Annotated in this window: 53 protein-coding genes and 5 tRNA genes (1 of these 58 running past the window's edge); 38 read left to right on the top strand and 20 right to left on the bottom strand. The window is 40.9% G+C overall.

Annotation, left to right across the window (positions count from 1 at the left end; genetic code table 11):
* Positions 1-23 precede the first annotated feature (23 nt).
* Positions 24-980 (top strand): mechanosensitive ion channel family protein, encoded by a 957-nt coding sequence (locus VOI46_RS02875; RefSeq protein WP_004587995.1) that lies wholly within the window; start codon positions 24-26, stop codon positions 978-980.
* A gap of 804 nt (positions 981-1,784) precedes the next feature.
* Here VOI46_RS02875 and VOI46_RS02880 read toward each other — a convergent pair.
* Together VOI46_RS02880 and srmB are read right to left on the bottom strand one after the other, a co-directional pair.
* Positions 1,785-2,105: a BON domain-containing protein gene (locus VOI46_RS02880; protein ID WP_004587996.1), complete on the bottom strand. Its 321-nt coding sequence runs from the start codon at positions 2,103-2,105 to the stop codon at positions 1,785-1,787.
* A gap of 229 nt (positions 2,106-2,334) precedes the next feature.
* Positions 2,335-3,564, bottom strand: a complete 1,230-nt coding sequence (gene srmB / locus VOI46_RS02885) for an ATP-dependent RNA helicase SrmB (RefSeq protein WP_004587997.1) — start codon at positions 3,562-3,564, stop codon at positions 2,335-2,337.
* A gap of 76 nt (positions 3,565-3,640) precedes the next feature.
* On the opposite strand from srmB, the gene VOI46_RS02890 reads away from it, so the two are divergent.
* Both VOI46_RS02890 and VOI46_RS02895 read left to right on the top strand, forming a co-directional pair.
* Positions 3,641-4,339 (top strand): methyltransferase, encoded by a 699-nt coding sequence (locus VOI46_RS02890; protein WP_004587998.1) that lies wholly within the window; start codon positions 3,641-3,643, stop codon positions 4,337-4,339.
* Between the two features lie 50 nt (positions 4,340-4,389).
* A complete protein-coding gene (locus tag VOI46_RS02895; protein WP_004587999.1) occupies positions 4,390-4,836 on the top strand; it encodes a DUF2147 domain-containing protein in 447 nt (148 codons plus the stop codon).
* 2 nt (positions 4,837-4,838) lie between these two features.
* On the opposite strand, the gene VOI46_RS02900 is transcribed toward VOI46_RS02895, so the two are convergent.
* Positions 4,839-5,753 carry a LysR substrate-binding domain-containing protein gene (locus VOI46_RS02900; protein WP_004588000.1) on the bottom strand — a complete coding sequence of 305 codons (915 nt, stop codon included), beginning with the start codon at positions 5,751-5,753 and terminating at the stop codon, positions 4,839-4,841.
* Positions 5,754-5,945: 192 nt separating this feature from the next.
* Between VOI46_RS02900 and VOI46_RS02905 the strand changes: the two genes are divergently transcribed.
* Positions 5,946-6,893 carry a DMT family transporter gene (locus VOI46_RS02905; RefSeq protein ID WP_004588001.1) on the top strand — a complete coding sequence of 316 codons (948 nt, stop codon included), beginning with the start codon at positions 5,946-5,948 and terminating at the stop codon, positions 6,891-6,893.
* Between the two features lie 34 nt (positions 6,894-6,927).
* Here the strand turns inward: VOI46_RS02905 and fldB are convergent, their stop codons facing one another.
* Entirely contained in the window at positions 6,928-7,449 is a 522-nt protein-coding gene (gene fldB / locus VOI46_RS02910; protein ID WP_004588002.1) for a flavodoxin FldB, read from the bottom strand.
* A gap of 106 nt (positions 7,450-7,555) precedes the next feature.
* Between fldB and xerD the strand changes: the two genes are divergently transcribed.
* The 17 genes from xerD (at position 7,556) to VOI46_RS02995 (ending at position 25,623) form a co-directional block, all read left to right on the top strand.
* Positions 7,556-8,482 carry a site-specific tyrosine recombinase XerD gene (gene xerD / locus VOI46_RS02915; protein ID WP_004588003.1) on the top strand — a complete coding sequence of 309 codons (927 nt, stop codon included), beginning with the start codon at positions 7,556-7,558 and terminating at the stop codon, positions 8,480-8,482.
* 60 nt (positions 8,483-8,542) lie between these two features.
* Positions 8,543-9,271, top strand: coding sequence for a bifunctional protein-disulfide isomerase/oxidoreductase DsbC (gene dsbC, locus VOI46_RS02920; protein ID WP_004588004.1), 729 nt, complete (start codon positions 8,543-8,545; stop codon positions 9,269-9,271).
* 294 nt (positions 9,272-9,565) lie between these two features.
* Positions 9,566-11,287 (top strand): single-stranded-DNA-specific exonuclease RecJ, encoded by a 1,722-nt coding sequence (gene recJ / locus VOI46_RS02925; RefSeq protein WP_004588005.1) that lies wholly within the window; start codon positions 9,566-9,568, stop codon positions 11,285-11,287.
* 144 nt (positions 11,288-11,431) lie between these two features.
* Positions 11,432-12,530, top strand: a protein-coding gene (prfB, locus tag VOI46_RS02930) for a peptide chain release factor 2 (RefSeq protein WP_138725013.1) whose coding sequence is annotated in 2 segments (ribosomal slippage) — positions 11,432-11,506 and positions 11,508-12,530 — 1,098 coding nt in all. Because the reading frame shifts where the segments join, the coding sequence is not laid out codon by codon here.
* Positions 12,531-12,556: 26 nt separating this feature from the next.
* Positions 12,557-14,092 (top strand): lysine--tRNA ligase, encoded by a 1,536-nt coding sequence (gene lysS / locus VOI46_RS02935; RefSeq protein ID WP_004588007.1) that lies wholly within the window; start codon positions 12,557-12,559, stop codon positions 14,090-14,092.
* Between the two features lie 396 nt (positions 14,093-14,488).
* Entirely contained in the window at positions 14,489-14,671 is a 183-nt protein-coding gene (locus VOI46_RS02940; protein ID WP_024031585.1) for a hypothetical protein, read from the top strand.
* 128 nt (positions 14,672-14,799) lie between these two features.
* Positions 14,800-14,892, top strand: a tRNA-Ser gene (locus tag VOI46_RS02945).
* Between the two features lie 34 nt (positions 14,893-14,926).
* Positions 14,927-15,003 (top strand) — tRNA-Arg (locus VOI46_RS02950).
* Positions 15,004-15,152: 149 nt separating this feature from the next.
* A tRNA-Arg gene (locus VOI46_RS02955) sits at positions 15,153-15,229 on the top strand.
* Between the two features lie 147 nt (positions 15,230-15,376).
* Positions 15,377-15,453, top strand: a tRNA-Arg gene (locus tag VOI46_RS02960).
* A gap of 138 nt (positions 15,454-15,591) precedes the next feature.
* Positions 15,592-15,668, top strand: a tRNA-Arg gene (locus VOI46_RS02965).
* 564 nt (positions 15,669-16,232) lie between these two features.
* Positions 16,233-17,216: an IS110 family transposase gene (locus VOI46_RS02970; RefSeq protein ID WP_096739135.1), complete on the top strand. Its 984-nt coding sequence runs from the start codon at positions 16,233-16,235 to the stop codon at positions 17,214-17,216.
* Positions 17,217-17,412: 196 nt separating this feature from the next.
* Positions 17,413-18,591 (top strand): DUF1343 domain-containing protein, encoded by a 1,179-nt coding sequence (locus VOI46_RS02975; RefSeq protein WP_004587499.1) that lies wholly within the window; start codon positions 17,413-17,415, stop codon positions 18,589-18,591.
* Positions 18,592-18,600: 9 nt separating this feature from the next.
* Positions 18,601-20,265 carry a penicillin binding protein PBP4B gene (pbp4b, locus tag VOI46_RS02980; protein ID WP_004587500.1) on the top strand — a complete coding sequence of 555 codons (1,665 nt, stop codon included), beginning with the start codon at positions 18,601-18,603 and terminating at the stop codon, positions 20,263-20,265.
* 187 nt (positions 20,266-20,452) lie between these two features.
* Complete coding sequence (locus VOI46_RS02985; RefSeq protein ID WP_004587501.1) at positions 20,453-21,829, top strand: Na+/H+ antiporter NhaC family protein; 1,377 nt, start codon at positions 20,453-20,455, stop codon at positions 21,827-21,829.
* A gap of 174 nt (positions 21,830-22,003) precedes the next feature.
* Positions 22,004-23,746: a potassium/proton antiporter gene (locus VOI46_RS02990; RefSeq protein ID WP_004587502.1), complete on the top strand. Its 1,743-nt coding sequence runs from the start codon at positions 22,004-22,006 to the stop codon at positions 23,744-23,746.
* A gap of 215 nt (positions 23,747-23,961) precedes the next feature.
* Complete coding sequence (locus VOI46_RS02995) at positions 23,962-25,623, top strand: P-loop NTPase fold protein (protein ID WP_004587503.1); 1,662 nt, start codon at positions 23,962-23,964, stop codon at positions 25,621-25,623.
* Positions 25,624-25,709: 86 nt separating this feature from the next.
* On the opposite strand, the gene VOI46_RS03000 is transcribed toward VOI46_RS02995, so the two are convergent.
* Genes VOI46_RS03000 through VOI46_RS03010 form a run of 3 tightly spaced genes read right to left on the bottom strand, consistent with a single transcriptional unit; the run spans position 25,710 to position 27,530 of the window.
* Positions 25,710-26,321 (bottom strand): hypothetical protein, encoded by a 612-nt coding sequence (locus VOI46_RS03000; RefSeq protein WP_004587504.1) that lies wholly within the window; start codon positions 26,319-26,321, stop codon positions 25,710-25,712.
* A complete protein-coding gene (locus tag VOI46_RS03005; RefSeq protein WP_083901806.1) occupies positions 26,308-26,880 on the bottom strand; it encodes a sigma-70 family RNA polymerase sigma factor in 573 nt (190 codons plus the stop codon). Before VOI46_RS03005 ends, VOI46_RS03000 begins: the two co-directional genes overlap by 14 nt.
* Before the next feature lie 14 nt (positions 26,881-26,894).
* Entirely contained in the window at positions 26,895-27,530 is a 636-nt protein-coding gene (locus VOI46_RS03010) for an energy transducer TonB (protein WP_004587506.1), read from the bottom strand.
* Between the two features lie 145 nt (positions 27,531-27,675).
* On the opposite strand from VOI46_RS03010, the gene VOI46_RS03015 reads away from it, so the two are divergent.
* Positions 27,676-28,182, top strand: coding sequence for a DUF3087 domain-containing protein (locus VOI46_RS03015; protein ID WP_004587507.1), 507 nt, complete (start codon positions 27,676-27,678; stop codon positions 28,180-28,182).
* 34 nt (positions 28,183-28,216) lie between these two features.
* The gene (locus tag VOI46_RS03020) at positions 28,217-28,666 is read left to right on the top strand and encodes a low molecular weight protein-tyrosine-phosphatase (RefSeq protein WP_004587508.1); all 450 of its coding nucleotides are present in this window, start codon (positions 28,217-28,219) and stop codon (positions 28,664-28,666) included.
* Between the two features lie 42 nt (positions 28,667-28,708).
* On the opposite strand, the gene VOI46_RS03025 is transcribed toward VOI46_RS03020, so the two are convergent.
* On the bottom strand, positions 28,709-29,821 hold the full coding sequence (locus VOI46_RS03025) for an energy transducer TonB (protein WP_004587509.1): 1,113 nt from the start codon (positions 29,819-29,821) through the stop codon (positions 28,709-28,711).
* A 455-nt stretch (positions 29,822-30,276) separates the two neighbouring features.
* On the opposite strand from VOI46_RS03025, the gene ribA reads away from it, so the two are divergent.
* From ribA to csrA, 6 genes are all read left to right on the top strand, one after another.
* Positions 30,277-30,900: a GTP cyclohydrolase II gene (ribA, locus tag VOI46_RS03030; protein ID WP_004587510.1), complete on the top strand. Its 624-nt coding sequence runs from the start codon at positions 30,277-30,279 to the stop codon at positions 30,898-30,900.
* A gap of 80 nt (positions 30,901-30,980) precedes the next feature.
* Positions 30,981-31,769, top strand: a complete 789-nt coding sequence (locus VOI46_RS03035) for a BPSS1780 family membrane protein (RefSeq protein WP_004587511.1) — start codon at positions 30,981-30,983, stop codon at positions 31,767-31,769.
* Entirely contained in the window at positions 31,769-32,221 is a 453-nt protein-coding gene (locus VOI46_RS03040) for a regulatory protein RecX (protein ID WP_004587512.1), read from the top strand. Before VOI46_RS03035 ends, VOI46_RS03040 begins: the two co-directional genes overlap by 1 nt.
* Before the next feature lie 19 nt (positions 32,222-32,240).
* Positions 32,241-34,841: an alanine--tRNA ligase gene (alaS, locus tag VOI46_RS03045; RefSeq protein WP_039972229.1), complete on the top strand. Its 2,601-nt coding sequence runs from the start codon at positions 32,241-32,243 to the stop codon at positions 34,839-34,841.
* A 6-nt stretch (positions 34,842-34,847) separates the two neighbouring features.
* Positions 34,848-36,065 carry an aspartate kinase gene (locus tag VOI46_RS03050; protein ID WP_004587514.1) on the top strand — a complete coding sequence of 406 codons (1,218 nt, stop codon included), beginning with the start codon at positions 34,848-34,850 and terminating at the stop codon, positions 36,063-36,065.
* A gap of 89 nt (positions 36,066-36,154) precedes the next feature.
* On the top strand, positions 36,155-36,346 hold the full coding sequence (gene csrA, locus VOI46_RS03055) for a carbon storage regulator CsrA (RefSeq protein WP_004587515.1): 192 nt from the start codon (positions 36,155-36,157) through the stop codon (positions 36,344-36,346).
* Between the two features lie 50 nt (positions 36,347-36,396).
* Here csrA and VOI46_RS03060 read toward each other — a convergent pair whose 3' ends face one another.
* The 3 genes from VOI46_RS03060 to VOI46_RS03070 all read right to left on the bottom strand — a co-directional run bounded on the left by VOI46_RS03060 (position 36,397) and on the right by VOI46_RS03070 (position 37,438).
* The gene (locus tag VOI46_RS03060; protein ID WP_004587516.1) at positions 36,397-36,864 is read right to left on the bottom strand and encodes a YcxB family protein; all 468 of its coding nucleotides are present in this window, start codon (positions 36,862-36,864) and stop codon (positions 36,397-36,399) included.
* Between the two features lie 156 nt (positions 36,865-37,020).
* A complete protein-coding gene (locus VOI46_RS03065; RefSeq protein WP_004587517.1) occupies positions 37,021-37,212 on the bottom strand; it encodes a hypothetical protein in 192 nt (63 codons plus the stop codon).
* A 52-nt stretch (positions 37,213-37,264) separates the two neighbouring features.
* Entirely contained in the window at positions 37,265-37,438 is a 174-nt protein-coding gene (locus VOI46_RS03070) for a DUF1328 family protein (protein ID WP_002961939.1), read from the bottom strand.
* 527 nt (positions 37,439-37,965) lie between these two features.
* Here VOI46_RS03070 and VOI46_RS03075 point away from each other — a divergent pair.
* From VOI46_RS03075 to VOI46_RS03095, 5 genes are all read left to right on the top strand, one after another.
* The gene (locus VOI46_RS03075; protein WP_004587518.1) at positions 37,966-38,211 is read left to right on the top strand and encodes an OadG family transporter subunit; all 246 of its coding nucleotides are present in this window, start codon (positions 37,966-37,968) and stop codon (positions 38,209-38,211) included.
* Positions 38,212-38,220: 9 nt separating this feature from the next.
* Entirely contained in the window at positions 38,221-39,999 is a 1,779-nt protein-coding gene (gene oadA, locus VOI46_RS03080; protein ID WP_004587519.1) for a sodium-extruding oxaloacetate decarboxylase subunit alpha, read from the top strand.
* 11 nt (positions 40,000-40,010) lie between these two features.
* Positions 40,011-41,141 carry a sodium ion-translocating decarboxylase subunit beta gene (locus tag VOI46_RS03085; RefSeq protein WP_004587520.1) on the top strand — a complete coding sequence of 377 codons (1,131 nt, stop codon included), beginning with the start codon at positions 40,011-40,013 and terminating at the stop codon, positions 41,139-41,141.
* 138 nt (positions 41,142-41,279) lie between these two features.
* Positions 41,280-42,251, top strand: coding sequence for an aldo/keto reductase (locus VOI46_RS03090; RefSeq protein ID WP_004587521.1), 972 nt, complete (start codon positions 41,280-41,282; stop codon positions 42,249-42,251).
* A 13-nt stretch (positions 42,252-42,264) separates the two neighbouring features.
* Positions 42,265-42,441 carry a hypothetical protein gene (locus tag VOI46_RS03095; protein WP_004587522.1) on the top strand — a complete coding sequence of 59 codons (177 nt, stop codon included), beginning with the start codon at positions 42,265-42,267 and terminating at the stop codon, positions 42,439-42,441.
* 72 nt (positions 42,442-42,513) lie between these two features.
* Here VOI46_RS03095 and VOI46_RS03100 read toward each other — a convergent pair whose 3' ends face one another.
* Entirely contained in the window at positions 42,514-43,827 is a 1,314-nt protein-coding gene (locus VOI46_RS03100) for a peptidoglycan DD-metalloendopeptidase family protein (RefSeq protein ID WP_004587523.1), read from the bottom strand.
* Positions 43,828-44,206: 379 nt separating this feature from the next.
* Between VOI46_RS03100 and tyrS the strand changes: the two genes are divergently transcribed.
* Positions 44,207-45,406: a tyrosine--tRNA ligase gene (gene tyrS / locus VOI46_RS03105; RefSeq protein WP_004587524.1), complete on the top strand. Its 1,200-nt coding sequence runs from the start codon at positions 44,207-44,209 to the stop codon at positions 45,404-45,406.
* Between the two features lie 69 nt (positions 45,407-45,475).
* Here the strand turns inward: tyrS and ampE are convergent, their stop codons facing one another.
* The 4 genes from ampE to folE2 form a co-directional block, all read right to left on the bottom strand.
* Complete coding sequence (gene ampE, locus VOI46_RS03110; RefSeq protein WP_004587525.1) at positions 45,476-46,420, bottom strand: regulatory signaling modulator protein AmpE; 945 nt, start codon at positions 46,418-46,420, stop codon at positions 45,476-45,478.
* On the bottom strand, positions 46,421-47,128 hold the full coding sequence (gene mtnN, locus VOI46_RS03115) for a 5'-methylthioadenosine/S-adenosylhomocysteine nucleosidase (RefSeq protein WP_004587526.1): 708 nt from the start codon (positions 47,126-47,128) through the stop codon (positions 46,421-46,423). It lies immediately after the preceding gene.
* A 119-nt stretch (positions 47,129-47,247) separates the two neighbouring features.
* The gene (locus VOI46_RS03120; RefSeq protein ID WP_004587527.1) at positions 47,248-47,844 is read right to left on the bottom strand and encodes a DUF2726 domain-containing protein; all 597 of its coding nucleotides are present in this window, start codon (positions 47,842-47,844) and stop codon (positions 47,248-47,250) included.
* Between the two features lie 114 nt (positions 47,845-47,958).
* Positions 47,959-48,879: a GTP cyclohydrolase FolE2 gene (gene folE2 / locus VOI46_RS03125; RefSeq protein WP_004587528.1), complete on the bottom strand. Its 921-nt coding sequence runs from the start codon at positions 48,877-48,879 to the stop codon at positions 47,959-47,961.
* 226 nt (positions 48,880-49,105) lie between these two features.
* Between folE2 and arcB the strand changes: the two genes are divergently transcribed.
* Positions 49,106-51,424, top strand: a complete 2,319-nt coding sequence (arcB, locus tag VOI46_RS03130) for an aerobic respiration two-component sensor histidine kinase ArcB (protein ID WP_004587529.1) — start codon at positions 49,106-49,108, stop codon at positions 51,422-51,424.
* 14 nt (positions 51,425-51,438) lie between these two features.
* Here the strand turns inward: arcB and arcA are convergent, their stop codons facing one another.
* The 4 genes from arcA to trmB all read right to left on the bottom strand — a co-directional run bounded on the left by arcA (position 51,439) and on the right by trmB (position 56,199).
* Positions 51,439-52,155, bottom strand: a complete 717-nt coding sequence (gene arcA / locus VOI46_RS03135) for a two-component system response regulator ArcA (RefSeq protein ID WP_004587530.1) — start codon at positions 52,153-52,155, stop codon at positions 51,439-51,441.
* Positions 52,156-52,644: 489 nt separating this feature from the next.
* Positions 52,645-54,249, bottom strand: a complete 1,605-nt coding sequence (locus VOI46_RS03140; RefSeq protein ID WP_004587531.1) for a HAMP domain-containing sensor histidine kinase — start codon at positions 54,247-54,249, stop codon at positions 52,645-52,647.
* Positions 54,250-54,403: 154 nt separating this feature from the next.
* A complete protein-coding gene (locus tag VOI46_RS03145; RefSeq protein ID WP_004587532.1) occupies positions 54,404-55,429 on the bottom strand; it encodes a methyltransferase in 1,026 nt (341 codons plus the stop codon).
* Positions 55,430-55,473: 44 nt separating this feature from the next.
* Positions 55,474-56,199, bottom strand: a complete 726-nt coding sequence (trmB, locus tag VOI46_RS03150) for a tRNA (guanosine(46)-N7)-methyltransferase TrmB (RefSeq protein WP_004587533.1) — start codon at positions 56,197-56,199, stop codon at positions 55,474-55,476.
* Positions 56,200-56,360: 161 nt separating this feature from the next.
* Here trmB and mutY point away from each other — a divergent pair, with 161 nt between their 5' ends.
* Both mutY and VOI46_RS03160 read left to right on the top strand, forming a co-directional pair.
* On the top strand, positions 56,361-57,422 hold the full coding sequence (gene mutY, locus VOI46_RS03155) for an A/G-specific adenine glycosylase (RefSeq protein WP_004587534.1): 1,062 nt from the start codon (positions 56,361-56,363) through the stop codon (positions 57,420-57,422).
* A 33-nt stretch (positions 57,423-57,455) separates the two neighbouring features.
* Positions 57,456-57,671: the 5' portion of an oxidative damage protection protein gene (locus tag VOI46_RS03160; RefSeq protein WP_004587535.1), read on the top strand. Its footprint extends 57 nt past the window's final position; 216 of the gene's 273 nt are visible here — the first part of the coding sequence; it begins with the start codon at positions 57,456-57,458; its stop codon lies beyond the right edge, outside the window.

Consider the following 57,671-nt stretch of genomic DNA (forward strand, 5'->3'; position numbering starts at 1 on the left):
AAAAAATAGATAGGTGTAAAAATATGATCAGCATACCTTCAGTAGCCGAAGCCGAAAAACTCATCGAAGAAAAACTCGGAGGGTGGTTTGATGTAGTAATAAGCCACATCCCAAACTTTATTGTGGCAGTGGTGATAGCCATTGTATTTTCAATAATAGCGCGCTTTGCCGGCCAGCTAATGAAAAACCTATTAAGGCGCTCACTCGACTCTAAGCAAATTGCTGATTTGATGGCGTCTATTTTCAAGGTCATTGTGTTATGTGTGGGCCTATTTATCGCTTTAGATTTTATGGGGTTAAAAGGCACAGTCACATCGTTACTAGCGGGTGCGGGTATTGTGGGTTTAGCCATAGGCTTTGCTTTTCAAGACATGACCGAGAATTTAATTGCCGGTATTGCTATGGGAATACGCAAGCCATTTAAAGCGGGTGATGTAATTGAAACCGACGACGTATTTGGCTCGGTACATTCTATAAACCTGCGTAACACGCTAATAGAGAGCTTTTACGGGCAGTTAATACTGGTACCTAACAAAGTATTATTTAGAAATGTGTTAAAAAATTACACCACGTTAGGCGTTAGGCGAATAGAGGTACCGGTGGGTATTTCATACGGCGACGACATTGAAAAAGCCAAAGAAGTTATCGTTGATAAAATTAACGAGTTTGACTTTGTAATACGTAAAGATGAAACCGCTGTGTACGCAGAAGGTTTTGGCGACAGTAGTATTAATTTACTGGTGTGGTTTTGGATAAAATACCCAGGCGAGCCAGACTTTATGACAGTACGCCATAAAGGCGTAGTCGCTGTTAAACAAGCGCTTGATGCTGCAGGTATAAGTATTCCATTCCCAATACGTACGTTAGATTTTGGCATTAAAGGCGGTGAAAAGCTCGATGCCATGATAAGCGATAAAATAAACCAACAGTCACCCAAACAACAAGGCGGGAGTAATACGGGTTCAAATCAAAGCGAATGAGCGACTAGTACTGGTTTAAACTAGCCCAGTAATAGTTACCCACTAGCAGCGCATTTTTACATAAAAAGTGCGCTGCTAGTAATTTCAAAGCGCTAAGTCGGGTTAAATTTAACTATACTTTTAATCAATTTATTTTAAGTTAATACTTATTTGCTTTTCGCTGCCATCGAGTTTTTTTGATTAGTAGTAAAAGCGTTTCACCACTGTTTTTTGTCATCGATTTTTTTGTAACCTCAGCAGAGCAGGCTGGAATAGTGCAGCTATCTAACTCTATTACCTTGTCGCCTACTTTTAATCCTGCCAAATCAGCAAAGACTTTTATAATATCTATTTCACTATTTTCTGGGCTAAAAAGCCGGATACAGACACATCTGCAGCAAAGCCAAATATAGCTTCCTCTGCATGGCCAATAAGAGGGATTAGCAGTAGTTAATAAACCATTTCATGTATTAGCTTCCTTGTGTAAGTTATGGGGCATTTGCATGCATTAAGTCATATATTATCTGTTATTTATGGTGTGGTTAATTAGTGAGTAGTAATAGGTTGCCAACGGTATTAAAAATGCGCTGATCATATGAACTTTACAGCCTTGTTATAGCATTCTTTTATCAAAGCTGTAGTAAGTCACTAATTTAAAAGAGTGGGAAAGGACGGCTAAGTGTTTGCTCTATTTTTTAATAGGGGAGCTAAAGCTAGAAGTTTAGATACTAAAGTGTGCTGTTAAGCATAAAAAAGCGCGGCTTGTGTTGGAGAAACAAGCCACGCAGAGGAATAAGTTATATAAACAAAAATTGTAATGCGGTATCAGATAACACTAATTTTATTACGGATAATTTTAACGCCATCCATATTTTCTAAAAACTTTTGCGCAAGTGCACGCTGAAAACCTGTTTGCGCTTCACCGTATAGGTCAACTTCACCGTCTTCAACCTGCACGCGAATATCGCTTAATGCTAAGTTTGGGTTAGTGCGTAACGTATTGGTGATTGTTTGTTGTAAGTTAGGTTGAGTAGCCACACTGCTTACTACGGCTAAGTTAGTTGCTGCACTTACTTTTGTAGCGCAAGCTAATAAAAATAAACAACAAAATGATACTAAAGCGATAGTTAACTTAAAGCGGTTCATAACTTCATCCTTACATTACGGTTAATCGTGCAGCTATTCTTAGCTGAGTTACTTTCTCAGTTACAATTTCGATGCCAGTTTTAATTTGTTGAAATATAAGGTTATTTTATTAAGTGGGAATTCAGGTGGGCAATAATTACATTTTAATGGGAATGAGTTACATGCTTGGGTTACATTTGTAACGGGTACAAAAAAGCCGGCAACTGCCGGCTTGTTTATTTATGGTGTGCTATTTCTTTTTAATTTTAGCTTTGGCTTTTTTCTTAGCTTTCATTTTTACTGGATCTTTACGCTTTTTAGCGGGTGGCTTAGCTTCTTTATGCTGTGGCTCAAGCCCTTTAATTATACGGCGCTTAAGCTTTTGCTCTGTGTATCGCTCAACCTTGTATAAAATGCCAATGTCGTGTGCTTCAACTAATGATATAGCAATCCCTTTTTTACCTGCACGGCCAGTACGGCCAATACGGTGTACATAGACATCGGCAGTGCGCGGCATATCAAAGTTAATTACGTGGCTAATGTCAGAAACATCAATACCGCGGGCCGCAACATCGGTTGCTATTAATATGCGCGTTTTGCCACTGTGGAAATTTTCCATCGCTTTCATGCGCTTATCTTGCGGCATTTCGCCACGCAGCCACGCGGCTTTTACGCCATTGTTAGTTAGCTCACCAATTAGCGTTTCTAGGCGCTCACGGGTTTTTACAAACACAATGGCTTTACTTACATCTGGTCCGTTTAGGGTATTAACCAACAGCTCAAGCTTGTGGTGGTAGTCATCAGCAAGGTGAACCCATTGATGAATTTTTGCTTTTTCTTTGCGTGACGATTCGGCTTCAAGTAAAGCTGGGTCGTTTAAAATACGCTCAGCAAATAACTCAACGCTATCGCCTTCTAGAGTCGCAGAGAATAAAAAGCACTGACGACGGTTTTTAGCTTCGTCACATATGCGCAGCATTTCTTTTCTAAAGCCCATGTCTAGCATGCGGTCGGCTTCATCAAGAATAAGCATTTCTACGTTTTCAGCATGGAAATTTTCGGTTTCAAGATATTCCATTAAACGCCCTGGTGTGGCGATTAAAATATCGTTATTGTTTTCAAAAATTTCTTTATGGGTGCCGTAGTTTATACCACCTGTTACTACACCAATTTTAAGGTGAGTGCCTTTAGCAAGCAGTTCACACTGCTCATGAATTTGATAAGCCAGTTCACGGGTTGGGGTCATTATTAACACACGTGCAAAACCTGGGTCGCGACGCGGAAAATCCATTAAGTATTGAATAGCCGGAATTAAAAATGCCGCCGTTTTACCTGTGCCAGTAGGTGCTGATGCTAAAATATCGCGACCTTGCAGCGCTTCAGGAATAGCTTGTTGTTGAATGCTGGTTGGTGTCTCGTAGCCCATTTTATCAATGGCGTTGAGTAGTTTAGTATCAAGATCAAATTCAGAAAATTGCATAGAGTGTCTAAAATAAGGGACAATTACCTGCAATTATACGCGCTATACGCCAGTTGGTGAATGAAAAGGTGAAAAAATGTCAGGGTTTACGTTTAAACAATTTAAGGTTGAGCACGATAGCTGTGCTATGAAGGTCTCAACCGATGGCATTTTACTTGGCGCATGGGCGTATTTAAAAGGTGCCAATACATTACTCGATATAGGCACAGGCACCGGTTTACTTGCGCTTATGTGTAAACAGCGCCAACCAGCACTTAGTATAACCGCTGTTGAAATTGATGAAGCTGCTTACAAGCAAGCACAGCAAAATATAGCCTCTAGCCCGTGGCCAAATATCACAGTAAAGCACACCACTATACAAGCGTTTAAACAGGCGGCGCCCTTTGATGTTGTGATATCTAACCCCCCTTATTTTAACCGCAGTTTAAAAGGGCTAAGCGATGCCCGTAACACCGCACGCCATACCGATGGTTTAAGTTTTGACGAACTAATACATGCCTATATGCGTTTAAGTCATGAGCATTCGTGCTTTAACGTAATTTTACCCACCACAGAGGCGGGCTTATTCATTGACTTGGCAACACAAAGCGGGCTTTATTTAAACGCGCATTGCCAAGTAAAAACCACACCAAGTAAAGCATTTAGCCGCAGTTTAATGCGCTTTAGCTTAGTAAACACTTTGCCTGAGCTTACCTCCCTATGCATAAAAAATGACAACAACCGCTACAGCGATGATTATATTGCGTTATGTAAAGCGTTTTACTTGAAGATGTAATGTTAAAACTACTCTTGCTATGATAATAAAAATTTTGTAGGAATTTAAAAATGAAAGGAATAAACAAGGTAGGGTTTCTAACTACACTCGCTGCGGCTTTATTTATAAGCCAAGGTGCGCTTGCAAACATGAGTCCAGTTGGGCTTTGGAAAACCATAGATGAAGACACCAACGAGGCTAAATCGTATGTACGCATTACTCAAAACGATAAGGTGCTCAGTGGTAAAGTTGAGACTATTTTAGACCCAGCTAAACAAACCGGTATTTGTAAAGAGTGTGATGGTGCATTAAAAAATCAGCCTATTTTAGGGATGACCATAATCACTGATGTAAAACCAGAAGATGATGGCGTGTGGGGCGATGGTGAAATACTTGACCCTACAAATGGTAAAACCTATACCGTGCAACTAACGCCACAAAACGACGGTAAAACATTAGAAGTACGTGGCTATATAGGCTTTTTTTACCGTAACCAATATTGGCAACGTGTGGAGTAGCACTACTCGTTTGCTGTTTTTAAAAATTCGCGTTTTAGCCACGCTCGTAATGCGCTTACCTGTGGGTGATTAAGCATGGCGTGGCTCGTTGCAAAATAAAACTGCTGATGCGGATTTACAATGCTTTGGCCAATTTGCGTGAGCATGCCGTGCTTTATATCGTCGCGTACAAACTGTTTGTGGGTGACCAAAACGCCAAGCTGGCGCATCGCGGCTTGCGTTGCTTGCACTGAAATATTAAAGGTTAAGTTATTATGCTGCTTAGGCTGCGCTAAATTATTAGCCTCGCACCACGTTTGCCAATCGTTTTGCCTACGTGGGTTGGTAACGTAGATTGCTTTAAAGCGTTGCAGCAAATTTTGCGCGGTTAACTCATCTTTATTTAAGCCAACTAAAAGCTGTGGGTTACAGACTAAAATTAACTGATCGTCGGCTAGTTTTTCACAGTGATATTTTTGCCACTTATCGGGCTGGCCATGAATAATCGCTGCATCAATCCCTTCGCGTTCTAAATCAAATTCTCCCACCAAGTTAGAAATACGAATGTCACTATTTGGCGAAATGCGCTGAAAATCAGCCACCCTAGGGATCCACCAGTGCAGTGCTAGTGAGTTAACCATATTGAGTGTTAAATAAGTTGGCTCATTCGCTGTGTTACTAGCCTCTTGACTGGCTGCTAAAATTTCAGCCATGGCCGGGGCTATGCGTTTGTAATAGCGCTCACCCACAGGATTGAGCTCAACGCGGCGACCAATGCGATTAAAAAGCGGTGTATTAAGTTGTAACTCTAACGCTTTAATAGACTGACTTACCGCCGAGTGACTAATACTTAGCTGCTCAGCCGCGTGCACCATGCTGCCAGTTTCGGCAACAGCTATAAACGTATAGAGAGATTTTAACGGCGCTGATTTGATCATAGAGTACTTATTAACAGTTAAGTTTTACTTACAGGTTAGTTTAATATTATTCGCTTTTAAATTTATAAAGTACACGTAAAATTAGCGCCATAAAAGCCAATGCCAATTTTTTGAAAAATAATAAATAGATTAAAAAAATTAAGCCTTTAATTTTGCTTTTTACATTCATTTTTTATTCAAAGGATAACTGCGGTGACGTTAAATTCTCGTGCTAGTGTGTTTATGCTGCTCTCTACATTTACCTTGGCGTTAAATAGCTTTATAGCCAAGTTACTTACCAATTACTTTAGCACCAGCGAAGTGGTTTTTTTACGGGTGTTTTTACCCGCGATTATTATGCTGGCTTTGGCGGCAGGTATTAAATGGCAACTGCCTAATAAATCAGCATGGCGAACCTTTGCTATTCGCGCAATTTTTATAGTGCTGTGCCAAAACTGCTTTTTAGTGGCGCTAAATACTTTAACGCTGGTGGAAGCGGTTATTTTATTTAGCACTGGGCCGTTATTTATACCGCTAATAGAACGGGTGCTTTTTAAAACTAAATTAAATTGGTTATTGCTACCTACAATGGCGCTGATGTTTGCGGGTGTGATTATTCAAAATATTCATAGCGATGGCATACAATGGCGCTGGAGCTTATTAATTGGTTTAGGGGCTGGTATTTTTAATGCCTGCTCGCAAATCACCTTGTTTAGAGCCAGTAAAATTAACCTTCCGATGATGGTTATTAACGGTTGGAGTTTTACACTGGCTGCCATTTTTATGGTGCCAGTATTAATGTTTACCAGCGAAGGTGAGCGCTTTTACCAAGGTTTTGCAATCGATATAAGCAATTACAGTTTATTACTGATGGTGGCGTTAATTGGGTTTACGACTGCTGCAACGCAATTTTTTAGAGGAAAGGCGTACCGATTAGCCAGTTCTAACTCGCAGCTAGCGCCGCTTATTTATTCTAACTTATTATTTGCGTTGTTATTTCAGCTAATTTTTTACGATACAACATTAAGTCTATCGCAAGTAATAGGCTCAGCGCTTATTGTACTGGCATGTATTATTAATACCTTTGCGCCTAATTGGCTATTGCAAAGGCAAGCAAAAATACGTGAAAAAAAGTGCGCTAAAAAACTTAGTTATTTGTAATGTATTGGCCTAAACATGGTTTAGGCCAAACTCGTTATAGCGTTTCGCTATACTCTGTCATTATTTGTTCAACCCAGCTGGCTATGCGCTCATCGCTTAGCTCGTATTGGCTGTCTTCATCAAGCGCTAGGCCAACAAAGTGTTTGCCATCGGGGGTAAGTGCTTTTGACGCTTCAAACTCGTAGTTTTCATCGTTTGGCCAAAAACCAAGTTGCGTAAACGACTGGGTATTTATTTCATCGTGAAGCATACCAAGGGCGTCTTGAAACCATTGTCCGTAACCTTGTTGGTCGCCCATGCCAAATAAAGCAATGGTTTTACCATTTAGGTTTACATCTTTAATGTCGTCCCACTTAGACTCCCAGTCTTCTTGTATTTCTCCAAAATCCCATGTTGAAATACCAAAGATGATAAAGTCGTACTGCTCTGCATTTTTAAGTGGTTCGTCTTTAATATTGTGTAAGGTCACTACATCGGCGCCAATAAGGTCGCGAATTTTTTCTGCTGCCATCTCTGTGTAGCATGTAGTAGAGCCAAAAAATAAACCAATCTGCATCGTATTTATCACTGTGTAATTGCCTGTTATGATAGGGCGCAGTTTACCGTAAGGTATTTTTAATTGATACCTTCTACCGTGGGTATTACCAACATGAGATCACAACGTGACAACGCTACCTGACGATTTACCTGAACCAAATACCGAGCTAAACAGCAACAGCGACTTTTTAGAAACCTTTTTAGATAGCTTGTACTTAGAGCAAGGTGTAAGCGAAAACACCCTTAGCGCGTATCGCAGTGACCTAGATAAGTTTTGTCAGTTTTTAAAAGGCGAAAGCTTAATGACGGTAACCAGCTTAGATATAGAAAGCTATCTAGCGTATCGCGTAGATTTAGGGTTAAAACCACGTAGCACGGCACGCAGCATAAGTGCGTTAAAGCGGTTTTATCAGTATTTTGTACGTGAAAAACGTATCGCAAGCTCACCGCTTGAAAACATTGCGCAACCAAAAGCGGGCCAATCGTTACCTAAAACGCTCTCAGAAGCCGAAGTAGAGGCATTATTAAGCGCACCCAATATTGAAGATCCAATGGGGCTGCGCGATAAAGCCATGCTAGAGCTACTTTATGCAACTGGTTTACGTGTAACTGAGTTGGTGGGGCTGCGTATGGAGCAAATTAACTTGCGCCAGTCGGTTGTGTTTGTAAAAGGTAAAGGCAACAAAGAGCGCTTAGTACCCTTAGGCGAAGAAGCCATGTACTGGCTTGAGCAGTTTTTAAAAGGGGGGCGTGCGCAAATGATAAAACACGCCACCGATTTTGTGTTTCCTTCAAAACGCGGTGTAGGTATGACCCGACAAACCTTTTGGCATCGTATTAAACACTATGCTATTTTGGCGTCTATTGAGTCAGATTTATCGCCGCATACATTGCGTCACGCCTTTGCAACACATTTACTTAATCATGGTGCCGACTTAAGAGTGGTGCAGATGATGTTAGGGCACAGCGACTTATCGACTACACAAATTTATACCCATGTTGCCAATGAGCGATTAAAATCGGTACACTCAGAGCATCATCCGCGCGCGTAATATGAAATTTAATATCAGCTTAGCGGTCAATTTAGTACGTATTATTAGATAGAGAAAATTATGAAAAAATTAATGTTAGCAGGTGCAATGTTGTGCACAAGTATTAGTGCATTTGCAAATGGCGTAGCCACAACGCCAGATGCTAATGATCCTATTGTTACTAAATTTGCCACGTTAGGTGTAACAGTTAAGCAAATAAACCCAAGCCCCGTTGCCGGTTTAAAAGAGCTTATTACAAATAAAGGTGTACTTTACGCCAGCCCAGACGGCCAGTTTTTAATGCAAGGCACGCTAATTGATTTAAACAACCGCAGCAACTTAACCGAGCAAGCGTTAAATGGTGTCCGTGTTGAAGGTATTAAAGAATACCAAGATTCAATGATTGTTTATAAAGCGCCTAACGAAAAACACCAAATTACGGTATTTACCGATATTAGTTGTGGCTATTGTCGTAAATTACACCGCGAACTAGACGACTTGCTTGATGCAGGCATTACTGTTCGTTATTTAGCGTTTCCGCGTGGTGGACTGCAAGGTTCGGGCTACGCCGATTTAATGAACGTATGGTGTGCACGCGACCAACAAGAAGCACTAACAGAAGCTAAATCAGGCGAAGACACTAAAGTAGTTGCCGGTTGTAGCGCACCAGTAGCTGAGCATTACCAGCTAGGCCAAAGTTTTGGTATTAGCGGTACGCCAGCCATTATTTTAGAAGACGGTACAATGATCCCTGGCTACCAGCCAGCCGCCGCATTAAGTGCAGCGCTTGAGGCGAACAAAGCAGGTTAATTAAAAATCTGAGTACCTGTTTAATACCAATCCGCGATAATACTTAATCATTTTGCGGGGCTAAACATGCTGCTACAGGCGTTAAAAAATGCTTATTTACGACTGCATGGATGCAGAAGATAGAGCAATGCAGGAGCAATTGCCGAGAACAACTAAATAGCGAATTTTTTGCCTAGCTATCAACACGTTTTTTCAGCCTCAAAATAGATCACTTAATTAAGTGAATTGGTTTAAAAAGGCCTTTATGGCCTTTTTTTGTCTTTTTATTATGAACACCATAAGTTAAAAACCAGCATGAAAAAACTGATCATTGCGCGCGAAAATGTAGACGATTCTTACCTGCCAAGCGATCTGCACCCTGTTATTAAGCAAATTTATGCTACGCGTAACGTGCAAAATGCACACGAGCTAAATAATAGTGCAGCCACGCTAATCGATTTTAAACTGTTTAAAGACATCGACAAAGCCACCGAGCTATTAATTGATGCGCTGAATGCGCAAAGCCGCATTTTAATTGTTGGCGACTTCGATGCCGATGGCGCAACCAGTACAGCCACCTTAATGCAAGGCTTGGCAATGTTTGGCTTTAATAACTTAGACTACCTTGTACCGGATAGATTTAGCTTAGGTTATGGTTTAAGCCCAGCGCTTGCTGAGCAAATTGTTGATATAAAACCAGAGCTGGTCATTACGGTAGATAACGGTATTTCATGTATTGCAGGCATAGACATACTAAAAAAAGTGGGCATTAAAGTACTGGTTACTGATCACCACTTGCAAGGGGAGCAGCTCCCTAATGCCGATGCAATTGTTAACCCAAATCGCCATGATTGCCGTTTTCCTTCAAAATCAATTGCGGGTGTCGGCGTTGCCTTTTACTTGCTTATAGCTCTTAGAAGCACGTTACGAAAGCAAGGTTATTTTGAACGCCATGCTATGCCAAATTTAGCCGACTTGCTTGATATAGTTGCCCTAGGCACCGTGGCCGATGTAGTCGCGCTTGATGCAAATAACCGCACTTTAGTACATCAAGGGTTAGCGCGTATTCGCAGCGGTAAAACACGCCCAGGTATTACTGCGCTTATTGAAGTGGCTAATCGTAATGCTGCGCGTTTAAGCGCCAGTGACTTTGGTTTTTCGTTGGCCCCGCGTTTAAACGCAGCAGGGCGACTAGATGACATGAGTTTGGGCATAGCGTGCTTATTAAGTACCGATATAAACCAAGCAAGGCGTATTGCCAGCGAGTTAGATAGCTTAAACCATGCACGGCGCGAAATAGAGCAGGGCATGCAAGCCGAGGCGCAAGCAGTGCTTGATAGGCTCGCGTTTAGTAACGACAACATTCCCGATGCCATTTGTTTATACCAAGAAGATTGGCACCAAGGTGTTATTGGTATTTTGGCGGGTCGCTTAAAAGAAAAATACCACCGTCCAACCGTTATTTTTGCCGGTGGCGAAAACGGTGAAATAAAAGGCTCGTGCCGCTCTATTGAAGGGCTGCACATGCGCGATTTACTCGAAGGGCTAAATACCGCCGACCCGCACTTAATTAATAAATTTGGCGGCCATGCCATGGCGGCAGGGCTAAGTATTGATGAGCAAAATTTTAATGACTTTAAAAACGCGTTTGATGCAGCTGTAAGCGCGCAGTTAAGCGAAGAAAGTAAACGCTGCATTGTATTTACCGACGGCGAGCTGCCAAACGAGTGCTTTACAATGGACTTTGCTCAGCTATTAAAGCAATCAGGCCCATGGGGGCAGCAATTTCCTGAGCCGGTATTTGAGCACACCTTTGAGGTTATTCAGCAGCGTATAGTGGGCGAAAAACACTTAAAACTGGTGCTTAAACATCAATCTGGGCGCTTAGTTGACGCCATTGCATTTGGAATAGATGTAAAAGCATGGCCCGACACCGAGGCCCGTTATGTCAAAGTGGCTTATCAGCTCGACATAAACGAATTTAGAGGCAAGTTTAGCCTGCAATTAATTGTTCGCGAGCTTGAAAAAGTGCATTAAAAAATATGCACAATGCATGCATAAAAGGCTAATAAAGCGCGCGGTTTTTTGTTAAAATCGGGCGTTTTTATCATTTGACGATAATTTATTGCGTTTAGTGTTAATTTTAGCGCGCAATAATCTAGCCATTTTGGAGTAATGTACATGTTTGAAGTGAATCCTGTGATTAATCAAATCAAGGAAATTCGCGAACGTACTGAACTGCTTCGGGGGTACCTTTGACTACGCTCATAAACAAGAGCGCCTAGAAGAAGTAAACGCCGAACTTGAAGATTCAGCCGTATGGAATGAACCTGAGCGCGCACAAGCACTGGGCCGTGAAAAATCAGCTTTAGAAGCCGTTGTTGAAACAATCGACAACTTAGTAGCAGGTGCTGACGACGTAGAAGGTTTATTAGAGCTTGCAGTAGAAGCAGAAGACGAAGACACGTTTGTTGAAGCGAAAACTGAACTTGAAGGCTTAAATAAACAGCTTGAGGGTTTAGAGTTTCGCCGTATGTTTTCGGGCTCTCACGATGCAAACGATGCTTACCTTGATTTACAGTCTGGGTCTGGCGGTACTGAAGCACAAGACTGGTGTAACATGTTATTACGCATGTATTTACGCTGGGGCGAAGCGAAAGGCTTTAAAGTTGAGCTAGTAGAAGCAACCGATGGCGATGTAGCCGGTATTAAAGGTGCAACAGTGCGCTTTGTAGGCGAATACGCATATGGTTGGCTGCGCACAGAAACAGGTGTACACCGCTTAGTACGTAAAAGCCCATTTGATTCAAGTGGTCGTCGTCATACCTCGTTTGCCTCTGCGTTTGTTTACCCAGAAGTAGATGACAATATTGAAATTGATATTAATCCGGCTGACTTACGTATAGACGTTTACCGTGCATCAGGCGCGGGTGGTCAGCACGTTAATACCACCGAATCGGCAGTACGTATTACTCACGTACCTACTAACACGGTTGTTCAGTGTCAAAACGAGCGCTCACAACACAAAAATAAAGCCCAAGCAATGAAGCAGTTAAAAGCAAAATTATTTGAGCTTGAACTTCAGCAGCAAAATGCTGAAAAGCAATCGCAAGAAGACGCAAAGTCGGATATTGGCTGGGGAAGTCAAATTCGTTCTTACGTACTTGATGATGCACGTATTAAAGATTTACGAACTGGCGTTGAAAACCGTAATACGCAATCGGTACTTGACGGCAACCTAGACAAATTTATTGAAGCCAGCCTAAAATCTGGCCTATAACCACCAAGCTAAAAAAGAGCTAAAAAATGACTGATCAAATCCAAGACGAAAATAAGTTAATCGCTGAGCGTCGCGGCAAATTAGACGCTATTCGCGAAAATTGCCCAGCCAACGGTCATCCTAATCAGTTCCGTCGTGAACATTACACGGCTGATTTACAGGCTGAGTTTGGTGATAAGAGTAAAGAAGAATTAGTAGAGCTTAAGCACGTTGTATCAATTGCTGGCCGTATTTTAGCTAAGCGTGGTCCTTTTATGGCCATTCAAGACATGAAAGGCCGTGTACAAGCTTACGCATCTAAAGATGTGCAAAAAGACTTAAAAGCAAAATATGGCCAACTAGATATTGGCGATATTATTGGTGTTAAAGGTGCGCTTAATAAATCAGGTAAAGGCGATTTATACGTAGAAATGACCGAGTACGAACTACTTACTAAGTCACTACGCCCATTACCAGAGAAGTTTCATGGTTTATCAGATCAAGAAACCAAGTACCGTCAACGTTATGTTGATTTAATTACTAACGAAGCAACGCGCGAAACATTCCGCATTCGCTCACAAGTAGTTGAAGGTATTCGTCGCTTTTTAGCAGAGCGCGACTTTATGGAAGTAGAAACGCCAATGCTACAGGTTATTCCTGGCGGTGCGTCTGCGCGTCCATTTGTGACTCACCATAACGCACTTGATATAGACATGTACTTACGTATAGCACCTGAGCTTTACCTTAAGCGTTTAGTAGTAGGTGGTTTTGACCGCGTATTTGAAATTAACCGTAACTTCCGTAACGAAGGGTTATCAACGCGCCACAACCCAGAATTCACTATGATTGAATTTTACCAAGCCTACGCTGATTACATCGATCTGATGAACATTACCGAAGACATGCTACGTACAGTTGCAACTAACGTTTTAGGTAGCCCAATTGTAGTTAATACCACTAAAGATGAAAACGGCGAAGTTATCGACTCAGTAGAGTACGACTTTGGCCAACCGTTTGAGCGCCTAAGCATGGCTGATGCTATCTTAAAATATAACCCTGAGTTTGATGCTGCGGTATTTAATGACCCAGAAAACCACTTTGAAGAACTAAAAGCGTACGCTAAACAAGTGCACGTTAAAATTCCTGAAAATTGTGTATGGGGCCCTGGTAAGTTTTTATGTGAAATATTTGAAGAGACGGCTGAGCACATGCTTATCCAACCTACATTTATTACAGGCTACCCGTGGGAAGTATCGCCACTTGCGCGCCGTAACGACGAAAACCCATTTGTTACCGACCGCTTTGAGTTTTTTGTTGGCGGACGTGAGCTTGCAAATGGCTTCTCGGAGCTTAACGATGCACAAGATCAAGCAGAGCGCTTTACTCGCCAAGTTGAAGAAAAAGACGCCGGCGATGATGAAGCAATGCATTACGATGAAGACTACATACGCGCACTAGAGTACGGCTTACCGCCTACTGCCGGTGAAGGTATTGGTATTGACCGCTTAGTAATGTTATTTACTGATTCACCAACCATTAAAGATGTTATTTTGTTCCCGCATATGCGCCCACAAGCTGACTAAGCTTTAACAAAATAAATGCGATAAACGCCGCTAAATTTTAGCGGCGTTTTTGTGTGAGTATAAAAATAAGCGCCAATGCAGAAAAAGTTGGAGAGTAAATTGCTTTATAAAAACAGACGAAAGAGAGGATAAGATTGTTCGCTTTTTAATTAATTAGTACTAAACTAAATTTTAAAGCTAGTTATTAGTACTTATTAATAGTTAATTCAGATTGGGTTATTTAATGTAGCCTTGTTTTAAATAACCTTAATAACGGTGCTATAACGTAATTTTATGACTGTTTTTTAAACATTATGTTGTATTTATGTAAAAAACTTAGCTAAAATACGCCAAAATTTTGAGCTGGGTTAAAATAGCACTCTAAATATGAATTCTCAAATGGACTTAGAATATAATATGAAAGACAACCGAGTTGAAGAATCGCCAGAAACTGACACCACAGAGCAAAAGCGACAAGCTTATTACCGAGCCTGTATTGCTGAATTTCAGCAATTAGGTTACCAAGAGCAATATTTAGCGCAGCTCAAAGATGATTTAGTGCCTTTAATGGGCGTTAATCCACAAGACAAAAATATTTAAATCGTTTACTTTTCAAACCAATTATACAATTAAAGCTGACTTATGTGCGTTCTGTAACCAGATAGTCATTTTTGGCATAAAAGTGTTTGACATATTTTCTGAAATCTTTATTATACGCCCCACAAGACGGAGAGGTGTCCGAGTGGCCGAAGGAGCTCCCCTGCTAAGGGAGTATAGAGTTTGTAGCTCTATCGAGGGTTCGAATCCCTCCTTCTCCACCATTTCTTTTAATGGCAGTCTTGTAAAGTAAAGATTGGGCGCATAGCTCAGCTGGATAGAGTACCTGGCTACGAACCAGGCGGTCGGAGGTTCGAATCCTCCTGCGCCCACCACTCTTTACACACTCTGCTTAGAGTATAAATAAGTTAAAGTGTTTGGTTTAAAACCAAATCGGTCGGAGGTTCATTCTTACAAGATACGTCCTGCTTCCAGCACTTTTTACACACTCTGCTTAGAGTATAAATAAGCAAACAGTAAAAGTGGGCGCATAGCTCAGCTGGATAGAGTACCTGGCTACGAACCAGGCGGTCGGAGGTTCGAATCCTCCTGCGCCCACCACTTTTACAACACTCTGCTTAGAGTATAAACAAGTAGAAAGTGTTGGCTAAAGCCAAGCAGTCGGAGGTTCACTCTTAAAAGTTACGTCCTACGCCCACCACTTTTACACACTCTAACTTAGAGTATAAACAAGTAACTAATGAAAGTGGGCGCATAGCTCAGCTGGATAGAGTACCTGGCTACGAACCAGGCGGTCGGAGGTTCGAATCCTCCTGCGCCCACCACTTTCATAAATAAGCCGACAAAAGTCGGTTTTTTTGTGTCTGAAATAACATATAAGTTAAGCGCATATTTTACGATGTATACTTATATTTATTGTTTCAGAAACTCCGCTTAGAGTATAAATAAGAAAAAATGAAAGTGGGCGCATAGCTCAGCTGGATAGAGTACCTGGCTACGAACCAGGCGGTCGGAGGTTCGAATCCTCCTGCGCCCACCACTTTCATAGACTCTGCTTAGAGTATAAATAAGTAAAGTGTTGGCTTAAAGCCAAGCGGTCGGAGGTTCACTCTTAGAAGATACGTCCTGCGCCCACCACTTTCATACATATGCCGACATTAAGTCGGTTTTTTTGTGTCTGAAATTTGAGAAAGCTTTCAGCTATCAGGTATTAGTAAAATCCAATTTTACATAGTGCCAAATCTTCTATTCAGTCACTTCTCTAAAAGCGCAGCGCCTCTTAACCTCTTTGTGAATAATTTGTTTTAAGAAACATTACAAAGAGAAGTGAAAGAGGAATAAATGAGAAGCTCAAAACCAACATTAGTATTTAACCCATTTACAAGCTATGCTCGTCGCGCTAGCAAGCTTAGCGCCTTGTATCTCTCGTTGATAAATGATTAGCTATCATTTATCACATCGAAGTCAGTGAGCTTGCCTTTGCGCCTAGTATTTAATACTGCTCCGTAGATAAAGCCCTGACTTTCTATTCTCACAAACTGAATGGTATCCAAGCACACTTTTATTTAAGTAGATGCTGTATGTACAAGGGGAGTAAGTAGAGATGATGTTTATCGGCATTGATATTAGTAAAGAGAAAATTGATTTATCGTGGTTGAGAGACCAGCTTACAAACAAGATTAAAACAAAAGTCTTTAAAAACAAGCATCAAGACTTTGAGAAAATAGAAAAGTGGCTTTTAAATACAACTAAAAGCGTTGCTAGTGAGCTCGTTATCACCCTCGAACCAACGGGTGTTTATCATGAAGCACTGATGTATTTTTTACATGAGCAAGGCTTTAATATTATTTTAGCGAATACAGGCAAAGCGAAAAAGTATGCTGACGCGTTAAACATAATTCATAAAACAGACAAATCTGATGCAACGATGCTTGCCCACTACGGCTGTGCAAAGCACGCAGTCGTTGATTATTGGCAACCTGAAGCGTTAGAAGTTAGAGAGCTTAAAGCCCTTATCCGTCGTTTAGATGCGCTTGAGAGTAACCGGCAACGAGAAGCTAACCGATTAGAAGCAAGTGAATTCAGCAACGTTTCAGCACGTGTTCGCCAATCGATAAAAGTGACTATCGCATTTTTAGATGACGAAATTAAACAGCTTAAATCTGACATTGATGATCACATAGATAATGAGCCTGGTTTAAAAAGAAACAGGAAACTACTAGAGTCTATACCTGGCATTGGGCATGTATTATCGAGAGAGCTGACATATTTGTTTGCGGCTAAAAAGTTTAATAAAGCCAAAGAAGCAGCAGCTTATTGTGGATTAATCCCACGGCACAATGAATCGGGTAAATTAAAAGGGCGAACAACAATCAGTAAACTTGGGCCAGCCAGAATTCGCTGTAAACTCTACATGGCAGCCATTGTCGCTGGGCAATGGAATAAAAGAATAAAACGACACAAGTTAACATTAATAAATAACGGTAAAACACCGATGCAAGCTGTATGTGCGAATATGAGAAAGCTCATTCATATATGTTTTGGTGTAATAAAAAACCAAGAAGAGTTTAAGCTCCAAGAAAGTTAAGTACGACCTTGAAGCTTAAAATGAGAGATGGTATCTACGGGAAAACTTTAAACCCTGAGTTTAATTGTCGTGGACGTAGAGCGTGATCACGTTAGAAGCGCAGCTTCTAGTTACTTATGTACAGCTCAAAACCATTCACTGCTCTTTAACTTAAGCTGTGGTATTTTAAACACCTTGTTTAAAAGGAACTTGCTGTATGTTTAAAGCTGTATTCATCACCTTTGTTTTACTATTTATTATCACTATTTTTAATGTGGGCGCGCACGCTCACACAGCTCAAATAACGCCAATTGTTGGCGCTGCTCAATACAAACATTATTTGCCGCAGCTACAAAATAAGCGTGTTGGGCTTGTGGTAAATCAAACATCGCTTGTTGAAAATACTCATTTAGTAGATGCCTTACTCACTAAAAATATAACCATAACCAAAATTTTTGCACCTGAGCATGGCTTTAGAGGCGATCACGACGCTGGAGCCCATGTTAAAAATGCGGTTGATAGTAAAACCGGTATCCCGCTTATTTCTATTTATGGCAAAAACAAAAAACCAAGCGCTGAGGCTTTGAGCGAAGTAGATGTTATTATTTTTGATATTCAAGATGTAGGCGTGCGCTTTTATACCTACATAAGCTCTATGCATTACATGATGGAGGCCGCAGCCGAGCAGGGCATAGAATTTATTGTGCTTGATAGGCCAAACCCCAATATTGCCTACGTTGATGGGCCAATACTTGAGCGCCAATTTAAATCGTTTGTAGGCATGCACCCAATACCCGTGCTGCACGGCATGACGGTAGGCGAGCTTGCAAAAATGATCAAAGGCGAAAGCTGGATCAATAAAGCGGCTGATTTAAAGCTTACTGTGATCCCAGTTGATCATTACACGCGCTCAACATCCTACAATTTACCTGTAAAACCCAGCCCTAATTTACCGAACGATCAATCAATTGCGCTGTATCCGTCGCTTTGCTTTTTTGAGTCAACCCCTGTAAGTATTGGCAGAGGCACCGACTTTGCGTTTCAAGTAATTGGCTACTCGCCCGTTGCGCTTGGGGATTTTAGTTTTACACCGCGCTCTATTAAAGGGGCGGCAGCAAACCCTAAATTTAAAAATACTCCTGTAAAAGGGCTCGATCTACGCACAGCAAACACGCGTGGGCTTGATTTAAGTTATTTAATTACGGCTTATAATAAATTATCTAAAAACAATATTACCTTTTTTGAACGCGCTGATTTTATGGATAAATTGGCTGGTACCAACAAACTACGGTTAGCTATTGAAGCAGGGCAATCAGAGCGGCAAATAAAACAAAGTTGGCAGCAAGGGCTTGCAGCATTTAAAAAGCAACGAGCGCCGTATTTGCTGTACAAGTAAGGGGTGCAAATGGCTTTAGTAATAAATAAAAAATTAAGCAGCTGTTTTAAAACGGCTTTACTGGCGCTTGTTAGTGTTACTCTTGTAGCGTGCAGTACGGCAAATAAGCCAAATGAGTTTACAGCAAGTGAGCTTAAGCAAAGCAAATTAGTAACGCTTCCAAACGCCCAAGTTATTGTCACTTTTCCTGAGGCTAACCCAAGTAGCCGTGAGTACGTAAATAACCGTGGCACATTCAAAGCGTATAAAGGGCGAGGGCAGTTATTAATTCAAAATAATAACGCTATTAGTGCCGATATTTTTATAAATAACCAAAAGCTTAATATTACCAACCAATTAGCCGCTAATACTTTATATGAGTATTCGCTAGCAAGGCGCACCCACAACGGGGTAAATACGTTTAAGGTTGAAAATATTAAACCTAAAGGCGCAAGCCTTACCTTGCGCTTTGAGTTTCCGGCCTTAAATACCGCTGCGCAAAGTAATATAGACTTTAGCCAGGTCGATGCCCTTATTGAAAAAGACATACAAGCTGGTTTTCCCGGGGCAGTATTAGCCGTTATTAAAAGTGGCGAACTCATAAAGCTTAGTGCCTATGGCGATGCCAAACAGTACCAGCAAAGTGATTTAATGCTACTACGCCCAGAGCCAATGCAAACACATACTCTGTTTGATTTAGCCTCTAACACCAAAATATTTGCCACTAACTTTGCCCTAATGAAACTTGTAAGCGAAGGGCTTTTAAATATAAACAAGCCCGTACAAAGTTACTTACCCGAATACAAAGGTGATGGCCGCGAGCTGCGCACAGTTAAAGATTTACTCACGCATACAGCAGGTTACCCACCTGTGTTTGATTTTCATCGTAAAGGTGCTAAAACTGGCGATGCGTATTTTTCGCAAAATAGCCAAACCACAAAGCAGCTGTTACTTACGCAAGTACCGCTGAGCAATAAATACCCCGCACAAGCCGTTTACTCCGATATTGATTACATGATTTTAGGCGTACTAGTTGAGCGAATAACCGGGCAACCACTTGATGACTACCTAGAGCAACACATTTACGCCCCACTTAAACTGACCAATACGGTATTTAACCCACTTAAAAAGGGCTTTAAACGCGCTGAATTTGCAGCAACCGAGCTTAGCGGCAATACCCGTGATGGCCGTATTACCTTTGAAAATATTCGTACCAATGTTTTGCAAGGCGAAGTGCACGACGAGAGAGCATTTTATTCGTTTAATGGCGTAGCAGGGCATGCCGGTTTATTTAGTAATGCACCCGATTTAGCTGTGCTTTGCCAAGTACTATTAAACCAAGGTGGCTTTGGCAATACCCAATTATTTAGCGCATCAACCTTAGCGCAGTTTGTAACGCCACAATTAAACAACGAAACCTATGGCCTAGGCTTTAGGCTTGCAGGTAACAACCAAGCCAGGCGTTGGCATTTTGGCCCTTACGCAAGCGCACAAGCGTATGGGCACACCGGCTGGACGGGCACAGTAACGGTTATTGATCCAACCTACGACTTAGCCATTATTTTATTGACCAATGCGCGGCACACAAAAATAAAAGGAAGCCAAAAACATTACCAGTTTTTGGGCAAACAATACGAGACCGCGCAATATGGCTCGGTGGTATCGCTTATTTACGAAGCACTACTAAATCAATAAATTATCGTTTAGGCTAAAACGGCCTAAGTGCAGTGCCTTAAGTGATTTATTTGCAGGTGACTTAACTAAGCCAATCCATTAAGCTAAGCGGTTTACAAATTCAGGCCACATTTTTAAAACGGCCTGTAAAATAAGCGTTTCAACGTGAATAAAGCGAACGCACTTCGCTATTAATAAAGGTTAATTTATGTCTTGGTATTCTATATTACCGCCGCTCATTGCTATCGCTATCGTATTTTGGCGAAAAGAAGTAATAATGGCACTTTTGGTGGCCGTGGCTTCGTCAGAATTTTTACTCGCTATACAAGGCGAGGGTAATACCTTATTTGCTACATTTTTAAATACCATTGAGCGCATAATATCGGTAGCCAGCTCGCCGGGTAACACTCGCATTTTAATATTTAGTATTATGATTGGTGCCTTGCTTGCCTACATACGCGAATCTGGCGGCGTAGCAGCCACCGTTAATATGCTTATGAATAAAGGCATTGCAAAAAGTAAGCGCCAAGTTGGCTTTTTAACCATGTTTACCGGCATCGCAGTATTTATAGAGTCAAACCTCAGCGTATTAACCTCAGGTATTGTATCGCGCGGCTTGTTCGACAAGTTTAAAATGAGCCGAGCGCGTCTTGCTTATATTATTGATAGTACCAGTGCACCGGTGTGTATTTTAATATTACTTAACGGTTGGGGCGCATTTGTACTGGGTTTACTTGGCAATTACGAGCTAAGCGAATCGGCGGTTTCTATTTTATGGGGCAGCGTAGGGTACAACTTTTACGCCATTATCACGCTAGTCATTGTGTTTTACACTATCGCGTTTGATAAAGTACACGGCCCAATGAGAGAAGCCGAGCAAAAGCTAGAGCTGCAAAAAACCGACCTAAAAGAAGAAGTAAAAGGCTCTAAAGCGCGTTACATGCTCGTGCCATTACTTACCTTAATTGTGAGCATGGTAGGCTTTATGTTTTACACCGGCAACGGCGTACTTGCAGAAGGCAGCGGCTCTAAATCGGTTTTATACGCAACGGTATTAGCCATTGTGGTTGCATATGTTTTAATGATTAGCTCGCGCCAATTTACTCACCATCAATTAGTCGACACCGGCTTTAAAGGCATGGGCGAGTTATTACCGCTGGTGAGCATTGTATTGCTTTCACTTACACTGGGCGCAAGCTTAAAAGAGCTAGGCACGGGCGTATTTGTCGCATCACTAGTGGGCGATTACCTACCTATTTACTTAATTGTACCAGTGCTGTTTTTAACCGGCGCGGTTATGTCGTTTACTACAGGTACATCGTGGGGCACATTTGCCATACTTATTCCTATTGGCGTACCGCTTATTCAAGCGCTCGGTTTGCCACCTTCACTGGTGGTGGGCGCTATTTTAGGCGGCGGTATATTTGGCGATCACTGCTCCCCTATATCCGACACCAGCGCCGTATCGGCACTCGCCTCGGGGTGTGACTTACTCACCCACGTTAAAACGCAGCTACCGTATGCGTTATTTGGCGGCGCACTGACGTTTATAGCGTACTTAGTAACAAGCATAATAGTGTTATAAAATTTGCTCGTTTAAATACTCAAAAGCCTGCTTAATCGCAGGCTTTTTTGTTTTAAATATGCAGTTAAGTACCCGTATTTATATTTTTTAGGTTATTGTATAGCATGAGCTTTAAGCTTTTTAATAGCTATAAATTCTTACTTTTTAACTTATACAAGGCTGTAAACCCACACTATGTTTGTAATAGATAATATCATTCTTGTTAGTGCCATTTTAATTTTACTAGGGGTTATCTCGAGCAAGCTATCTGCGCGCGTTGGCTTACCCGTGCTGGTGCTATTTTTACTGGTGGGCATGCTTGCAGGTGAAGACGGTATTGCCGGCATATCATTCGATAACGCAGAGGCGGCGCATGCTCTGGGCACGCTAGCACTGGCTATTATTCTATTTGATGGTGGGCTACAAACGCCAACCAGTTCAATTAAACAAGTGTGGAAACCTGCTTCGGCTTTAGCAACGGTCGGGGTGCTTTTAACGGCTGTAATTACCGGCCTTGTCGCCACTTATATTTTAGACCTACCCGTATTACAAGGTGTTTTGCTGGGCGCTATTGTGGGCTCTACAGATGCCGCAGCCGTATTTGCACTTTTACGAAGCGCCGGTATTCACCTAAATAAAAAGCTTAAATCAACCCTTGAAATAGAAAGCGCCTCGAACGACCCAATGGCTATTTTTTTAACGGTTGGTTTGCTCGAAATGCTAGTGAACGACATGCCAATAGGGCTGGGTTTACTGCAGTTATTTGCCCAGCAAATGGGCGTAGGCGCCGTTTGTGGGTTTTTAATTGGTAAGGTGTCGGTGTGGTTTATTAATCGAATAAAATTAAACGCATCAGGTTTGTATTTAGTAATGGTAACCGCATTTGGGCTGCTTTCTTTTGGCCTTTCTGCAACGCTTGGCGGCAGTGGCTTTTTAGCTGTATTTATAACTGGCGTTATTTTAGGTAACAGTAAATTTGTATATAAACGCGGCATTTTTCTGTTTCACGATGGTTTAGCGTGGCTTGGGCAAATAACCATGTTTGTTGTGTTAGGGCTTTTAATTAATCCCTCGTCGTTGGTTGATGTATGGTTAGAAGGGTTGTTAATTGCACTGGCACTTATTTTTGTTGCTCGCCCACTAGCGGTAGCGCCAATTTTGAAATTATTTGGCTTTAATAATCGCGAAACTTTATTTGTATCTTGGGTGGGGCTAAGAGGCTCAGTGCCGATTATTTTAGCTATATTCCCACTGTTGTTTGGCCTTTCAGGGGCGGAGCTTATTTTTAATGTGGTTTTTTTCGTGGTGTTAATCTCGGCCACGTTGCAAGGCTCAACTATGCCTTGGATGGCTAAAAAGTTAAGTTTAATAGAGCCGCCACCCGATTTAGCAGCTGCAACGCTCGAAATTACCGCCCTAAACGATATTGATATAGAAATTGTAGAGTATACGTTAAGTGAGGTTTCTCGCGTTTCTGGGCGCAGTTTGTCACATGCTGCACTACCAGAAAGTGTAGTTGTAGCCATGATCACACGAGGGCCTTCAATCATACCGCCACGCGGCTCTACTAAATTAAAACCAAACGATCATTTATTTGTTGTTTTAAAACCCGCTAACAGACCTTTTGTTGATTTAGTTTTTACAGCAACCGATAAAACAAACCACCAAGACAGTCACTTAGCGCGCAACGAACTTAAAGTGAAAGGGGTTACGCTAGTAGGCGATATATTTTACTCATATCACATGAAAATAGACGCCCCAGAGGGCATAAGCTTGGAAGAGGTGATCAACCAAAAGCTCTCAGGAGAAATCAGTAAAGGCTCAATTGTGGTTATTGGTAATGTTCAACTACGCGTTATAACAATGGTACATACACGTATAGTGACCATCGGCTTAAAGTACTTACACAATCCAGAACAACGGCTTTTAAAGCAGTAACCATTACCGATAATTTACAAGATATTAGCGACGTAGGTTGGGTTGAGTGACACGAAACCCAACGTATCACCAATGTAATGAGCACACTAAAGTTAGTTATATGTAGTGTTTGTTGTAGGCGTAAAGCTTGCTGGCGCGTTGGGCGTTAGCTCGGAGAACTCAGCGGCGATCGTTTTATATCGCACTATGAAAAAAGACTACTTAAAAGGAATTAAATGAAAGAATTTAATTGGAGTGAAGCAACTAAGCCACCATTAGAGGAATATTTTCCTGCAGATAAATTAGATAGAGCTCGCTACGCCACTTTCTTATCAAGGCTATTGGCTCAAGAAGGTTATGACGAAAGTAGGCCTGATGATGAGCAAAAGAAAAACTATGTATTAAATCTTAATGCTGAATGGGGGGCAGGTAAAACCTATTTTCTTAAGCGTTGGTCACGAGAATTAATAGTAGATTTTCCTGTTGTATATATTGATGCATGGCAGCAAGACTATTCAGACGACCCATTTTTAACTGTAATTGCAGGTATCATCAAGCAGCTTCAACGTCAGGCTAAGTTTAATATAACCATACCTAAAAGTGCAGTTTCTATGTTTAAGGCCGTTGCACCTGCTATCGCACAAGGCCTAACTAAAAAAATATCAGGCATCGATTTAGATGAGTTACACACATTACTATTTTCTGATGATGAAACTGAAAATGACCAAAATCAAAACTCTAATAAGCCGACGGGCAGCGACTTTTCGCCTGCTGTAAAGGCGCTTGCACAAAACTTAATTAAAGATCATGAAGCTAAAAACAAAAGTATTGAAGTAATAAAATCTAAGTTAGCTGATTGGGTAAATAAGTTTGAAGAGCAGGAAGATAAGTCGTTACCTATATTTATTTTTATTGATGAATTAGACCGTTGTCGCCCAAGTTATGCAGTAGAAATGCTAGAGGCGATTAAACATATTTTTAATGTAAAAGGTATCGTATTTGTTGTGGCTACGGATACCGATCAGCTTCAACATACAATAAAATCAATATACGGTGAAGGGTTTGACGCTAAGGTTTATTTAGGCCGTTTTTTTAATAGTCGTTACAGTTTAAAGCGTCCTGCTTTGAAGGATTTTTTATCAGTACATAGTGATACAACTAAATTTGAAACTGCGTATTTAGAAAGTAAAAATATTGAGCTACTCCCTCGTACCAAAACGTCCGAAACCACTTTAGCTAATATCTCAGTTGTATTAGATGCCTTTCAGGTGTCAGCAAGAACAGCTATTCAAATTACTGAACGTATTACTGCCATTATTATTAATTTACCAAGTGGCAAAAAAGTAGATGTTCTTGTGCTCGCTATTTTGTTTTGTATCCATGAAAAAAACCACCCACTTTATGAGGAGATAATAAATGGTAGGTTCAAAAGAACAGAACGAGGTGATGAAAATAAGATCATAGATATTAGCCTAGCTGACTTCTTACAAGGGGATATATCAGAAGAGTATTTATTAGCCGAGATAATCTATTTTATTGATCCACAGTCATACACCTCTCAATTCCATAACGGCCGTTTCGTTCCAAAAGATAATAAGTACTTTGAGGGAAATTATCCTATTTCACTATCTAAATTTATTGAGAATATTTTTTGCAGTATTTTTATCTCAGAATCAAATCCTTATGATGTTTTGATTTTTGATAGCGATGACGGTTTAACTGAGTTGCAAAACGCAGAAAAGAACCTAGCACAGCATAAAATAGAAACTTCTCCAGAAGTTACTTTATTATGGCTTAACTATATCTATAACAAAGATGAATACAACAAAATATCTAAAGAGCAATATCGTGATTTTATAGAGCTTTCCTCACCACTAGACTACATGGGCGATAGTTAACTACCTCTGTGCAGCGCGAAGCGCCTCTGTGTTCTCGGTGGTAATATTTATCTAAATTACCACCAACCTTAACTGAGACAAACCACCTAAACCCCACACTGCCTAACTCCAGCACCCGCATGTTTAAGTGCAATAATCTGCCCTTTGCCGTTATGTGCCATAGCCAGCATATCACCGGTATTTATATTACTTTCCACTGCGTGCCTTCCCTTTAAATCACTGAGCAGTGACTGCTTAATTTGCACCAGTACCTCGTCATTACAGCTGGCTATGTACCAGTCGTTATCAACCTTTACGAGCGTGCCGTATTCTATGTGGCGTTGTTGGTGTAAGCGCAAGCTATTAGCGTGTTGAGTATCGAGTGCGTGTTTTTGCTCGGTAATGGCGCTTGTGTAACTGCCCGATGGGGTTATTTCGTGGGTTTTAATAATTGAGTAGTTGTGAATATCGATGGTATTAAGTACGGTTTTAGGTGCGTGGTTAATGCCCTCGTTACTATCAAACACAATAAAGGCGAATACGCCCAGTGCGCAGGCAAGGCTGGTTAACTGTAGCGTAAAACTAAGCCTTGAGGGCTTTTTATGGCTGGCATTATTAAGTAACGCTTTTTGCTGGGAAGCGCTGAGTGTAGTGCGTGCTTTTCGCTCTTTGTAGTGTTGAGTGAGCTTTTGATCAAACTGCTCATCAGGCTTGTTCATTGTTTGCTCCTAATAAACGTTTAAGGTTTTGCTTGGCATAGCGCAGCCTTGTTTTTACGCTCTCATGGTTGCTTTGCGTTATAAGCTCTATGTCGGCGAGGCTAAAGCCTTCTTGTTGTAAGGTAATGGCTTCGCGCTGTACAAAGCTCAGTTGCTTGAGTGCGCTATCGAACGCTTGGTAATTTATATTGCTAATACTGTTGTTATTACCTTGCTCATTTTGCTGCGCGGGTAGGTGGGTGTTTTCGTCAAGCTCTACAAAGCGCTGTTGTTTGCGGTATTCGTCTACTAATGTGTTGCGCGCGAGTTTAAATAACCACGCTTTTGGCGTGGTTTGCGCTTGGTAAAGGTGGCGTTTTTCGATTACTTTTAGCCAGGTTTGTTGGCTTACGTCGTATGCTAAATGCGTATTAGATTGCGTCACTAGGTAGTGATATAAATCGTTACTGTATAGGGAAATAAGCTGCTCTAAGTGGCGGTTGTCGCCACTTTTTGCGTAACTTGCCATGCAATCCTTGCTTGGCGTTTCAAATAACCATGACTTAATACTGAGTAGCATAGGCGTTTAGTCCGTTAAATAGAGTTATCTAATTTAAAATCGAGCTGTACGGTTTGATCTGTTTGTAATTGTGCCACACCTTCTATTACTTTGGGGCGATATTTCCAGCGTTTTATGGCTCTTATTGCTTCGCGGTCAAAGGTGCGTTTGGGCTCGGCGTTTATTACCACTGGGTTTATTACTTCGCCGGTGGGCGAAATACTAAAGCTGAGTTGTACCCAGCCTTCTATGCCATTGCGCGCAGCAGATGTTGGGTATTTTGGATTTATGCGCACTATGGGGGTTGCATCGCCTGTTGGGCGGTTAATCGTGCTATTTATATCATCTCCAAAATCATCAATAGTGATTGGTGTTAATTCGTTAATCGCTATTACAGGGTCGTTTGAGGTATCGATTGGTGGCGCTTTAGGCGGCGTTTTTGGCACAGGCGGTGGTGGCTGTATTTTTTGTATATGCCTTACTTGTGAATCCTCTGGTGCCTGAAAAATCTCTACAATAATATCCTCGCCGAGTTTTATAGGTGCGCGCTGCTCGCCACTAATTAAGTATTGCATAAATGCAAAGGCGGCAAAGGTCATTACTGCGCCGCCAATAACGGCGGTTGATGTTTTAATAAATGCTGAATTATTGGGTACTTCAAGTGTGTGCATAAGCCGCTCCGAGTAAACTTATTGGGTTGTTTAAAAGCTATAACGGGGGGCAAATCAAAAAGGGGTTAAATAATTTTATAAAAATTGCGGGGTTTAGTTACAATAGCGTTCGCTATATTTTTACTTATTAATTTTTTAGGCTGTTATGCAACTCATACAAATAGATAAAGCTCGTTACCGCAAACATTTAAATAGGGTAATTGCTGGGTGTGCGGCGGGTTTAGCTGTTGGCAGCTTAGCTATATCGCAAACGTTAATTGCGTTGTTTCCTGATGAAAGCGGGAGCCATTTTCATTGGAATTTAACCGGTGTTGTTATAACAAGTTTGGCCATTGGCTGGCTGTTAAATAAATACCGTACCCATAGTTTTATGACCGAGGTGGTATATGTGTGGGAGCTTAAACAAGCGCTTAATAAAATAACCCGCAAAATGCCAAAGCTAAAAGCGGCAGGGCGCGAGGGTAATGCCGATGCATTATTAGCGATTCATTATAGTTATGCGGGCTCACGGCTTTTATGGCAGCTTGACGATAACACCATTACTATGGACGAGTTAGCTATAAAACAAGCGGAGCTTGATAGTGTGGCGGCCAAGTATAACCTGACTTTAAATGCCGATGACTATAACGAGGCTATATTAAAACAGTTTTAAAGCCTAGGTGGTTAAATTAGCTAAAGGAGCCTTAATGAAAAAAGTACTGATAGTGTGTTTAGGTAATATTTGCCGCTCGCCCACAGCAGAGGCGGTGTTAAAAGCGCGCGCTAAAAAATTAGGTGTTGAGGTTAAGGTAGACTCGGCAGGGACTTTTGGCTACCACGAAGGTAAAACGCCAGATAGCCGCTCAATGGCTGCAGGCGAAAAACGCGGTTATAGCTTTAAAGGTATATTTTCGCGCCCAGTGCGCAGCAGCGATTTTACTGAGTTTGATTTAATTTTAGCGGCCGACACACAAAACTTAGCTGACTTAAAAGCGCAATGCCCCACCCATTTACATTACAAGCTGGCATTGTTTTTAGAATACGGCGAGCAAAGCCAAAGCGCCATACCCGACCCATACTACGGCGGCGATGATGGCTTTGAAAATGTGCTCGATTTAATTGAAGCCGCAAGCGATAAAATACTCGCAAAGCTTTGAGTAAAACTACCTGAACAAAAAGACGCTATAATATCTTGCGTGTTATCTGGCTATTTTAAAGTCGAGCTGTACTTGAGTGCTTGCAACAACGGGTTGGCCGTCTTCAAATTTTGGTGCATAACGCCACTTTTTAAGTGCTGTAAGTGCCGACCTTTCAAACTCTTTCCCCCCTTGTGAGCTAACTACCTCTGGGTTTTTAACAAAGCCTGCGGTATCTACGTCAAATTCAACAACGACAATACCGTCTCGCATTTGGCGCGCTTTGTTTGGTGGGTACTCAGGGTTTTTGCGGTATATAGGTGTTTGCTCTTGTGTTTTTTTCCACGGCACCATTTTAGCAATTGCTAAACAATGCTTAGTGGCTTGTTCGCTTTGGCCTGTTTTTTCATAAAGGTTAACAAGCTTTGAGTGCGCAGTAAGCTCAGCGCTGTGATCAAAGCTTAAGTTGTTATCAAATACCGATACAACATGGTTTAGTCGTTCAATGGCTTCATTGTATTTTTTCTTACCTTGAGCAAACGACGCCATTAAAAAGTCGGCTTTAATGCGCTCTACGGTGTTGTCGTCTAGGTTATTACGGTAGTAGTCATCGGCTTGGTTAAGCAGTGTTTTAGCTTTATGGTATTTTTTATGAGCAAATTTTTTGGCTAACAGCGAGGCTGCTTCAAACTGCATGTCGGCAACGAATTTAGGGTTGTTTTGTGTTTTAGCAATCTCAATTACACGCTCGTAATCGTTATCGGCTTGATAGGCCGAGCGGGTGTTTTCAGCCTTGCCTATTAGGGCATCGATTGTTTCTATTGCATTTTTACCGTGGTTATTTGCCAGTATTGTATAGGCTTGCGAGTAAAGTTCGAAGCGTTGCTCTGATACATTTTTTTTGTCGTTGGTAGAGCGCGGCGCTGTAATTGCTTTGGCGTAATTAATAGCAAGGCTTGCGGTGTTATCACTTTTATCACCATAAAGCGCAAGGCCTGTAAAATAGGCATGTTTAGCTGCTTGCTCTATGTTTTCGTCTTTTTTAACAGCCGTTAAATAACTTTGGTATGCATCAGAAAAGGCGGCTTTATCATCGCTTACTTGGCTTGCATTGGCCTGGCTTGCAAAAGCCGTAAAGGTTAATCCGATAACTAAGGCGAGGTGTTGTGCTTTCATAATAATCCCTATTAGTGTTCAATCTAGAAACAAAATACCACAAGTGATAATGGTTTTCATTACTCTTTGTGTGGGCGTTTACTTATAAAACTAACTAATTACCTAATACCCATGTGCACTAAGCTGTAACTAATTTTCGTCATTAAACTGTGCTAAAAGTGCCTGCTGAGATAACTAGGTAACACCGTTTTAGCTTTTTATAGGTGCGGTGTATTAACTTAATGTATAAGCAGCGTGGTAAAAGTAATAAAATTAAAATAGCAAATGCGTACAAGTTTGTCATTGTTTTGGGGAAATAGCCCTAGGTAGTGGGAGTTTATTGCATATTAAGATTGAAAATAGGCTGTGTAATCGCCATATATTTGCCATAAACCTAGTGTACTACGATCTAACTTTAAACATTTGTGATATTATCACCTTATGGTGTCGTAGTTATTTAATTATTTGGATTTGTCGTGGCGCAAGTAAGAGCAAGAGCCCAGCTTAATGTTGGCAAAAATAGTGATATTCCCGCAGAAATAGTGTCTTTTAGTGGCTTAAAAGACGGCCAAGAACACGTTGCGTTTGTATTTAACAATGCTGATGTAAATCAAAATGTGCCGCTTATTCGCATGCACTCTGAGTGTTTAACCGGTGATGTGTTTCATTCATCGCGCTGCGATTGTGGCGAGCAGTTAAATGAGTGTATTGAAATGATGCACGACCAAGGCGGGGTGTTATTGTATTTACGCCAAGAGGGCCGAGGTATTGGTTTATATAATAAAATTGATGCTTACGTGCTGCAATCTCAAGGTATGAACACTTACGAGGCTAATAACCACTTAGGCTTTGCTGACGACTTACGTGATTTTTCGGACGCGGTATTAATGCTCAACGCACTTAATTTAAGCCACGTTAAATTAATGACCAATAACCCTAAAAAGCTTAATGCATTAAAAGATGCCGGCATTGAAGTAGACACCGTTATTGGTACCCATGCGCATATTAAAGCAGGCCTTACAGGTAACAAAGCTTACCTAGAAACCAAAATAAAACACGGCGCACATATGTTAGATATTAAAAAAATTAAAAAACCTTAACTATTTAATCATGTAGTGTCTGTTAATCCCCCCTCACGCCAAGTTATACTTGGCGTGTTTTGTTTAATTTAAGAGCCTGTATGTCTAACGAATTACGAATTTTTAAAGCCGATGCCGGGCTAAAGTGGTTTAAAGCCGGTTGGCATATTTTTAAAACCCAGCCATTTACCTTTGTAGTTATGCACTTATTAATAGGCATAGTGGGCATACTGTCGTTATTTTTACCTTTGCTGCAAGTTGTTGCGGCACTTGCCACGCCTTTTTTAACCGCCGGTTTTTACCAAGCGGTACTTAGCAAGCAGCAAGGCGGTAAAATTATGCTGGCCGACATACTCAAACCCTTTAGCGCAAAAGGTAACCGTTTAGGGCTGCTACGTTTAGCGCTTTACCAAATGGGGGCGGGTATTTTAATGGCCTTGTTAGCTAATGGCCTATTTGCCGATGCAGTAGCTATTATGAGCCAAGAGGGGCTTGATCCTAACATTGCGCTTGAGCAAACCTTAAATAGTATTTCGGGCGCCAGTGTGGTGCTATTTTTAGTGGCAATGGCGGTGTATTTAATGGCGTTTGCTTACGCGGTACCGCTTATTTATTTTAGTAAAGAAAAACGCATTTTAACGGCGCTTAAAAATTCGCTATTGGTTTTTTATCATAACCTGTTCGCATTGAGTGTTTTTGGCATTATTTGTGTGTTATTTATGGCGCTTTCTATGTTCTTATCGTTCTTACCGCTGTTGATTTTAATGCCAATTTGCTACATTAGTTTCTTTGTATCTTATCAGGCTATTTTTATGCCAGTTGTACCGCCAAGTGACGATAGTAATGTTAAACCACTTAGCAGTGAACAAAGCGGGCGCTTTGACGCTTAATGGATGATAAGTTAAAACAAAAGCTTAAAAACTATGTACTGTGGTTACTTGGGCGCCAAGAATATTCGCGCCGCGAGTTAACCTTTAAGCTTCAGCAAAAAGAAGCCAGCGACGAGTTTATAGAAACCCTGCTTAATTGGTGCGAAGAGCACAATTTTATTAACGAGCAACGCTATTGCGAAGGGTTTGTCAGAAAACACATTTTTAAAGGCCATGGCTTAAAGCGCATTCAAAGCGAAGCCATAGGCAAAGGGATTGACCGTTCACTACTTGAAAGAGTGGTTGAAGAGCTTGAAATAGACTGGTTTGAGCTTGCGCAGGAAGCGTACAACAAAAAGTATTCAACTACACCGGCCAACCTCGAGTACAAAGATAAAGCTAAGCGCGTGCGCTACTTAATGTACCGAGGATTTAGCTACGAACAAATTGATTTTGCAATGCAAGCACAGTAAATACAGGTGAGATTTTCACATGCAGCACATGACTACGGCACAACTTAGGCAACAGTTTTTAGACTTTTTTGCCAGCAAACAGCACCAAATTGTCCAATCGGCTTCACTTATTCCGGGTAACGATGCCACGTTGTTATTTAACAATGCCGGTATGGTTCCTTTTAAGGATGTGTTTTTAGGCGCCGAAACTCGCCCTTACACGCGTGCTACAAGTGCACAGCGTTGTGTGCGTGCTGGTGGTAAACATAACGATTTAGAAAACGTAGGTTACACAGCGCGTCACCATACATTTTTTGAAATGCTAGGTAACTTTAGTTTTGGCGATTACTTTAAACAAGACGCAATTAAGTTTGCGTGGGAGTTTTTAACTGAGGTTGTTAAATTACCACAAGAAAAACTACTTGTTACTATTTACCACGACGATGAAGATGCATTTGGCTTTTGGCACAATGATATTGGCCTAAGCGAAGATCGTATTATTCGTATTGCTACCTCAGATAACTTTTGGTCAATGGGCGATACTGGCCCATGTGGTCCGTGTTCTGAAATATTTTACGATCACGGTGAGCACATTTGGGGTGGTCCTCCGGGCTCGCCTGAAGAAGATGGCGACCGCTTTATCGAAATTTGGAACCTTGTATTTATGCAGTACAACCGTCAAAGCGACGGTACTATGGAGCCGCTGCCTAAACAATCTGTTGATACAGGTATGGGCCTTGAGCGTATTGCTGCTATTTTACAAGGCGTGCATTCAAACTACGAAATCGACTTGTTCCAAGGCTTAATTGCAGCTGCGGCAAGTGTAACTAACGCACAAGATTTAAACGATAAATCGCTACGCGTTGTTGCGGATCATATTCGTTCGTGTGCGTTTTTAATTTCTGATGGTGTTATGCCATCAAACGAAGGCCGTGGTTATGTATTGCGTCGTATTATTCGTCGTGCAGTGCGCCATGGTAACAAGCTTGGTGCACAAGGTGCGTTTTTCTATAAACTGGTTGCAGCGCTTATTGAACAAATGGGCCAAGCCTACCCAGAGCTTGCAAAGCAGCAAGAAATTATCGAAAAAGTACTGCGCATTGAAGAAGAACAATTTGGTAAAACCCTTGAGCGTGGCTTAGCTATTTTAGAAGAAAGCCTAAGCGAGCTTAAAGGCGATGTTATTCCTGGTGACTTAGTATTTAAATTATACGACACCTATGGTTTCCCTGCTGATTTAACGGCCGATGTAGCCCGTGAGCGCCAAATGACAATAGACCATGCAGGCTTTGAAGAGTGCATGGCGGTACAGCGTAAAACAGCGCAGCAAGCTGGTAAATTTGGTGCCGATTACAACGAGCAATTAAAGTCAGAAAAACACACTGAGTTTAAAGGCTACGACAGCACACATTACAGCGCTACAGTAGTAGAAGTGTTTGCAAATGGTGAGTCGGTTTCTATTTTAGAAGACGGCCAACAAGGCATTGTTGTACTTAACCATACGCCATTTTATGCAGAATCTGGTGGCCAAACAGGCGATACCGGTACCATTACTGTTGCAGGTGGCGAGTTTACAGTGACTAACACTACTAAACTGGGTAATGCGTTTGCACACCACGGTAGCGTACAAGGGCGCATTGCGGTTAATGATAAAGTAGATGCAACTATTGATGATGAACGCCGTGAACGTATTAAGAAAAATCACACAGCTACGCATATTTTACACGAAGCTCTGCGCCAATTATTAGGTGAACACGTAAGCCAAAAAGGCTCGCTGGTTGAGCCTGAACGTTTACGTTTTGACTTCTCACACTTTGAAGCGGTTACTAAAGACGAGCTACGTGAAATTGAGCGTGTAGTTAACGATGAAATTCGTCGTAACTTTGCCCTAAACACTGAGCTTATGGCGATTGATGACGCTAAAGCAAAAGGGGCAATGGCGCTGTTTGGCGAAAAGTACGACGATGAAGTACGCGTAGTAACCATTGGCGATTACTCAATTGAACTGTGTGGCGGTACGCACGTAGAGCGCGCGGGTGATATTGGCTTATTTAAAATTGTATCTGAAAGCGGTATTGCTGCAGGCGTACGCCGTATTGAAGCAGTAACAGGCGCAGATGCAGTGGCGTATGTAAGCGAGCAAGAAAAACAGCTAAACGATGTAGCGGCGCTGGTAAAAGGTGATAGCGCATCGGTACTTGAAAAAGTAACTGCGCTTCTTGAAAAGTCTAAAGGCCTTGAAAAGCAAATTGCACAGCTTAACGATAAACTAGCCAGTGCAGCGGGCGCGTCTTTACTTGATTCGATTGTTGAAATTAATGGCGTTAAGCTATTAGTGGCAAACGTTGAAGGAACTGAATCTAAAGCGCTTCGAGGTATGGTTGACGATCTTAAAAACAAGATTGGCTCAGGTGTTATTGCACTGGGTGTTGCCAGCGGCGAAAAAGTAAGCCTAATTGCCGGTGTAACGAAAGATTTAACCGGTAAAGTTAAAGCCGGTGAGCTTGTAAACCACATGGCAGGCCAAGTAGGCGGCAAAGGGGGCGGTCGTCCTGATATGGCACAAGCGGGTGGTTCACAGCCTGAAAACCTAAACGCCGCGCTTGAAAGCGTGACTGCCTGGGTAAGTGAGAAAGTTTAAGCTTACGTGGCACTTATTGTCCAAAAGTTTGGCGGCACTTCGGTTGGCTCTATTGAGCGAATAGAAGCGGTCGCCGACCTTGTTGTTAAAACTAAGCAGCAAGGTCATCAAGTGGTTGTGGTTCTTTCGGCCATGTCGGGAGAAACCAACCGCTTAATTAACCTCGCCAAGCAAATAGATACTCGCCCGAGTAGCCGAGAATTAGACGTACTTATTAGCACTGGAGAACAGGTTTCTGTTTCGCTCCTTGCTATGGCTATTATAAAACGTGGCCATTCGGCTGTAAGCCTACTAGCCGATCAGGTTAATATTCAAACCGATAACATGTTTGGTAAAGCCCGTATTGAAGAGGTTGCTGCGACGCGTTTAAAGCATGAGCTTGAGCATAATCGGGTTGCGATTATTGCCGGTTTTCAGGGGCGCGATGTAGAGGGCAATATTACAACCCTTGGACGCGGCGGCACCGATACCTCTGCGGTAGAAATAGCCGCGGCAATAAAAGCCGATGAATGTCAGATCTATACCGACGTTGATGGCGTATACACTACTGATCCTCGTGTAGAACCAAACGCGCAGCGAATGCGCCATATAACGTTTGCGGAAATGCTAGAGCTGGCAAGCTTAGGCGCAAAAGTATTGCATATTCGTGCTGTTGAGTCTGCTGGTAATCATAAAATGCCGCTAAGGGTGCTTTCGAGTTTTGAGCCCGATGAAGGAACGCTAATAAGTTTTGAGGAGAGCGATATGCCAACTAAGGTTGTGTCGGGGATTGCGTTTAATCGTGACGAATGCTTGATAAAGGTACATGGCGTACCATACTGTGTTCATTCTCTTACAAAAATTTTGAAACTTTTTGCAGAAAATGGCATCGAAATAGATATGATTAGTCAAGTTAATCATAACTTTGAAAAAATAGACTATGCTTTTACTGTGCATTCAAATGACTATTTGCAAGCACACGATTTACTAACTCAACAACAGGTAAATCTGCAGGCTGATAGCATTTCTAGTGATACAACAGTTGCAAAAGTGTCGGCTGTTGGCATAGGAATGAAGTCTCACAGTAGTGTAGCGCATCAATTTTTTGATGCATTGGCGCAAGAAGGCATACACATAGTTTTAGTATCGACGTCTGAAATCAAGGTATCGGTTTTAATTGACGAGAAGTATTTAGAACTAGCAGTAAGAGCGTTACACTCAGAATTTTTAACAGAAAATGGATAGTTTGGGAGTTTTTACTTACTTTTCAATCAATTTTTCATTAAAATGGTCAAGCGGAATCTTATAATTTATTGGAACATGGGAGCAAGAGAATGCTAATACTAACTCGTAGAGTAGGTGAAACCCTAATGATTGGTGACGAAGTAACTGTTACTGTATTAGGTGTTAAAGGAAATCAAGTTCGAATTGGTGTTAACGCACCTAAAGACGTTTCAGTGCATCGTGAAGAGATTTACATGCGTATACAAGCTGAAAAGTCTAACCCTAATCCGGGCAATGCTTAATCAACACGTATACTTAGCTGAGTAATGCACTTAGCTATACCAAAAGCCACTCACTGAGTGGCTTTTTTGTTTATAAAATCGCGCATTTCATCGGTTAATACACTGCTAGAAATATATTGCATACCTTTATTATGGTGCACTAAGTAGCCGTGGTTGGTTTTAATAATATGGGTTATTTCTGCCCACTTAAATGTATGGCTTTTATAGTGGTTTTCGGTGCTAATAGCGTCATCGGTAAACGAAAGAGTAACCGTTGAGCCCGAAGCACGACTAAACATTTGGCGCGTAACCCACCAAGGCCTGCGGTAATAAAAGGCAACGCATTCTAATACACCTAGCATTATTAAAAATGTACCTAGGTAATGATCGTCCATAGCGTAAATACTAATTAAACCTAAGCACACCAGTAATGCCAGCAAAAAATACTTTGGCTTGGCTGCTTTACTATAAGAGTGGGACTCGTCAAAGCATTCGTAGTAGTAGGGTTTATCGAGTGTGTAAGTGGTGGTCAGTGCCATAATTGCTAATAAGTAATAGTTTTCGCTATTTTAACAAGCTAGCGTAAAAATCACACCCGTTAATGTAGGCTATGCATTATAAGAGTTAGAAGCCGCTTTTTATTAGCGCACAAAAAAACGGCTTATTAAAAGCCGTTTTTTACGTTACCAAACAGATTAACAGTTAGTTTCTTCTGCGTTAACGCCTTCTTTTACATTTTCACATGCATCTTCAACAGAGTTTTGCACGTCAGTTACTGCTTCATCAATACGCTCACCTGCTTCTTCTGCGTGGTTGTCTTCACAACCCATCATAAAGAAACCTGCAAATACGGCGATTAGTGCTGCTTTTAAAGTTGTTGAGTTCATAATGTAATTCCTTGTATATGTTGATTGTTTAGTGTTTTAAGTATGTTAGTAGCTACCTGGGCGATTTACCGCGCAGCGCACCTGAAACTAAAGAAATCACTAAAAGTACTAAAAAGATAAAGAATATAATTTTTGCTATACCAGCTGCGGCACCTGCGATACCACCAAAACCTAACACTGCAGCGATTAAAGCAATAACTAAAAATGTAATTGTCCAGCGTAACATTGTTTTCTCCTTGGTTATCAAATTCGTTCGAAAGTAATAATGCCAGTTGCGTGCCAGAGTTTAATTTTATTAATTTTCAATATGTTATGTTTTTTGAGCGAGAGTTGTAAATTTAGGATTGGTAAGTTTTACGTTTAACGATGTAACTTATTCACACTATTGTAAAGAGAGTGAAAAAATAAATATTTTTTGCGCGCTTCTTTACTAGTCCTGGTAAGACCAATTTACATTTTAGCCCAAGCTGATTTTTTACCTGCCGTTTAACTTACTATTTTTTATAGTTTTTAAGTTTTTTTGGGTTTAACCATATAACCTTTGCCTATAACGGTTATTTTTATCATCTATATCTAAGCTAATTTAACCCTGTATTAGCTATGTTAACTATTGTGACTGTATGTTAGTTTAATTTTAATTGGTTTTACCAATTGACAGGTGGTGGACAAAGTTAAAAGTTTTGTTATCATTCGGTGAATAATTATTTAAATAAAGCGGTTTTTTATATCGCTATATAGTGCAGGGGGAGAAAAATGGATATAGGAGCTGTACTCACAACCGCAGGTAGCTTGATGCTGACGGGCATGGTGGGCGTGTTTGTATTTCTTTCAATATTGATTGGTGCTGTGTCACTCATGTCTAAATTGGTTGCTCGTTTTGACGAGGCTGAAGTTGCAATACCGGTTAAATCACCATCTTTAAAATCTCAAGGTGTGCCAAACGAGCACATCGCTGCTATTAGTGCTGCCATTGCTCAGTACAAATCAAATAATAAATAAGAGGCACACATGGCTAAATTAAAATTAACAGAACTTGTTTTACGCGATGCTCATCAGTCTTTACTTGCAACCCGTATGCGCTTAGATGACATGCTACCTATTGCTAGCAAACTTGATGATGCCGGTTATTGGTCTATTGAGTCGTGGGGCGGCGCTACGTTTGACTCGTGTATTCGTTATTTAGGTGAAGATCCGTGGGAGCGTATTCGTGCCCTTAAAAAAGCAATGCCGAATACTAAACAGCAAATGCTATTACGTGGGCAAAATTTATTGGGTTACCGCCACTATGCCGATGACGTGGTAGAAAAGTTTGTAGAGCGTGCCCACAAAAATGGTGTAGATGTATTTCGTATTTTTGACGCCATGAACGATGTGCGTAACTTAGAAACGGCAATTAAAGCGGCTGTAAAAGTAGGAGCACACGCACAAGGCACTATTTCTTATACTGTAAGCCCTGTGCATACCCTTGATATGTGGTTAACCCTTGCAAAACAGCTAGAGGATTTAGGTTGTCACTCTATTTGTATTAAAGATATGGCAGGCTTATTAAAACCATACGATGCAGAGCAACTTATTAAAGGGCTAAAAGAAACCGTTTCTATCCCTATTGCTATGCAGTGCCATGCAACCACAGGTTTAAGTACAGCTACGTATCAAAAAGCCATTGATGCAGGCATTGATATGCTTGATACCGCAATTTCTTCAATGAGTATGACTTACGGTCATTCAGCTACAGAAACCATTGTAGCGATTGTTGAAGGTACGCCCCGCGATACCGAATTAGATTTAAACCAGCTAGAAGAAATAGCGGCTTATTTTAGAGATGTACGTAAAAAGTACGCTGCCTTTGAGGGGAGCCTTAAAGGTGTTGATGGCCGTATTTTACTCGCACAAGTACCTGGTGGCATGTTAACCAACATGGAAAACCAACTCAAAGAGCAAGGCGCAGCAGATAAGCTAAATGAAGTATTACTTGAGATCCCACGCGTGCGTGAAGATTTAGGTTTTATTCCGCTAGTTACTCCTACATCGCAAATTGTAGGCACACAAGCAGTACTAAATGTGCTTACGGGTGAGCGTTATAAAACAATTACCAAAGAAACCGCCGGTGTTTTAAAAGGCGAGTATGGTTTAACACCTGCACCTATGAACAAAGAGCTGCAAGAGCGAGTGCTTGATGGCAGTGAGGTTATTACGTGTCGCCCTGCAGATAATATAGCCCCAGAGCTTGCATCGCTTGAAGCTGAGCTGCAAAAAGAAGCGCAAGAACAAGGTTTAACACTTGCTGATGAGCAAATAGATGACGTGCTTACCTATGCATTATTCCCACAGGTTGGCCTTAAATTTATTAAAAATCGCAACAACCCAGATGCCTTTGAAGCAGTGCCAAGTGCTGATGATGCAAACACTAAGCCTGCAGCAAAACCTGCAAGTAACAAAGGTGTTAGCGCTGAGCAATACAGCGTTAAAGTTGACGGTAAAGTTTACGATGTAGTGGTTGCGCAAGGTGGCGAGCTTAAAGAGGTAACGCTAAAAGATTCAGAGCACTTACCACAATCAGCATCGGTTGCATCAGGTGAAACACTGAATGCGCCACTGGCAGGTAATATTTTTAAAGTAAAAGTAAAAGCAGGCCAAGCCGTAAACGAAGGCGATGTGGTTGTTATTATGGAAGCGATGAAAATGGAAACCGAGGTTCGTGCAATGCACTCAGGTACTGTGGCTGAGGTCTTAGTGTCTGAAGGTGATGCTGTGACAACGAGCGATGCAATTATAGCGATGGTGTAGGGGTAGCTTTAATGGAAGGTCTTTTAAACCTTTGGCATGCTACCGGCATTGCTAACTTTACGTTTCCTGGCTTAATAATGATTGCGGTAGGGTGTTTGTTGTTGTTTTTAGCCATTGCTAAAAACTTTGAACCCCTATTACTGCTGCCGATTGGCTTTGGCGCAATACTGACTAATATTCCGGTTGCTGGGCTTTCTGACCCAGGTGGTTTGCTTTATTACGTGTATTACGTAGGTATTGATACGGGGATCTTCCCTTTATTAATTTTTATGGGAGTAGGGGCGCTGACTGATTTTAGTGCGCTTATTGCCAACCCGCGTATGTTATTACTGGGTGCAGCCGCGCAGTTTGGTATTTTTGCCACCTTGTTTGGGGCAATTTTATTAAACTATGTACCTGGCTTTGAATTTAGCTTACAAGATGCCTCAGCCATTGCCATTATTGGCGGTGCCGATGGCCCTACAGCCATATTCTTAGCATCTAAGCTTGCCCCTGATTTACTAGGTGCCATTGCGGTTGCTGCTTATTCTTACATGGCGTTAGTGCCAATTATTCAGCCGCCAATTATGCGCGCATTAACTACACCTGATGAGCGTGCTATTAAAATGCCAGAGCTGCGCAAAGTATCTAAAAAAGAGAAAATAGTATTTCCTTTAATGGTACTGAGCTTAACCGCTATGTTTTTACCAGCGGCTATTCCCTTAGTAGGCATGTTCTGTTTAGGTAATTTAATGCGTGAGTCTGGTGTTGTAGATAGGCTTAGTAACAGTGCCCAAAACGAAATTATTAATATAACCACGATATTTTTAGGTTTGGCAGTAGGCTCTAAACTAGCGGCCGATCAGTTTTTAACTGTAGAAACCATTGGTATTTTGGTGCTCGGTGCGCTGGCATTTGCTATTGGTACAGCGTCGGGTGTGTTTATGGCAAAAGGCCTTAACAAGCTTTCTAAAACACCTATTAACCCTTTAATTGGTGCTGCGGGTGTATCGGCAGTACCGATGGCGGCGCGTGTAGTTAATAAAGTTGGGCTTGAGAATAACCCACATAACTTTTTACTTATGCATGCTATGGGGCCAAACGTAGCTGGGGTGCTAGGAAGTGCCGTAGCCGCAGGTATATTACTGGCGCTTGTTGGCTAGTATTTAGGATTTAATCCAACCGATTAGCGCAGTTTACTGCGCTTTTTTTATGCCTATAAAACTGTACGTATTAAAGTTTGTTTGCAGACGTGTTTTTGTTTACAGTGAGGGCTATGCACACTAATAAGGATAGTCATCATGCTTCACACCCCTTTGGCAAAATATTTACCTCATGTTAGTAGACTCGTTTTTGGCTGTATGGGCCTAGGCGGCGGTTGGAATAAAGACGCCATTACTAAGGCTCACTTAAAGCAAACTCACGAGTGTATTGATGCAGCCATAGCTGGCGGCATTAACTTTTTTGATCACGCCGATATTTATACCTTTGGCAAAGCCGAGCAGGTATTTGGCCAAGCACTAGCTGAGCGACCAGAGCTTCGCGAGCACATGTATATTCAATCTAAATGCGGTATACGTTTTGAAGATGATAAAGGCCCTAAGCGTTACGATTTTTCGGCCAAGTGGATTGAAGAGTCAGTTGAAGGTTCACTTAAACGTTTAAACACCGATTACCTTGATGTGCTTATGCTTCATCGCCCTGATCCGTTAATGGAAGTAGAAGAAATTGCACAAGTATTTAGCTGTCTTCAAGAAAGCGGCAAAGTACGTAATTTTGCCGTATCGAACATGCAGCAGCACCAAATGAACTTTTTACAACACGCCCTAGATATGCCAATTGTTGCTAACCAAATTGAAGCAAGTTTACAAAAACACCAATTTGTTGATGAAGGCGTTTATGCAGGTAATGCAGATGGAAAAGATCTTAACTTTACACCGGGCAGTGTAGAGTATTGCCGCCACTTTGATATTCAAATACAAAGCTGGGGAAGTTTATGCCAAGGGCTATACACAGGGGGCGATTTAACAAATGCATCGCAAGCCGACATAAATACCAGCATACTCGTAAATAAGCTTGCTGCACTTTACGATACAACACCTGAGGCAATTGTTTTAGCTTGGTTATTACGCCACCCTGCATTAATACAGCCAATTATTGGCACAACGAACGTTGAGCGTATTGCAGCGTCATGCGGTGCGCTAAATGTTACGTTAAGTCGCGAACATTGGTATGCATTATATGTAAGTGCCAAAGGCCATGAATTACCATAATTAAGGTTTAGGAATGAATATATTTGTTATTTTAATTTGCTTGTTTGTCGCCTTAGCAGTGCTGATACCTTTGCTTGAAAAGTACCAAGGTAAAATGGGGTTGGATGGCGCAACTAAATACAGCAAATATATTTGGCCGCTGGTTATGGTTTCTTTAGTCGTACAGCTAATTTATGTATTAATGAACTAATTAATAAAAAACACAAAAAAGCCTTTGCAGGTTAACCCTGCAAAGGCTTTTTTAGTATCTATAACTTATACGTTACTTAAGTGCTAGCTGTAGTTCGCGATTGCGTTCAAGCTGTGCAATAAAGTTTTCGGCAATAGGTTTAAACTTAGCAAGTTCAGAGCGTGGTAATGGCTCAGACTTAGGTAACTTAACGGTTTTAGGATTACGGTGTACACCATTTACTAAAAATTCGTAGTGTAGGTGCGCGCCTGTTACACGGCCGGTAGAACCCACGGTACCAATTTTGTCACCTTGTTTAACCTTTTGGCCTGTTTTAACAAGCTTTTTGTTAAGGTGTAAGTACTTAGTTACGTACTGTGTGCCATGGCTTATAAATACGTAGTTACCATTGTACTTACTGTAACCTGCTTTAATTACTTTACCGTTACCCGAGGCTACAACCGGAGTGCCTGTACGTGCTGCGTAATCAATACCACGGTGCGCTCTTACTTGCCCTGTTACTGGGTGTAAGCGACGTGGGTTAAAGCTCGAGCTAATATACTTAAAGTTTACTGGCGCACGTAAAAATGCTTTTTTCATGCTTCGCCCTTCAGGCGTATAAAAGCTGCCGTCGGTATGGCGAATAGCCGCATAACGCTGGCCTTGGTTTATAAATTCTGCCGCAATAATTTTACCAGTGCCAATAAACTCGCCATCAACATAATGCGACTCGTAAATTAGCCCAAACTGATCGCCCTTACGAATATCGTTGGCAAAATCCACATCCCAACCAAATATATCAGCAAAGTTCATTATTTGGCGCTCGCTTAAGCCTGCAGCAATAGCTGAGGTCCAAAAGCTGCTAGAAATTTCGCCACCGGCTGTTTTGCTCAGTGTTTCTATTTCTTTGCTATCTATTGATGTGTCGTAATTACCTTCGTCATTTAAGGTAACAAACAAAGTATCTGTTTTTGAAATAACATAACGAAGTTGAGCTAAATCACCGTTTTCTGCTGTTGCAAAACTAAGTATTTCACCTGGGTGTATTTTAGTTAGTTTGCGTGTTTCAGCATTGGTGTTAATTAGCTTGTGAAGCGTTTGCGCTGAAAAGCCAGCACGCTTGAAGATAATTGCTAAATTATCGCCGTTTTTAACTTGATGATCGACTAAGTCGTATTCTGGCAGCTTTTCTGCTGCTTCTGGCGAATTTAATTCAGTTAATTTTTCGTTGTCTTCAACTTTAACTTGTAACTCGTAACGCTTACCAATTTCTAGTGCATTTGCACTATTGTCTTTGGATGCAGTCGCTTTTTCTGAAGGAAGAAAGGCTAAGCCAACAATAGCAGAAACCAAACCTAGAATAAGCAATTTGTGTTTTTTGGGAAGCGTGTTAACCACGTGAACCATAACGTGCCTTTTCTGCTGTCGTGAAAATAAAATATATATTAATGCAGGATATACGTAATAAGGTACGAATACTAGTAAATAAAGCTAAAAGCCCCGCAAATGTTAGTAAAATGACAATTTATAGTTGTTTAAGTTTATCGATTTAAACTGATTCTAAAGTGCGCTAAAATCGGCGTTTAAACACCATTTCTAATTGCCTAACACAGTGAGACTAAGCTTATTGAGTTTAGTTGCATTATTCGCATAAAAAATTGTTTTAATTAGGTAGAAATTTGTTATGTTAGCAACATAAGTGCTTTTGGTTTAAATCTGTTTTAAACCCTTATGTAGCAAGTCATCTAGTTGCCCCTTCGTTGGCAGAATTTTGGAGTAATACACAGTGGATTTACAAACCGCTCTAGCAGAGATAAAACGCGGTGCAGAAGAGATATTAATTGAAGACGAATTAGTTGAAAAACTAAAGTCGGGCAAAAAGTTAAAAATTAAAGCCGGTTTCGATCCTACCGCGCCAGACTTACATTTAGGTCACACTGTACTAATTAATAAAATGAAAACCTTTCAAGATTTAGGTCATGAGGTTATTTTCTTAATTGGTGACTTTACCGGCATGATTGGTGATCCAACAGGCAAAAATGTAACACGTAAACCACTGACCCGTGAAGATGTACTTGCCAATGCTGAGACTTATAAAGAGCAAGTTTTTAAGATTTTAGACCCAGCTAAAACCACCGTTGCGTTTAATTCTTCGTGGATGGAAAACCTGGGCGCAGCAGGTATGATCAAACTTGCAGCTAATCAAACTGTAGCGCGTATGCTAGAGCGTGACGACTTTAAAAAGCGTTACGGCAACGGACAACCCATTGCAATTCACGAATTTTTATACCCACTCGTACAAGGCTGGGATTCGGTTGCACTTGAGTCAGACGTAGAGCTTGGTGGTACTGATCAGCGCTTTAACCTTTTAATGGGCCGCGAGCTTCAAAAAGTAGAAGGCCAAAAGCCTCAAACAGTATTAATGATGCCATTACTTGAAGGTACTGACGGCGTTCAAAAAATGTCTAAGTCGCTTGGTAATTACATTGGTATTACTGATGCGCCAAACGATATGTTTGGTAAAGTAATGTCGATTAGCGACGTACTTATGTGGCGCTATTACGACTTACTAAGCAGCTTATCAATCGAAGAAATTGCAGCGCAAAAACAACGCGTAGAGCAGGGCACTAACCCGCGTGATATTAAGATTGAGCTGGCGAAAGAGTTAATTGCACGTTTTCACAGTGAAGAAGCTGCGCAAGCCGCACACGATGACTTTATCAAACGTTTTCAGAAAAAAGCGCTACCTGATGAAATCCCTGAGCTGACAATTACCATTGCAGAAGAAGGTATTTTAATTGCTAACTTACTTAAAGAAGCTAATTTAGTAGCCAGTACCTCTGAAGCAATGCGCATGATTAAGCAAGGTGCAGTAAAACTTAACGGTGAAGCTAAAATCACTGATACAAAACTTGAAGTAGCAAAAGGCACGACCGCTATTTACCAAGTAGGTAAACGTAAGTTTGCCAACATTACTGTAGCGTAAGCGCAGTTAAAACTAAAAAACCAGCTTAGGCTGGTTTTTTTGTGCGCGTATTTTGGCTGCTAAAAACCACTAAATCAGCTTTAATATCTCAATACTGATAATGACTAACAGCCAAAATGCACGCGCTTGATTTAATCTATTTATGATCACAGGGACGTCTTCGGCTTTTGGGAGTCGCTCGGTTCCAATTCGCATTTTATTAAAACGCTTACCAAAATAAACCGCAGGGCCGCCTAGCTGTACGCCAATAGAGGCGGAGCACACACTTAAAATCCACCCCGTATTTGTTTGATAAAAGTGTCTGCCATAGTGCTTTATATAATGCATACTTTGTTTACTGGCTTTGCTTGCGGCAATGGTTAATGCAAGTAAGCGTACGGGGATAAATTCGATTATAAACAAAAGTAGTTTAAGCGGTTTTAAAAAGTGGCTATTAGGTGATATATCGGCGCGCCAAGCATGCTGCATTAAAGTCAGTAGCCGATACGCTAAAGTGGCAATTGGCCCAAGTAATAAAAATATAAATATAACGGTAAAGTAATTACGGGCAGCTCGTAAAATTAAGCTTTCAATTAAAGCTTTAATAATACCTGTTGCTGAGAGCTTATTGACCTCTCGGGCAAGCAGTGGCTTTACTAATTCACGCGCGGTAGATTTTTGGTTTTGTTTTACTAACTTTGCAACACGCAGGGCTTTTTTTTCAATCGCTTTGCTTTCTAGGCACAAATATAAAATGAGGCCCGCGAGCAGCTCAGGATAAAAGGCAAATTCAAGCAGTAACACAATAATAATAAGAATAACGCTTAAAACTAGCGCACAGGCAAGAGTGGAGGCTAAATAAAGGTAACTTTTAGGCTCACTTGGTTTATAAACCCGTTTTCCTATAGCACTAAATATAGCGGTTAATACTGTATTAGGGTGATACCAGCTTTTTAACGGGAAAAAGCGCTCAGCAATGAGCGCCACAAAAAAGGCAATAAAGTCCAAATGGTTTTGAACGATATTGCTTAGCATTTACAGCGTAACTTTTGTTAGTTTTTCCAATAGTGCAACAACCATTTTTGATGAATTGATTGATGCAGTCTCTAGGTATTCTTCAAACGATTGCGGCGACTCTTTACCGGCAATGTCAGACATAGAGCGAATAACCACAAATGGCGTATTAAGCGCAAAACACGTTTGTGCAATAGATGCGCCTTCCATTTCTACTGCAAGCATTGTAGGAAAGTCGCTGCGTGCTTTATCAATTCGCACTGGGTCACACATAAATGAATCACCCGTACAAATTAAGCCGACTAAGGTTTTTACTTCGCTAATTTGCGCAATGGTTTGCTCGGCAGCTTCAACTAGTTTTGGGTGTGCGGCAAAGCCTGCTGGCATTTGTGGAACTTGGCCAATTTCGTAGCCAAAAGCGGTTACATCTACATCGTGATGGCGTACTTCTGAAGAGATAACAACATCGCCAACACTTAAAGAGGGATCAAAGCCACCGGCAGAACCTGTGTTAATAACACAGTCAGGATTAAAGTTATCAATTAATAACGTGGTTGCAATCGTTGATGCCACTTTACCAATACCCGATTGCACAAGTGTTACTGTATTACCTGCTAATTCGCCTGTGTAAAAGGTAAACCCTGCTTTAGTTAGCACTTGTGGGTTTTGCATTGCTTCACGTAAAATTTTAACTTCTGGCTCCATTGCGCCAATAATACCAACATTCATAGTGTTTGATTCCTGAGTTTGAATACGTAGATTATACGTGAAGTTAGCAATAAAAAACAAAAAAGCGAGCTGTTTTACGGCTCGCTTTAAATACTTTTAGGAGAGTATTTAATTCTATTTTAAATTTCGGCTAACGCAGTGGTTTGGGCTTTAGCCTGAGAAGGTGACAATACCGCAGGTTTAATTACACGATTACGTGTTGGACGAGCCGATTGCACCGCTGCAGGTTTGCCTAATTTAAACATAATTGCATCGCGCACCTCAGAAGGGCGGTAGCCTGATTTTACTTTCATACGAATATGTGGAATGCCAGCGGATTCTAAAGCGCCGTTTACAAACCAGTCGCGCTGCGCTTTATGGCCATCTTTATTGGCGTTGTTAACTAAATCGACCGCTGCCACTATCGTCATTTTTTCTTTATCTACCAGCACAAAATCGAGTTGCTTATTTTTAGCTTTAGCTAAAGCTGCACGTTTTGATTTAGCTGAGAGGCCTTGCTTGCAGTCGATTACATCGATGAGTTTGACGCGGCTCACAATTTTGTATTGATCGCCTACCGCACGCTCTAAAAGATTTAAAAATGCACCCTCAACCTGTGTAAACACGGTTTGTTTGCGGGTAAAAGGATAGGGATTGCCGCCATCATCACTAAATTTTGACGCAACCACAGAGGCCCCAACCACTAATACTAAAATTGATAATAAAGCGAATTCCATACGGTAACTCCATAACAACAAATTGACACTGCTCAAGTAAAGCAATTTACGTGCCTAAAAATTGGTTGTTATGGCTAATTACCGTATGTATTTATTATTAATGCAGCAGGGCTGTTAGGCTTTGTAACCGCCCTCAATTCCTTTAACGGCAATAGCGACTGCATCATGCGCATGGAGTGATTCGTAATGATTAATTTGCAGCCAGTAATCACTAAAATTATCGTTTTCAAGAACCGCTTTAATTTTACGTGCAGCGTCTTCACAAAACATTAAATTTTGACCGTTAAGGCGGGCAAATTCTTGCTCATCTTCACGTTTTACTGCCGCTTGTACGGGGGTTTTTAGTTCAGCTTCTAATGTATCAATTAAATTTACTACGTCAAATTCACTAATCGTGTTGTCTAGCTTTACTTTAACGTTTGCAATTGAACGCTGTGAGTGAGGCGTTGCCACAATACCCTGCGTTGTACCTAGCCATGCTAAAACATCTTTTTGATTAAGTGTTTCTTGATTAAACTTTTCGCTAAAAGCATTCTGAATAAGCTGGCGAGCAAGTGCTGCAGAGCATGGACAGGTTGATGAATAAGTAACATCCACGCTTAGCTCGTAGCTAATTACGCTATCTTCAATAGTGCTGGTTAGGGTAATTGGGTAGCTTTTCCAACCTGCTTTACCGCTTAATAACGATTTACGACGCAGCGGTAACTCAAATTTAAACTCTATTTGGGCTTTGTCACTTAATCCTTCGTGGCTGGTGATAAAAGTATCGAGTGCTTGAGCTAAAGTTTGTGGGTTAACTTGTTGCTCTGTTGAGAGTAAATCAAGCGCTAAAAATAAACGCGACATATGAATGCCTTTAGCGTCTTCTTTATGCAAATTAACAAAGGCACGCGCTTTTGCGTTAACGGTAACGGGTGCTAAATCTTTCGATTCAAAAATAAATGGCAGTTCTATTTCGCCCATACCAACCCAGTCTAACTTACCTGTTTGTAAGGCGGGAGCCGTATCAGCTATATCGGGCATGTTGGTTTGCATGTGCGCTACTCGTTATTGGTCATAATAAAGCGCAGCATTTTACACTAAATAATTTATTGCTGAAATGATGAGTTTAACAAGTAGGCAAAAGTAAACATGAAAATTTTCTGTTTTTGTCGCACAACATGAATATAGCTAATAGAAAAATGCTAAAATCTGCTGCAAAATGCGTTTGACTATTAATAGGCACTTTTTATTTATGCCTAGTAACGAGATACACTGACCTATGACCGATTCTTCTTTGAGCCCTTGGGCTCGAGTACTTTCTAGTTTAATAACTCGCTTTGGTGAGTTAAAAACCGCGGCAATGTGCTACGCGCTTTTATTAGGCGTGTCGCTTATATTGTCGAGTATGTTTTATTATGTGGCACTGGGTGAGGTTAATTTAGTTGATATTTTAGCTGTGGTATTTTTTACCGCGGTTGTATCTCCCTTTATGATCAGTATTTTACTCAACTCGATTAGACAATTAGATGCCTCATACGCTTATTTAGACAGCGCCACAAAACAAGAAAAGCTGTTAAATCAAACATTAAAAGATAATATCAACCGCCTCAACATTGAAATAGATGAGCGAAAAATGGCTTTTCATGCCAAGCATCGCGCCATTGAAGAGCTTCGCCGCGAAATAGCAGAGCGTAAAAAAACACAACAAGAACTTGCTCAGCAAGGCATGCTCCTTCGCTCTATTGTCGACTCTTCCCCCGATTTATTTTATTACCGAGATAACAACGGCGTGTTTGCCGGCTGTAATAAAATGTTTGAAGAGGTTATGGGCAAAACCAGCGCTGAACTAATTGGTAAAACAGTGGAGCAGATTTTCCCTAGCTACTTTTTAGCAGAAGTACTCAGAACCGATAAACAAGTAGAGCAAACGCATCAAGCGCTGACAATTGATGTTGAATACATGGTTAATGGCGAAAACCGTTGGTTTGAGCTGCGTAAATTACCGTTTATAAACGATCAAGGTGACTACATAGGTTTGCTTGCATTTGGCCGTGATATAACCAGCCGTAAAGAAGCAGCACAAGCGCTTGAAACAGCCTATAAGGATAAAGGTAAGTTTATAGCAACGCTTAGCCATGAACTGCGCACGCCATTAAATGGCATTGTAGGCTTAACCCGAATGCTACTTGATACAGAGCTTAATAAACAGCAACGCAGTTGGTGTAATACGGTGTTTTCGAGCGCTGAAACACTAGGTAATATTTTTAACGATATTATAGATTTAGATAAAATAGACCGAGAGCAGTTAGATATAGCAACCGACTCTATTAACGTTTCAGACTTTATTAACGATGTAGTGAACTTTGCCGGTTTAATTGCTGAACAAAAAGAGCTTGAATTTTCAATTGAGCGAAATGGCACATTAGATGTTTATGCACTCCTAGACCCAACGCGTTTACGCCAAGTGGTATGGAACTTAATTAATAATGCCGTTAAGTTTACCCAGCATGGCGAGGTAAAACTCACATGTAGCCGAGAAGAGCGTAACGACGGGCCGTGGCTTGAACTTAAAATATCAGACACAGGGCAGGGGATCCCAGAGGATCAACTCTCGCGCATATTTGATATGTACTACAAAGCCCCAGATTTAAGCGGTAAAAACGCGATTGGCTCAGGCATTGGTTTAGCCGTAACCAAAGCGTTGGTCAGTGCAATGAAAGGCACTATTTCGGTAACCAGTGCAGAAGGTGAAGGCAGCTGCTTTACAGTACACATACCGCTTAGCTTATGTGTAGCGCCTACCGAACAAAGCTATGCAGGTAGAGGTTTATATATTTTACTTGTAGAGGATGTGCCATTAAATGCTGAAATTGCGACTAACCTGTTAGAGCAGCGCGGCCATGAAGTGATTTGGGCCGAAACAGGTGAAGATGCACTCTCGTTTGTAGAAACCGAAGACGAGCTAGATTTAGTACTACTAGATATGCAACTGCCCGATATAAATGGTGATGAGGTGGCAAGACAAATACGTGCCGATAGCCATTTTGATAAATTACCTATCGTTGCGCTTACAGCGAATGTACGTAGCGCCGAAGAAGACTTAGATGGCATTTCGGTGCAAGGGGCGCTTGCTAAACCCATTAATACAATAAAGCTTGATAAAATGCTGGCTGATTTGTTTGATATTCAACAAAGTGAATCAGACAAACCGCTGCTAACGGTAAGTAAAGAAGCGCTTGAGGGCATTAATGCAGGTGTGCTTGATGTTGAAACCATTGAAGACTTTGTAAACTCTATGGGGCTTGAAGTATTTAAGCGCAGCAGTGGTTTATTTGAAAAACTAAACCCGCAATATCAGCAAGAGCTGCAAAGCGCGTTAAATGAAAACGACAGGGAAGAGTATAAATCGGTGGCGCATAAGCTTAAAGGTGCTGCGGGCTCTGTAGGATTAAACGACGTACAGTTACATGCTAAAAAGATGGAACACGGTGCGCTTGATGAATCAGATGAAGTACTAAAAGAATGGTTAGATACATTGGCAGATAAAATAAATGAAGGACAAATTGCCCTTCATTCGTTTTTACAATTATTAGAGTAAGTGGTTTACTCTAATTAAGCGTCGATTTTACCAATAAAGCGGTAACCTTCACCATGGATGGTGCTGATTAGCTCAGAAGTAGAATTATCACTTTCGAAGTGCTTACGAATACGACGAATCGTTACATCTACTGTACGGTCATTAGCGCGAAGCTCACGGCCAGTCATATGCTTAATAAGTTGCTCACGGCTAAAAATACGCCCTGGAGAATCAAGCATTAAACGCAACGCTCTGTATTCACCTTTAGGTAAACGCTTAGCATCACCATTTGGTGACGTTAAACAACGGCTGTTTTCGTCAAGTTCCCAACCGTTAAATGTAATTACACCGTTGGTTTCTAGCACTGACTCTTCGCCGCCTAGCGCTGTACGGGTAATTAAGTTGCGAGCGCGTATAGTCAATTCACGAGGGTTAAAAGGTTTAGTGATGTAATCATCAGCACCAATTTCTAAACCTAAAATACGGTCTACATCGTTATCACGGCCGGTTAAAAAGATTAAACCGACTTTACGTTTTTGGCGTAATTCACGTGCTAAAATTAGCCCGTTTTTACCCGGTAGGTTGATGTCCATAACTACAAGATTGACGTCATCATTATTTGTAAGCTTGTCATGCATATCATCGCCATCAATGGCTTCAATAACTTTGTAACCTTCAGCTTCAAATAAACTCACGAGGTTTAGTCGAGTTACGTCTTCATCCTCTACGATTAGAATGACTGGCGTTTGCATTATTAATTAACCTTTTTGGAATATTTTATTTACAAAAAATCGAATCTTAACTAAATAATTCGATTACTAGAGATTATAGGATTATACCCAAATGTTAACAAGAAAAAACAAGTTGGATAAAAATAAAACAGTAGGGGTGTTCCAAACTAACCAAAAGGCATTGTGCAAAAACTACTGTTTAATGATATATAACGGATGCAGCTTTTGAATTATGAAAACGAAGCCATTTCCTTTAATAATTGATACATCCACCAATCGCTTAAAGGTACTAAAAATAATCGCGCAAATTCAAAACGGAATTATATCATTTTATAACCTTTCATCAATGTATGTGATACTGCAAAAGCAATAAAGTTCAGAAATTGTATCGCTTAATTATTAGATCAAGTTAAATAATTAAACATGAAATATCACATGCTCTCTCTATAAGGTCATTAAATGGTAATTCAAGTAAAAAGCGTAAATAAATACTCTTTTTTTAAACACTTTTTATGGAATTGTAATAACAAAGCGTACACCGGGTTTTGCATCTAGGTCATACAGTATATGCCCACCTAGTGCTTGGGTTACCAAGTTGTACACTAAGTGCATGCCTAAACCACTTGCCCCTTGGCCTCGCTTAGAGGTTACAAATGGGTCAAATATCCTGTTTTTGACATTTTTATCAACGCCTTGGCCGTTATCTGTGTAGATTATTTTTATTTGTGGGCCTGTTATTTCTATATCAAACTTAATTTCGTTATTTTCGCTATTGCTAAAACCATGAATGGCAGAGTTTAAAATAAGCTGTTGGAATATTTGTTGTAGTGGCTCAGATTTACTCTCAATGGTTAAATCACTCGGACAATTGATCACAACGTTAGGCTTTGACTTTATTAACTCTGATTGAATCGACATTAACACATCAGATATTAACCTATGGATGTTTACATGGGTTTTAATCCCGTCATCTTGAATTACAGCTACCTTTTTAAAGTTAGAGATAAGGTCGGCCGCACGATTTAGGTTTCTATAAATTAAATCAAGGTTTTCGATACCTTCGTCAATAAAGCGTTTTAATTGGTTAGAAGTAAGAGACTTATTATCAAAACTAAGCTGAATATCGGCAAGTTTATCGCGCAGCAAGGTTGAGCCAGTAATACCTAGGCCAATTGGGGTGTTAACCTCATGGGCTACGCCGGCTACCATTTGCCCTAAAGAGGCCATTTTTTCGTTTTCTACTATTTGTTCTTGGTATTGGTGCATTCGCTCAAGGGTAGAAAGCAGTTCTTGGTTTGCTTCGCGCAGGGCTATTGTTCTTTGGCTTACCTTTTCTTCTAAGCTTTGGTTGAGTTGTTTTATCTCTAGTTTGTCTTTTTCATGACGTTCTATTTGCTTACGGGTGCGAGTAAGCATGATATTTAAGCTGTTTGATAAGGCTGTAACCTCTTTTACGCTGGTGCTGGGTGCGCGTACGTCATAGTTATGATTTTTTGATACGTCTTGTAGCAATACACTTAAGTGTTCAATAGGGTTAGCGATACTTTTTTGTGTTTTTATCGCTATAAAGTACACAAAAAACAAAATAAACAGGGTAAGGAAAATATCTATAATAATTTTTTGTTTTATAAATTCATCTAGGCTTTCTAAACTACCACGCATATAAACGTAACCCACCACCTGCTCGTTATTAAGTACAGGTGTAATTAGCTCAATGTAGTTGTTGGTCACTCTTGGCTTGTTAAGCTCTTTAATGCTGTCAACGCGCAGCGGAACAGGTGGGGTTTTTTTAGCATTAAAGCTAATAAAAAATACAGGTTTACTCGATGTTTTTTCTATTGCGTAAATATGAATGTTTTTAACAAGGGGGATTTTATCAAACGACTTTAGGCGTTTTTCTTCTGTTTTTCTGTCGTCTTTTACCAATGAACCTGCGGCATCAAAAGCAACAATATCGGAAAGGATCACGAGCTTGTTTATGATCAGTTCCTTTTGTTCTTTTACACTCATATAAGTGGAAATTGAAACCGATAAAGTTAAACAAATAGCAGTGATAAGCATGATGGTGTTGATCAGCGCTTTTCGAATACTTTTTTGATGTACTTTTTTTGGCATTATTGCTGCATCGCCTAAGCATGAATATTTATATTTAGAACTTTAGTTTAGCAAAAACCATAGAAAGTGAAGGGAAATAGTGAAATTAATTCTGATATTTATTCGAAAGTTAGGCTAAGTATTAATTACACTTAGCCTAATTAAGTATAATTAGTTAGCTACTGTAAACGGCAAATTTGTTATTTTTGTACACAGTGTGGAAGCTACCAAACTGCGCCTCTAAAATTGGCGGGTATTTTAAAAAGCTATTAGCCACTATGTTTAGCTTTCCTACCTTGGTTAAGTGCTGCTTAGCATTTGATAAAAATGCTTCTGCAATTGTGTAGTCGGTCGCTATGCCAGTATGAAAAGGCGGGTTACTAACTATTAAATCAAACTTGCCGCTAATATTTTTTAAGCCATCACTTAAAATAGTGCCGCCTTTAATATTATTAAGCTTTAATGTTTGCTCAGTAGCATAAGTTGCAAGTGCGCTCACATCGCTGCAAGTAAAAGTCAGTGCTGGGTTTTTAATACCTAAAAAAGTGGCGATTAAGCCCGCACCACAGCCAAAATCCAGTACATTACCTTGTTTAGTGGTCGGGGCATTTTCTAGCAACATTTTTGTGCCAGCGTCTAAAGCGCCGTGGTTAAATACACCCGGAACACTGATAGCATCAAACTCTACTCCTGCTACATTTACTCTAAACGTTTTATGGTAGCGGCTAATCTCAAAGGTTGGGTTGTTCTCTAGTTGCTCAAATGAAAACAAAATACAATGCTTAGCAGAGTCAATTTTATTACTGTACTGCGCTTTGCCCGCGAGCTGTTTTTCTATCGATTTAACGCCACTTTTATTTTCGCCTACCACAAGTAGCTGTGCTTTTTCGTTAATCACGGCGCGAATATTATCAAGTGCCATTAATACTTCAGGCTTTGATTTTGGGTAGTAAAGAATGACTAAATCGTAATCGTTGGCGGCCATTTCATGGTTAACACACACGTTTATGCCATTTATTTTTTTAGCAAATTCCCCATTAGCATGGTTATAACTAAATGCGGTGATGGCACTTTGAGGATTTAGCTGCTTTAGCTCTGCTAAAAAGCCATCTTGAACAAAGTTGACCACCAAGATAGATTTTCCCACTAGTTCTTCGCTATTACGAAGTAACAGTAAACTTGGGTTGGTTAATACGCTCATAAATGGCTTTGCCTTACAAATTATTGATTAGTAAATTGGTGTAATTATTTTGTGCGCTCAAACATTAAGTCCCATACGCCGTGACCTAAACGGTGGCCGCGCTGTTCAAATTTAGTTAGTGGGCGCGAATCAGGGCGAGGTACGTAGTCGTTGGTAGATGACTGATTTTTATAGCCTGGCGCTGCTTGCATAACTTCTACCATGTGCTCGGCGTAGTTTTCCCAGTCAGTAGCCATATGAAAAACACCGCCAATTTTTAATTTGCTACGCAGTTTTTCAGCAAATTCTGTTTGCACTATACGGCGTTTATGATGACGCTTTTTATGCCATGGATCAGGGAAGAATAACTGCAGCGTTGTTAAGCTTTCATCTGCAAGGCAGTCAGCGAGTACTTCTACCGCATCATGTTCAAATACACGTAAATTAGTAACACCGGCTTCATCTGCATCCATTAAACATGCACCAACGCCTGGGCGATGTACTTCAATACCAATAAAGTTTAGGTGCGGTGCATTTTTTGCCATTTCAACTAATGACTTGCCCATACCAAAACCAATTTCTAATACTACATCATTGTTATTGCCAAATACTTGAGCTAAGTCGAGTAGGCCGTTTTTATGCTCAAGCCCCATAGTTGGCCAGCATTTTTCAATTGCGGCAGCTTGGCCTTTAGTTAAGCGGCCTTCGCGTTTTACAAAACTGCGAATTGTGCGGATATACTTACCTTCTTGCTTAGCTTGCTCAAGGTTGTTGTTACTTGATTCACTCATATTATTGGCCTGACAAAAACAATGTGTTTAAAAATGGTTGCGTATTATCCCTGACCACGCAGCTAATCACAAGTATTAGCGTGTTATAGCGCCTTCATCGCTTGATCTTTTTATTAACTGCAATAGACTGAGCCGCTATTGAGCATGAGTAAAAGTAGTATATGTTGGATTTATATAAACAGCAGTCAGACAAATTTGCTAACCAAGTGGTTCAGTGGTATCACCTTCATGGGCGTAAAACATTGCCTTGGCAACTAGGTAAAACACCGTATAAAGTGTGGGTGTCAGAAGTAATGTTACAGCAAACGCAAGTTGTTACGGTTATTCCATACTTTGAAAAGTTTATGGCAAGCTTCCCAGATATCATTGCTTTAGCAAATGCAGATGAAGATTTAGTGCTGCATCATTGGACTGGCTTAGGTTACTACGCACGGGCACGCAACTTACATAAAACGGCCAAAATAGTGCGAGATAAATACCAAGGTAAATTTCCAATTACACTTGAAGAAGTCATGGCTTTACCCGGAATAGGGCGCTCTACCGCAGGTGCGGTATTATCGCTGTCGCTTGGCCAGCACCACCCTATTTTAGATGGTAATGTTAAGCGAGTGCTTGCCCGTTATTTTATGGTTGAAGGGTGGTATGGGGTAAAAAAAGTAGAAAACCAACTTTGGCATTTGTCTACCCAGTTAACCCCTAAAAACAATGTGACTGAGTTTAATCAAGCCATGATGGACTTGGGCGCCAGCCTTTGCTCTCGCAGTCGCTTTGATTGCCAAGCGTGCCCACTTAATAGCGATTGCGCTGCGTTTAATGCCGGTAAAGTAAAAGAGTTTCCTCATTCTAAACCTAAAAAAGCGGTGCCTAAAAAGAGTTGTCATCAATTAATTATTCAGCATGACGAGAAAGTTTTAATGGAAAAACGCCCAAGTAGCGGTATTTGGGGCGGTCTGTTTGGCTTTTTTGAGTTTAACGAATACAGCGAAATGGTGTTATTTTTAAATCAGCAAGGCTTAAAAACTGAGCTGGAAGAGTTAACGCCTTTTACTCATGTGTTTTCGCACTTTGAGCTGACAATAAACCCACATGTGCTTAATATTAATAACGTACCGGATGTAGTAAACGATAAACAACTTGTGTGGTACCCACTTGATCAATCTATAGAGGTGGGTTTAGCCGCACCGACTAAAAAGTTGGTTAAACAAATGAGCCCAATAGGTTAAACTATTAGCATTTAGCGCTTAAGAGAGTCAATTATGGCACGTACAGTATTTTGTCAAAAGTTACAAAAAGAAGCCGAAGGGCTTGGATTTCAGTTATACCCTGGTGAACTAGGCGAGAAAATTTTTAATAATATTTCTAAAGAGGCATGGGGCCAGTGGCAGCATAAGCAAACTATGCTAATTAACGAAAAGCATTTAAATATGATGGACCCAGAGCACCGTACGTTTTTAGAAGAGCAAATGGTTGGC

Origin of the sequence: Pseudoalteromonas sp. CuT4-3 (genome assembly GCF_035666335.1) — a bacterium.
GTDB lineage: Bacteria > Pseudomonadota > Gammaproteobacteria > Enterobacterales > Alteromonadaceae > Pseudoalteromonas > Pseudoalteromonas atlantica.

What these genes read in the sequence shown, in the direction of transcription:
- VOI46_RS02875 (WP_004587995.1), top strand. Translation starts at nt 24, where the DNA reads ATGATCAGCATACCTTCAGTAGCCGAAGCCGAAAAACTCATCGAAGAA.
- VOI46_RS02880 (WP_004587996.1), bottom strand. Translation starts at nt 2,105, where the DNA reads ATGAACCGCTTTAAGTTAACTATCGCTTTAGTATCATTTTGTTGTTTA.
- srmB (WP_004587997.1), bottom strand. Translation starts at nt 3,564, where the DNA reads ATGCAATTTTCTGAATTTGATCTTGATACTAAACTACTCAACGCCATT.
- VOI46_RS02890 (WP_004587998.1), top strand. Translation starts at nt 3,641, where the DNA reads ATGTCAGGGTTTACGTTTAAACAATTTAAGGTTGAGCACGATAGCTGT.
- VOI46_RS02895 (WP_004587999.1), top strand. Translation starts at nt 4,390, where the DNA reads ATGAAAGGAATAAACAAGGTAGGGTTTCTAACTACACTCGCTGCGGCT.
- VOI46_RS02900 (WP_004588000.1), bottom strand. Translation starts at nt 5,753, where the DNA reads ATGATCAAATCAGCGCCGTTAAAATCTCTCTATACGTTTATAGCTGTT.
- fldB (WP_004588002.1), bottom strand. Translation starts at nt 7,449, where the DNA reads ATGCAGATTGGTTTATTTTTTGGCTCTACTACATGCTACACAGAGATG.
- dsbC (WP_004588004.1), top strand. Translation starts at nt 8,543, where the DNA reads ATGAAAAAATTAATGTTAGCAGGTGCAATGTTGTGCACAAGTATTAGT.
- recJ (WP_004588005.1), top strand. Translation starts at nt 9,566, where the DNA reads ATGAAAAAACTGATCATTGCGCGCGAAAATGTAGACGATTCTTACCTG.
- lysS (WP_004588007.1), top strand. Translation starts at nt 12,557, where the DNA reads ATGACTGATCAAATCCAAGACGAAAATAAGTTAATCGCTGAGCGTCGC.
- VOI46_RS02940 (WP_024031585.1), top strand. Translation starts at nt 14,489, where the DNA reads ATGAAAGACAACCGAGTTGAAGAATCGCCAGAAACTGACACCACAGAG.
- VOI46_RS02970 (WP_096739135.1), top strand. Translation starts at nt 16,233, where the DNA reads ATGATGTTTATCGGCATTGATATTAGTAAAGAGAAAATTGATTTATCG.
- VOI46_RS02975 (WP_004587499.1), top strand. Translation starts at nt 17,413, where the DNA reads ATGTTTAAAGCTGTATTCATCACCTTTGTTTTACTATTTATTATCACT.
- pbp4b (WP_004587500.1), top strand. Translation starts at nt 18,601, where the DNA reads ATGGCTTTAGTAATAAATAAAAAATTAAGCAGCTGTTTTAAAACGGCT.
- VOI46_RS02985 (WP_004587501.1), top strand. Translation starts at nt 20,453, where the DNA reads ATGTCTTGGTATTCTATATTACCGCCGCTCATTGCTATCGCTATCGTA.
- VOI46_RS02990 (WP_004587502.1), top strand. Translation starts at nt 22,004, where the DNA reads ATGTTTGTAATAGATAATATCATTCTTGTTAGTGCCATTTTAATTTTA.
- VOI46_RS02995 (WP_004587503.1), top strand. Translation starts at nt 23,962, where the DNA reads ATGAAAGAATTTAATTGGAGTGAAGCAACTAAGCCACCATTAGAGGAA.
- VOI46_RS03000 (WP_004587504.1), bottom strand. Translation starts at nt 26,321, where the DNA reads ATGAACAAGCCTGATGAGCAGTTTGATCAAAAGCTCACTCAACACTAC.
- VOI46_RS03005 (WP_083901806.1), bottom strand. Translation starts at nt 26,880, where the DNA reads ATGCTACTCAGTATTAAGTCATGGTTATTTGAAACGCCAAGCAAGGAT.
- VOI46_RS03010 (WP_004587506.1), bottom strand. Translation starts at nt 27,530, where the DNA reads ATGCACACACTTGAAGTACCCAATAATTCAGCATTTATTAAAACATCA.
- VOI46_RS03015 (WP_004587507.1), top strand. Translation starts at nt 27,676, where the DNA reads ATGCAACTCATACAAATAGATAAAGCTCGTTACCGCAAACATTTAAAT.
- VOI46_RS03020 (WP_004587508.1), top strand. Translation starts at nt 28,217, where the DNA reads ATGAAAAAAGTACTGATAGTGTGTTTAGGTAATATTTGCCGCTCGCCC.
- VOI46_RS03025 (WP_004587509.1), bottom strand. Translation starts at nt 29,821, where the DNA reads ATGAAAGCACAACACCTCGCCTTAGTTATCGGATTAACCTTTACGGCT.
- VOI46_RS03035 (WP_004587511.1), top strand. Translation starts at nt 30,981, where the DNA reads ATGTCTAACGAATTACGAATTTTTAAAGCCGATGCCGGGCTAAAGTGG.
- VOI46_RS03040 (WP_004587512.1), top strand. Translation starts at nt 31,769, where the DNA reads ATGGATGATAAGTTAAAACAAAAGCTTAAAAACTATGTACTGTGGTTA.
- alaS (WP_039972229.1), top strand. Translation starts at nt 32,241, where the DNA reads ATGCAGCACATGACTACGGCACAACTTAGGCAACAGTTTTTAGACTTT.
- csrA (WP_004587515.1), top strand. Translation starts at nt 36,155, where the DNA reads ATGCTAATACTAACTCGTAGAGTAGGTGAAACCCTAATGATTGGTGAC.
- VOI46_RS03060 (WP_004587516.1), bottom strand. Translation starts at nt 36,864, where the DNA reads ATGGCACTGACCACCACTTACACACTCGATAAACCCTACTACTACGAA.
- VOI46_RS03065 (WP_004587517.1), bottom strand. Translation starts at nt 37,212, where the DNA reads ATGAACTCAACAACTTTAAAAGCAGCACTAATCGCCGTATTTGCAGGT.
- VOI46_RS03070 (WP_002961939.1), bottom strand. Translation starts at nt 37,438, where the DNA reads ATGTTACGCTGGACAATTACATTTTTAGTTATTGCTTTAATCGCTGCA.
- VOI46_RS03075 (WP_004587518.1), top strand. Translation starts at nt 37,966, where the DNA reads ATGGATATAGGAGCTGTACTCACAACCGCAGGTAGCTTGATGCTGACG.
- oadA (WP_004587519.1), top strand. Translation starts at nt 38,221, where the DNA reads ATGGCTAAATTAAAATTAACAGAACTTGTTTTACGCGATGCTCATCAG.
- VOI46_RS03085 (WP_004587520.1), top strand. Translation starts at nt 40,011, where the DNA reads ATGGAAGGTCTTTTAAACCTTTGGCATGCTACCGGCATTGCTAACTTT.
- VOI46_RS03090 (WP_004587521.1), top strand. Translation starts at nt 41,280, where the DNA reads ATGCTTCACACCCCTTTGGCAAAATATTTACCTCATGTTAGTAGACTC.
- VOI46_RS03095 (WP_004587522.1), top strand. Translation starts at nt 42,265, where the DNA reads ATGAATATATTTGTTATTTTAATTTGCTTGTTTGTCGCCTTAGCAGTG.
- VOI46_RS03100 (WP_004587523.1), bottom strand. Translation starts at nt 43,827, where the DNA reads ATGGTTCACGTGGTTAACACGCTTCCCAAAAAACACAAATTGCTTATT.
- ampE (WP_004587525.1), bottom strand. Translation starts at nt 46,420, where the DNA reads ATGCTAAGCAATATCGTTCAAAACCATTTGGACTTTATTGCCTTTTTT.
- mtnN (WP_004587526.1), bottom strand. Translation starts at nt 47,128, where the DNA reads ATGAATGTTGGTATTATTGGCGCAATGGAGCCAGAAGTTAAAATTTTA.
- VOI46_RS03120 (WP_004587527.1), bottom strand. Translation starts at nt 47,844, where the DNA reads ATGGAATTCGCTTTATTATCAATTTTAGTATTAGTGGTTGGGGCCTCT.
- folE2 (WP_004587528.1), bottom strand. Translation starts at nt 48,879, where the DNA reads ATGCAAACCAACATGCCCGATATAGCTGATACGGCTCCCGCCTTACAA.
- arcB (WP_004587529.1), top strand. Translation starts at nt 49,106, where the DNA reads ATGACCGATTCTTCTTTGAGCCCTTGGGCTCGAGTACTTTCTAGTTTA.
- arcA (WP_004587530.1), bottom strand. Translation starts at nt 52,155, where the DNA reads ATGCAAACGCCAGTCATTCTAATCGTAGAGGATGAAGACGTAACTCGA.
- VOI46_RS03140 (WP_004587531.1), bottom strand. Translation starts at nt 54,249, where the DNA reads ATGCCAAAAAAAGTACATCAAAAAAGTATTCGAAAAGCGCTGATCAAC.
- VOI46_RS03145 (WP_004587532.1), bottom strand. Translation starts at nt 55,429, where the DNA reads ATGAGCGTATTAACCAACCCAAGTTTACTGTTACTTCGTAATAGCGAA.
- trmB (WP_004587533.1), bottom strand. Translation starts at nt 56,199, where the DNA reads ATGAGTGAATCAAGTAACAACAACCTTGAGCAAGCTAAGCAAGAAGGT.
- mutY (WP_004587534.1), top strand. Translation starts at nt 56,361, where the DNA reads ATGTTGGATTTATATAAACAGCAGTCAGACAAATTTGCTAACCAAGTG.